Annotated in this window: 58 protein-coding genes, 1 tRNA gene and 1 other RNA gene (1 of these 60 running past the window's edge); 31 read left to right on the top strand and 29 right to left on the bottom strand. The window is 48.3% G+C overall.

The window, feature by feature from the left end; genetic code table 11:
• From UXZ23_RS13445 to UXZ23_RS13425, 5 genes are all read right to left on the bottom strand, one after another.
• Positions 1-12: the beginning of a patatin-like phospholipase family protein gene (locus UXZ23_RS13445; protein WP_320821072.1), read on the bottom strand. It extends 1,062 nt beyond the left edge of the window; the window shows 12 of its 1,074 coding nt (coding positions 1-12); it begins with the start codon at positions 10-12; its stop codon lies beyond the left edge, outside the window.
• 120 nt (positions 13-132) lie between these two features.
• Positions 133-621 carry a dihydrofolate reductase gene (locus tag UXZ23_RS13440; protein ID WP_320821077.1) on the bottom strand — a complete coding sequence of 163 codons (489 nt, stop codon included), beginning with the start codon at positions 619-621 and terminating at the stop codon, positions 133-135.
• A 38-nt stretch (positions 622-659) separates the two neighbouring features.
• A complete protein-coding gene (gene thyA / locus UXZ23_RS13435) occupies positions 660-1,454 on the bottom strand; it encodes a thymidylate synthase (RefSeq protein ID WP_320821071.1) in 795 nt (264 codons plus the stop codon).
• Positions 1,451-2,260: a prolipoprotein diacylglyceryl transferase gene (gene lgt, locus UXZ23_RS13430; RefSeq protein ID WP_320821070.1), complete on the bottom strand. Its 810-nt coding sequence runs from the start codon at positions 2,258-2,260 to the stop codon at positions 1,451-1,453. The genes thyA and lgt overlap by 4 nt, the downstream gene beginning before the upstream one ends.
• A gap of 102 nt (positions 2,261-2,362) precedes the next feature.
• Positions 2,363-3,145 carry a sulfite exporter TauE/SafE family protein gene (locus UXZ23_RS13425; RefSeq protein ID WP_015488683.1) on the bottom strand — a complete coding sequence of 261 codons (783 nt, stop codon included), beginning with the start codon at positions 3,143-3,145 and terminating at the stop codon, positions 2,363-2,365.
• A gap of 116 nt (positions 3,146-3,261) precedes the next feature.
• On the opposite strand from UXZ23_RS13425, the gene UXZ23_RS13420 reads away from it, so the two are divergent.
• The 3 genes from UXZ23_RS13420 (at position 3,262) to UXZ23_RS13410 (ending at position 6,664) form a co-directional block, all read left to right on the top strand.
• On the top strand, positions 3,262-4,029 hold the full coding sequence (locus tag UXZ23_RS13420) for an NRDE family protein (protein WP_320821069.1): 768 nt from the start codon (positions 3,262-3,264) through the stop codon (positions 4,027-4,029).
• A gap of 115 nt (positions 4,030-4,144) precedes the next feature.
• The gene (locus tag UXZ23_RS13415) at positions 4,145-5,944 is read left to right on the top strand and encodes a L,D-transpeptidase family protein (RefSeq protein WP_320821068.1); all 1,800 of its coding nucleotides are present in this window, start codon (positions 4,145-4,147) and stop codon (positions 5,942-5,944) included.
• 177 nt (positions 5,945-6,121) lie between these two features.
• Entirely contained in the window at positions 6,122-6,664 is a 543-nt protein-coding gene (locus UXZ23_RS13410; protein WP_320821067.1) for a DUF882 domain-containing protein, read from the top strand.
• A 30-nt stretch (positions 6,665-6,694) separates the two neighbouring features.
• Here UXZ23_RS13410 and ptsP read toward each other — a convergent pair whose 3' ends face one another.
• Positions 6,695-8,977, bottom strand: coding sequence for a phosphoenolpyruvate--protein phosphotransferase (gene ptsP / locus UXZ23_RS13405; RefSeq protein WP_320821066.1), 2,283 nt, complete (start codon positions 8,975-8,977; stop codon positions 6,695-6,697).
• Between the two features lie 6 nt (positions 8,978-8,983).
• Positions 8,984-9,475 carry an RNA pyrophosphohydrolase gene (gene rppH / locus UXZ23_RS13400; RefSeq protein WP_320821065.1) on the bottom strand — a complete coding sequence of 164 codons (492 nt, stop codon included), beginning with the start codon at positions 9,473-9,475 and terminating at the stop codon, positions 8,984-8,986.
• Between the two features lie 289 nt (positions 9,476-9,764).
• Between rppH and UXZ23_RS13395 the strand changes: the two genes are divergently transcribed.
• Both UXZ23_RS13395 and UXZ23_RS13390 read left to right on the top strand, forming a co-directional pair.
• Positions 9,765-10,427: an HAD family hydrolase gene (locus tag UXZ23_RS13395; RefSeq protein WP_320821064.1), complete on the top strand. Its 663-nt coding sequence runs from the start codon at positions 9,765-9,767 to the stop codon at positions 10,425-10,427.
• Between the two features lie 3 nt (positions 10,428-10,430).
• The gene (locus tag UXZ23_RS13390; RefSeq protein ID WP_320821063.1) at positions 10,431-11,654 is read left to right on the top strand and encodes an imelysin family protein; all 1,224 of its coding nucleotides are present in this window, start codon (positions 10,431-10,433) and stop codon (positions 11,652-11,654) included.
• Here UXZ23_RS13390 and UXZ23_RS13385 read toward each other — a convergent pair.
• Positions 11,644-12,840 (bottom strand): class I SAM-dependent rRNA methyltransferase, encoded by a 1,197-nt coding sequence (locus UXZ23_RS13385; protein ID WP_320821062.1) that lies wholly within the window; start codon positions 12,838-12,840, stop codon positions 11,644-11,646. The genes UXZ23_RS13390 and UXZ23_RS13385 overlap by 11 nt on opposite strands.
• A 149-nt stretch (positions 12,841-12,989) precedes the next feature.
• Between UXZ23_RS13385 and UXZ23_RS13380 the strand changes: the two genes are divergently transcribed.
• On the top strand, positions 12,990-13,868 hold the full coding sequence (locus UXZ23_RS13380) for an HDOD domain-containing protein (RefSeq protein WP_320821061.1): 879 nt from the start codon (positions 12,990-12,992) through the stop codon (positions 13,866-13,868).
• A 26-nt stretch (positions 13,869-13,894) separates the two neighbouring features.
• Here UXZ23_RS13380 and UXZ23_RS13375 read toward each other — a convergent pair whose 3' ends face one another.
• The 4 genes from UXZ23_RS13375 to UXZ23_RS13360 form a co-directional block, all read right to left on the bottom strand.
• Positions 13,895-15,109, bottom strand: a complete 1,215-nt coding sequence (locus UXZ23_RS13375) for a UbiH/UbiF/VisC/COQ6 family ubiquinone biosynthesis hydroxylase (protein ID WP_320821060.1) — start codon at positions 15,107-15,109, stop codon at positions 13,895-13,897.
• Positions 15,110-15,173: 64 nt separating this feature from the next.
• Positions 15,174-16,397: a 2-octaprenyl-6-methoxyphenyl hydroxylase gene (gene ubiH, locus UXZ23_RS13370; RefSeq protein ID WP_320821059.1), complete on the bottom strand. Its 1,224-nt coding sequence runs from the start codon at positions 16,395-16,397 to the stop codon at positions 15,174-15,176.
• Positions 16,398-16,407: 10 nt separating this feature from the next.
• Positions 16,408-17,724, bottom strand: coding sequence for a Xaa-Pro aminopeptidase (pepP, locus tag UXZ23_RS13365; RefSeq protein WP_015488695.1), 1,317 nt, complete (start codon positions 17,722-17,724; stop codon positions 16,408-16,410).
• A 10-nt stretch (positions 17,725-17,734) separates the two neighbouring features.
• Positions 17,735-18,289: a UPF0149 family protein gene (locus UXZ23_RS13360; protein ID WP_320821058.1), complete on the bottom strand. Its 555-nt coding sequence runs from the start codon at positions 18,287-18,289 to the stop codon at positions 17,735-17,737.
• 195 nt (positions 18,290-18,484) lie between these two features.
• On the opposite strand from UXZ23_RS13360, the gene UXZ23_RS13355 reads away from it, so the two are divergent.
• The 5 genes from UXZ23_RS13355 (at position 18,485) to UXZ23_RS13335 (ending at position 20,691) form a co-directional block, all read left to right on the top strand.
• Positions 18,485-18,697: a TIGR02449 family protein gene (locus UXZ23_RS13355; protein WP_320821057.1), complete on the top strand. Its 213-nt coding sequence runs from the start codon at positions 18,485-18,487 to the stop codon at positions 18,695-18,697.
• Positions 18,690-19,004 (top strand): cell division protein ZapA, encoded by a 315-nt coding sequence (locus UXZ23_RS13350; RefSeq protein WP_320821056.1) that lies wholly within the window; start codon positions 18,690-18,692, stop codon positions 19,002-19,004. Before UXZ23_RS13355 ends, UXZ23_RS13350 begins: the two co-directional genes overlap by 8 nt.
• A gap of 108 nt (positions 19,005-19,112) precedes the next feature.
• Positions 19,113-19,291: non-coding RNA, 6S RNA (ssrS, locus tag UXZ23_RS13345), on the top strand.
• Positions 19,292-19,312: 21 nt separating this feature from the next.
• Positions 19,313-19,912 (top strand): 5-formyltetrahydrofolate cyclo-ligase, encoded by a 600-nt coding sequence (locus UXZ23_RS13340; RefSeq protein WP_320821055.1) that lies wholly within the window; start codon positions 19,313-19,315, stop codon positions 19,910-19,912.
• A gap of 323 nt (positions 19,913-20,235) precedes the next feature.
• A complete protein-coding gene (locus UXZ23_RS13335; protein WP_320821054.1) occupies positions 20,236-20,691 on the top strand; it encodes an EVE domain-containing protein in 456 nt (151 codons plus the stop codon).
• Positions 20,692-20,716: 25 nt separating this feature from the next.
• Here the strand turns inward: UXZ23_RS13335 and UXZ23_RS13330 are convergent, their stop codons facing one another.
• From UXZ23_RS13330 to glnA, 3 genes are all read right to left on the bottom strand, one after another.
• The gene (locus UXZ23_RS13330) at positions 20,717-21,136 is read right to left on the bottom strand and encodes an ester cyclase (protein ID WP_320821053.1); all 420 of its coding nucleotides are present in this window, start codon (positions 21,134-21,136) and stop codon (positions 20,717-20,719) included.
• Between the two features lie 139 nt (positions 21,137-21,275).
• The gene (locus UXZ23_RS13325; RefSeq protein ID WP_320821052.1) at positions 21,276-22,229 is read right to left on the bottom strand and encodes an alpha/beta hydrolase; all 954 of its coding nucleotides are present in this window, start codon (positions 22,227-22,229) and stop codon (positions 21,276-21,278) included.
• A 92-nt stretch (positions 22,230-22,321) separates the two neighbouring features.
• Positions 22,322-23,728, bottom strand: a complete 1,407-nt coding sequence (gene glnA, locus UXZ23_RS13320; protein ID WP_320821051.1) for a glutamate--ammonia ligase — start codon at positions 23,726-23,728, stop codon at positions 22,322-22,324.
• A 426-nt stretch (positions 23,729-24,154) separates the two neighbouring features.
• Between glnA and typA the strand changes: the two genes are divergently transcribed.
• Together typA and UXZ23_RS13310 are read left to right on the top strand one after the other, a co-directional pair.
• Positions 24,155-25,972 (top strand): translational GTPase TypA, encoded by a 1,818-nt coding sequence (gene typA / locus UXZ23_RS13315; protein WP_320821050.1) that lies wholly within the window; start codon positions 24,155-24,157, stop codon positions 25,970-25,972.
• A 102-nt stretch (positions 25,973-26,074) separates the two neighbouring features.
• Positions 26,075-26,878 carry a substrate-binding periplasmic protein gene (locus UXZ23_RS13310; RefSeq protein ID WP_320821049.1) on the top strand — a complete coding sequence of 268 codons (804 nt, stop codon included), beginning with the start codon at positions 26,075-26,077 and terminating at the stop codon, positions 26,876-26,878.
• Positions 26,879-26,940: 62 nt separating this feature from the next.
• Here the strand turns inward: UXZ23_RS13310 and UXZ23_RS13305 are convergent, their stop codons facing one another.
• The 4 genes from UXZ23_RS13305 to UXZ23_RS13290 all read right to left on the bottom strand — a co-directional run bounded on the left by UXZ23_RS13305 (position 26,941) and on the right by UXZ23_RS13290 (position 31,507).
• Positions 26,941-28,203: a malic enzyme-like NAD(P)-binding protein gene (locus UXZ23_RS13305; RefSeq protein ID WP_320821048.1), complete on the bottom strand. Its 1,263-nt coding sequence runs from the start codon at positions 28,201-28,203 to the stop codon at positions 26,941-26,943.
• A gap of 127 nt (positions 28,204-28,330) precedes the next feature.
• Positions 28,331-29,668 carry an ATP-binding protein gene (locus UXZ23_RS13300; RefSeq protein ID WP_320821047.1) on the bottom strand — a complete coding sequence of 446 codons (1,338 nt, stop codon included), beginning with the start codon at positions 29,666-29,668 and terminating at the stop codon, positions 28,331-28,333.
• Between the two features lie 43 nt (positions 29,669-29,711).
• A complete protein-coding gene (locus tag UXZ23_RS13295) occupies positions 29,712-30,404 on the bottom strand; it encodes a response regulator (RefSeq protein ID WP_320821046.1) in 693 nt (230 codons plus the stop codon).
• Positions 30,405-30,487: 83 nt separating this feature from the next.
• Positions 30,488-31,507, bottom strand: a complete 1,020-nt coding sequence (locus UXZ23_RS13290; protein ID WP_320821045.1) for an AI-2E family transporter — start codon at positions 31,505-31,507, stop codon at positions 30,488-30,490.
• A 203-nt stretch (positions 31,508-31,710) separates the two neighbouring features.
• On the opposite strand from UXZ23_RS13290, the gene UXZ23_RS13285 reads away from it, so the two are divergent.
• From UXZ23_RS13285 to UXZ23_RS13270, 4 genes are all read left to right on the top strand, one after another.
• Positions 31,711-31,795, top strand: a tRNA-Leu gene (locus UXZ23_RS13285).
• Between the two features lie 16 nt (positions 31,796-31,811).
• A complete protein-coding gene (locus UXZ23_RS13280) occupies positions 31,812-32,144 on the top strand; it encodes a CidA/LrgA family protein (protein ID WP_320821044.1) in 333 nt (110 codons plus the stop codon).
• Positions 32,141-32,827, top strand: coding sequence for an LrgB family protein (locus UXZ23_RS13275; protein ID WP_320821043.1), 687 nt, complete (start codon positions 32,141-32,143; stop codon positions 32,825-32,827). The genes UXZ23_RS13280 and UXZ23_RS13275 overlap by 4 nt, the downstream gene beginning before the upstream one ends.
• 45 nt (positions 32,828-32,872) lie before the next feature.
• On the top strand, positions 32,873-35,362 hold the full coding sequence (locus UXZ23_RS13270) for an ATP-binding protein (RefSeq protein WP_320821042.1): 2,490 nt from the start codon (positions 32,873-32,875) through the stop codon (positions 35,360-35,362).
• 13 nt (positions 35,363-35,375) lie between these two features.
• On the opposite strand, the gene nudE is transcribed toward UXZ23_RS13270, so the two are convergent.
• Positions 35,376-35,939, bottom strand: coding sequence for an ADP compounds hydrolase NudE (gene nudE, locus UXZ23_RS13265; protein ID WP_320821041.1), 564 nt, complete (start codon positions 35,937-35,939; stop codon positions 35,376-35,378).
• Positions 35,940-35,992: 53 nt separating this feature from the next.
• Between nudE and yrfG the strand changes: the two genes are divergently transcribed.
• The 6 genes from yrfG (at position 35,993) to gshA (ending at position 43,969) form a co-directional block, all read left to right on the top strand.
• Positions 35,993-36,649 (top strand): GMP/IMP nucleotidase, encoded by a 657-nt coding sequence (yrfG, locus tag UXZ23_RS13260; RefSeq protein WP_320821040.1) that lies wholly within the window; start codon positions 35,993-35,995, stop codon positions 36,647-36,649.
• A 37-nt stretch (positions 36,650-36,686) separates the two neighbouring features.
• Positions 36,687-37,094: a ribosome-associated heat shock protein Hsp15 gene (gene hslR, locus UXZ23_RS13255; RefSeq protein ID WP_320821039.1), complete on the top strand. Its 408-nt coding sequence runs from the start codon at positions 36,687-36,689 to the stop codon at positions 37,092-37,094.
• Positions 37,095-37,096: 2 nt separating this feature from the next.
• Entirely contained in the window at positions 37,097-37,954 is an 858-nt protein-coding gene (hslO, locus tag UXZ23_RS13250) for an Hsp33 family molecular chaperone HslO (protein ID WP_320821038.1), read from the top strand.
• 201 nt (positions 37,955-38,155) lie between these two features.
• Complete coding sequence (locus tag UXZ23_RS13245; protein ID WP_320821037.1) at positions 38,156-39,691, top strand: phosphoenolpyruvate carboxykinase; 1,536 nt, start codon at positions 38,156-38,158, stop codon at positions 39,689-39,691.
• A 253-nt stretch (positions 39,692-39,944) separates the two neighbouring features.
• Positions 39,945-42,287 (top strand): Tex family protein, encoded by a 2,343-nt coding sequence (locus tag UXZ23_RS13240; protein ID WP_320821036.1) that lies wholly within the window; start codon positions 39,945-39,947, stop codon positions 42,285-42,287.
• 119 nt (positions 42,288-42,406) lie between these two features.
• A complete protein-coding gene (gene gshA, locus UXZ23_RS13235; protein ID WP_320821035.1) occupies positions 42,407-43,969 on the top strand; it encodes a glutamate--cysteine ligase in 1,563 nt (520 codons plus the stop codon).
• Between the two features lie 75 nt (positions 43,970-44,044).
• Here the strand turns inward: gshA and UXZ23_RS13230 are convergent, their stop codons facing one another.
• Complete coding sequence (locus UXZ23_RS13230) at positions 44,045-44,467, bottom strand: flagellar basal body-associated FliL family protein (protein ID WP_320821034.1); 423 nt, start codon at positions 44,465-44,467, stop codon at positions 44,045-44,047.
• A gap of 158 nt (positions 44,468-44,625) precedes the next feature.
• On the opposite strand from UXZ23_RS13230, the gene UXZ23_RS13225 reads away from it, so the two are divergent.
• The 3 genes from UXZ23_RS13225 (at position 44,626) to UXZ23_RS13215 (ending at position 46,931) form a co-directional block, all read left to right on the top strand.
• Positions 44,626-45,162, top strand: coding sequence for a disulfide bond formation protein B (locus UXZ23_RS13225; RefSeq protein ID WP_320821033.1), 537 nt, complete (start codon positions 44,626-44,628; stop codon positions 45,160-45,162).
• A gap of 209 nt (positions 45,163-45,371) precedes the next feature.
• The gene (rsd, locus tag UXZ23_RS13220) at positions 45,372-45,845 is read left to right on the top strand and encodes a sigma D regulator (protein ID WP_320821032.1); all 474 of its coding nucleotides are present in this window, start codon (positions 45,372-45,374) and stop codon (positions 45,843-45,845) included.
• 108 nt (positions 45,846-45,953) lie between these two features.
• A complete protein-coding gene (locus UXZ23_RS13215) occupies positions 45,954-46,931 on the top strand; it encodes a PQQ-binding-like beta-propeller repeat protein (RefSeq protein WP_320821031.1) in 978 nt (325 codons plus the stop codon).
• 53 nt (positions 46,932-46,984) lie between these two features.
• Here the strand turns inward: UXZ23_RS13215 and UXZ23_RS13210 are convergent, their stop codons facing one another.
• Complete coding sequence (locus UXZ23_RS13210) at positions 46,985-47,458, bottom strand: DUF4124 domain-containing protein (protein ID WP_320821030.1); 474 nt, start codon at positions 47,456-47,458, stop codon at positions 46,985-46,987.
• Between the two features lie 93 nt (positions 47,459-47,551).
• On the opposite strand from UXZ23_RS13210, the gene UXZ23_RS13205 reads away from it, so the two are divergent.
• The 3 genes from UXZ23_RS13205 (at position 47,552) to UXZ23_RS13195 (ending at position 49,672) form a co-directional block, all read left to right on the top strand.
• Complete coding sequence (locus UXZ23_RS13205; RefSeq protein WP_320821029.1) at positions 47,552-48,301, top strand: ParA family protein; 750 nt, start codon at positions 47,552-47,554, stop codon at positions 48,299-48,301.
• Between the two features lie 600 nt (positions 48,302-48,901).
• The gene (locus UXZ23_RS13200) at positions 48,902-49,186 is read left to right on the top strand and encodes a hypothetical protein (protein WP_320821028.1); all 285 of its coding nucleotides are present in this window, start codon (positions 48,902-48,904) and stop codon (positions 49,184-49,186) included.
• Between the two features lie 159 nt (positions 49,187-49,345).
• Positions 49,346-49,672 (top strand): alkyl sulfatase C-terminal domain-containing protein, encoded by a 327-nt coding sequence (locus UXZ23_RS13195; RefSeq protein ID WP_320821027.1) that lies wholly within the window; start codon positions 49,346-49,348, stop codon positions 49,670-49,672.
• 18 nt (positions 49,673-49,690) lie between these two features.
• Here the strand turns inward: UXZ23_RS13195 and UXZ23_RS13190 are convergent, their stop codons facing one another.
• The 3 genes from UXZ23_RS13190 to UXZ23_RS13180 all read right to left on the bottom strand — a co-directional run bounded on the left by UXZ23_RS13190 (position 49,691) and on the right by UXZ23_RS13180 (position 51,623).
• Complete coding sequence (locus UXZ23_RS13190; protein WP_320821026.1) at positions 49,691-50,572, bottom strand: alpha/beta hydrolase; 882 nt, start codon at positions 50,570-50,572, stop codon at positions 49,691-49,693.
• Positions 50,573-50,713: 141 nt separating this feature from the next.
• Positions 50,714-51,145: a YbaN family protein gene (locus UXZ23_RS13185; protein WP_320821025.1), complete on the bottom strand. Its 432-nt coding sequence runs from the start codon at positions 51,143-51,145 to the stop codon at positions 50,714-50,716.
• Positions 51,138-51,623, bottom strand: coding sequence for a TIGR02444 family protein (locus tag UXZ23_RS13180; RefSeq protein ID WP_320821024.1), 486 nt, complete (start codon positions 51,621-51,623; stop codon positions 51,138-51,140). Before UXZ23_RS13180 ends, UXZ23_RS13185 begins: the two co-directional genes overlap by 8 nt.
• A 26-nt stretch (positions 51,624-51,649) precedes the next feature.
• Between UXZ23_RS13180 and UXZ23_RS13175 the strand changes: the two genes are divergently transcribed.
• The gene (locus UXZ23_RS13175) at positions 51,650-53,542 is read left to right on the top strand and encodes an ATP-binding cassette domain-containing protein (protein ID WP_320821023.1); all 1,893 of its coding nucleotides are present in this window, start codon (positions 51,650-51,652) and stop codon (positions 53,540-53,542) included.
• Positions 53,543-53,599: 57 nt separating this feature from the next.
• Here UXZ23_RS13175 and UXZ23_RS13170 read toward each other — a convergent pair whose 3' ends face one another.
• The 4 genes from UXZ23_RS13170 to UXZ23_RS13155 form a co-directional block, all read right to left on the bottom strand.
• Positions 53,600-54,445 carry a hypothetical protein gene (locus UXZ23_RS13170; protein WP_320821022.1) on the bottom strand — a complete coding sequence of 282 codons (846 nt, stop codon included), beginning with the start codon at positions 54,443-54,445 and terminating at the stop codon, positions 53,600-53,602.
• Positions 54,446-54,501: 56 nt separating this feature from the next.
• On the bottom strand, positions 54,502-54,795 hold the full coding sequence (locus UXZ23_RS13165; RefSeq protein WP_320821021.1) for a PA4642 family protein: 294 nt from the start codon (positions 54,793-54,795) through the stop codon (positions 54,502-54,504).
• A 147-nt stretch (positions 54,796-54,942) separates the two neighbouring features.
• A complete protein-coding gene (gene trmB / locus UXZ23_RS13160) occupies positions 54,943-55,719 on the bottom strand; it encodes a tRNA (guanosine(46)-N7)-methyltransferase TrmB (protein ID WP_320821020.1) in 777 nt (258 codons plus the stop codon).
• Positions 55,720-55,728: 9 nt separating this feature from the next.
• Positions 55,729-56,121, bottom strand: coding sequence for a DUF423 domain-containing protein (locus UXZ23_RS13155; RefSeq protein WP_320821019.1), 393 nt, complete (start codon positions 56,119-56,121; stop codon positions 55,729-55,731).
• A 150-nt stretch (positions 56,122-56,271) separates the two neighbouring features.
• Here UXZ23_RS13155 and ubiD point away from each other — a divergent pair.
• A partial coding sequence (gene ubiD, locus UXZ23_RS13150; protein WP_320821018.1) for a 4-hydroxy-3-polyprenylbenzoate decarboxylase occupies positions 56,272-57,671 on the top strand: 1,400 nt, incomplete at its 3' end.

Genomic DNA, 57,671 nt, shown 5'->3' with positions numbered 1-57,671 from the left:
TGGCGGGGTCACGGTTTAACTCCTAAACGTTCAAGCTTTATATTGAGGCTTAGTTGTACCGTGAGCATCCTGCCGCTAAAAGAGTTAAAGACGCAATACTCAGAGTATTTTGATCATTTATCGGAATGAATGTTATGCCGGCTCGTACACAACAAAGCTGTAGTCGTATGGGTTAGGGCCGGCGGCGGCAAAATCTTCACGTGCTACTTCTTGCCATGCTGCTTTGTCGTACTCTGGGAAAAAAGCATCCCCTTCTACATCGGCATGTACTTCGGTCAAATACAAACGATCACAATGCGGCAAGGTTAATCCGTAAATTTCTGCACCACCAATAATCATGGCTTCATCTTGGCCATCAACCAAGCAGACGCTTTCCGCTAGCTCGCGAGCCGCTTCAACCGTATGCACAACTTTAATACCATCAGCGGTGAAATCAGGCTGGCGAGTAATAATGATATTGGTACGTCCCGGTAATGGCTTACCGATACTCTCGAAGGTTTTACGCCCCATAATAATGGGTTTACCTAAGGTCGTTTTTTTAAAATATTTCAGGTCTTCTGGTAAGTACCAAGGCAATGCATTATTACGGCCGATCACGCGGTTTTGGGCAACGGCTACCATTAACGATAATTTCACAAATAATTCCTTACGCTACCCGTTTAAATCGCAACCGGCGCTTTAATATGCGCATGCGATTCATAACCTTCGATCACAAAGTCTTCGAATTTATAGTCGAATATACTATTAGGTTTACGTGCGATCACGAGTTTAGCCAACGGCAGAGGCTCACGGCTTAGTTGTAAATCGGTTTGCTCTAAGTGGTTAGAGTACAAATGCACATCGCCGCCAGTCCAAACAAAATCACCGACCTCTAAGTCGCATTGTTGCGCCATCATATGCACTAGCAATGCATAACTAGCGATGTTAAACGGTACGCCTAAAAAGATATCCGCGCTGCGCTGATATAACTGGCAAGACAACTTGCCATCAGCAACATAAAACTGAAAAAACGCATGGCATGGTGGTAACGCCATGTTTTCAATTTCGCCCACATTCCACGCGCTAACAATTAAACGGCGTGAGTCTGGGTTGCTTTTAATCTGCTCAACGATTTGGGTAATTTGGTCAATGTGACGACCACCAGCCGCAGGCCAGCTGCGCCACTGCGAGCCATAAACAGGGCCGAGGTTACCGTCTTCATCAGCCCCCTCATCCCAAATTTTTACGCCATTCTCTTTTAAATAAGAGATATTGGTATCGCCACTCAAAAACCATAGTAGTTCGTGAATAATCGAGCGCAGGTGCAATTTTTTAGTGGTCACCAAAGGAAAGCCTTTGCTTAAATCAAACCGCATTTGATAGCCAAAACAGCTGTACGTGCCCGTACCGGTACGATCTTCTTTGAAGGTGCCGTTCTCACGCACATGACGCATCAAATCGAGATATTGTTTCATGCTTTTTGTTCCTCGGTTTTCGGGCTGCGATAGGCCACCACCAGCAAGATCGCACCAATAATAATCATAGGTAAACTGAGCAGCTGTCCGCGGCTCATCCAACCAAATGCATCAAAGCCAATTTGTGCATCGGGCTCGCGGAAAAATTCGGCAAAACTGCGGAAAATTCCGTACCCCATTAAAAAGACAGCACTCACCGCTTTTTGCGGACGCGGACGTGACGAATAAAACCACAGAATAACAAACAGTAAGAAGCCTTCCAACGCCGCCTGATAGAGCTGCGATGGATGGCGCGGAACATCCCCACCGTGTGGAAACACCATAGCCCAAGGCACTACTGCGGGATCAGCCATACGACCCCATAATTCGCCGCCGATAAAATTACCGATACGACCAAACATTAAACCAAGCGGTACAAAGGGAACGCCGAAGTCGGCAACATCAAAGAAGCTGCGTTTGTACTTCCGACAGAAGTAGGCAATCGCCAGAGCAACACCCAACAAGCCGCCATGAAACGACATGCCGCCTTCCCAAACCCGTAACAGCCAGAGTGGATCGTCTAAAAATTGTCCGAAGTTGTAAAACAATACATAGCCACAACGCCCACCTAAGATAACGCCCATAGCACCAAAAAAGATCAAATCAGAAACCTGCTGAGCATCCCAATTATTGCTGCTTTTTTTCGCGCGATAATTAGCTAACGCCCAAGCTGTGCCAAATGCCAATAAATACATGATGCCGTACCAATGCACTTTCAGCGGCCCAAGCTCAATAGCGATGGGATTGATTTCTGGATATATAAGCATAACGAGTTCCCTGCAACGAGACGTCAAATGGGCAATAAGCTTGCCTTGGCAAGATGACGAATCGGCGAATATAGAAGTAAAAATCACGCCTGACGCTGGGCCTTAAAAAGCCAAGAAGCGAATTCCGACTACGAAGAGTAACACGGCAAACGCTTTTTTTAGCAGCACCGCATCGAGGCGATGCGCTAAGCGCGCACCGACTCTAGCAAACGGGACACTGGTAATGGCAATGCCTAGGATGGCGGGCCAAAACAAAAAGCCCGTTGTCCACTCCGGCAAATCGGCATGGCCCCAACCCGTCAAGACGTTACTCACAGCACCCGTAAGTGCAATCGGAATACCGCATGCCGCCGATGTGGCAACCGCCTGACGCATAGGAAATCGCATCCAGCTCAAATAAGGCACGGTGAAGGTGCCGCCACCAATACCAAACCATGACGAGCCAAAACCGATCACACCACCAGCACTCATCAAGCCAGCCGCACTTGGACGCTTGCCAGTACTGCCGGGTTCAATATTGAAGTACATCTTAATAGAAAGCAGTAATGCGAACACACCAATGATGTTTTGCAATACCGGCCCGGGCACGGAGGTAATCAGCAACACGCCTACAAATGTGCCGCCAACAATACCCGCCGTCATGGCTTTTACGATGCTCCAGTCAATCGCACCATTTCGGTGGTGCTCCCAAACCGAGCTCATCGACGTGAATACAATCGTCGCCAACGAGGTCGCTACCGCCATATGAGTAGCTACCGAATCGCTAACACCTTGAGCGGCAAAGGTAAAAATAAGTACTGGCACGATCACCATGCCACCGCCAACACCAAACAATCCTGCCAACACGCCAGCGATTGCGCCAACAATGAGATACAGCAAAAACATGCGGCAAAACTCTGTAATTTAATAGGGCCGGCATTATGGCGCAAAACGGGCTGGTGTACGAACCTCACCGCTAAGCCAAGCAGGCTAAAAAACCAGTTTTTGGGTACACTAGCGGCATGTGTTTAATCGTATTCGACTGGCAGCCCCAGCAATCACAATGGCTGACCTTAAGTGCCAACCGTGATGAATTTTTTCAGCGGCCTGCGTTACCACTAGCCGAGTGGGACGATGCGCCGGGAATTATCGCTGGCCGGGATTTAGAACAAGGTGGCACTTGGCTGGGCATTAGTCGCTCAGGGCGCTTTGCTGCGTTAACCAACATACGTGTAATGAATGCCGGCCCAGAAGACCCAGTATCACGCGGACATCTGGTGCTTGATTACCTGAATTCTGATCTAGCCCCAGAAGCTTGGCTAAATAGCTTAGCAACCAGCGTATACGCGCCATTCAATCTCATCGTCGGCACCACAGATTCACTTTTCTATCTGCGCAATCACCCAGACCGTTATCAAACCGAGCTAAAGCCGGGGCGCTATGTCGTCAGCAATGCGCAACTCGATACGCCGTGGCCAAAAGCCATATTGGCCAAGCAACAATTGGCGACTTGGCGAGAGCAGCAGAGCCAAAACCCAAGTACACCTCAGAGCAGTCTCACTAAACTATTATCTCGTCGTGAGATCTACCCAGACCACGAACTCCCCAGCACTGGCGTGCCACTTGCTTGGGAGCAGTTATTATCAGCACAGTTTATTCATGCTCCGGGCTATGGAACCCGTTCTAGCACCGCACTTGTCGGCCAAGATAATAAGCTGCACATAGCCGAAACAACTTGGAATGCCAAAGGCAAAGAGCAACAAACGGAACAATTTAACGTCATCTTGTAACGATTCCTTTACCTCACGGGCGCGGCGCAACAGAAGCCAACATCTGGTTACAAATCATTGCGATGAAATAGCGATCTGAATCACATTTTTTAAAATCTCTGTCCATACTCAATGTATGAGATACGACACACACTACCGCACGACGAGCACGCCTCGTTCAAATAAGCATTTTGCGATCCCCGCTGTGATCGGGCTGCTGTGCGTCGGTCTTTTATTCGCCGCACTGGCAGCAAGTGTAAATACCAAGCCTTACATGCCACCGAATGTCGCACAGCGCTACATGGAAGAATGGCTAATAGAATCGTCGCGCCATGTCGCCGGTGAAGTTCGTTTAAAGCACATTCAAAACATTGAACCCTTCTATCTACACCGCGACTATCAACCGGTATGGATGGACAGCTACGAGTTAAAACCTGCGGCTAAAGAACTGATTCAAGTGCTGCGGGAAACTGCAGGTGATGATTGGCGCAACTATGGCTATGCCCTGCCAACGTTAGAACGAGAAACCAACCGCCTATCGAATGTGCCGAAGCAAGCGACTGCGGTAGATATTCTACTGACCGATGCCTTTATTACTTATGCTCAGCAATCGTTAAACTCAGAGCTTATTCCCGATACCGGTGAACTAGATCACCCAATTCGCAAAGTATCTTCTGAGCAGAGCCTATCGAACATCACTAGTGAAGATGTGGTGCGCTTACTGCAAAAGTCGGTTGAAGACGACAATCTTGATGAACTTTTGACCCAGCTGACCCCAAATCAACCGGGCTACCTAAAGCTACGCGAGCAGCTGAATCGCTATCGCGCTATTGATGAAACAGGTCTTTGGGAAGAGCTACCGGCTGACTTGCAGATAAGCCAAGGTCAACGTCATAAAATGATACCCTATCTACGCTGGGTACTAGGTCAGTATGGCGATATACCAAAAGGTGCCTTGTCGTGGCTATTTAAAGAGAATAAGAGCCACAGCCAGTGGCCATTGGAAGGTGAAGCAATCAATATTGACGAACCGCGCTTCCTTTTTGACGAGCCTTTAAAAGAAGCCGTGATGCATTTTCAGAAACGCCACAAATTAGAAGTGACCGGTGAGCTGAACGATGAAACCCGCTTACAACTGAATATTCCGCCATATCAGATCGCGCAGCGTATTGCCCTAAATATGAAGCGCTGGCGTCACCTGCCACGCGAACTCGGACAGCGCCATATCATGGTTAACATGGCTGACTTCCGTTTGCGCTTGATGGATGGCAATACTCCAACGCTCGATATGAAAGTAGTGATCGGTAATTTACAGCGACGCACCCCTGTAATGAGCGAAATGATGAGCACGATAGAAATTTCGCCCACTTGGACAGTGCCTGCACGCATTGCTGCCACCAGCCTATTGCCACAAATTAAGCGCAACCCAGCCTACCTAGAGCAAAAAGGATTTAGGGTTATCACCTATCAAGATGGCGCACCTAAATATGTGTCGACCAAAGACATCAACTGGAATAAGTACAGCAGCAAGTATTTCCCATATACCTTAGTGCAACAGCCGGGTCCTGATAATGCACTAGGAACCGTTAAGTTCTTATTTCCAAACCTACAAGACATCTACCTTCACGATACGTCGCATCGCGAGCTATTTGCCTTAGAGAAACGAGCACTCAGCTCTGGCTGTGTTCGTGTAGAACAACCACGGTTATTGGCAGAGAAACTTCTCGCGCGCCAAACCGGCTGGCAGCGCTCTAATATTGATGCAGCAATCGATCAAAACCGCACTTCACGCATCCGCTTAGAACAACCAGTCCCTGTCTACTTAATGTATTGGACTACATGGGTCGACGACGATGGTGTGCTACAAGTTCGCGAAGATGTTTATCAGCGCGATTTAACTGCCGGTATGGCATCACATCGCCAAGCAAGCCTTTAGTTCCTCTTTCGCACGCCGTTATCATGCCGAAGGCGGGCATAATCCAAAGCAGTTACACAATTCATCCTGACAGAACTGTCGATAACGACTTTCACCCCAGCTCGAATGCGCCAGAGCTTTAATCCTTTGGCATACTAGTGCCTCTTGTAACCGAACTGTAACTGAGGTGCCCTTGGTATGCTGGATCGTCGTCGTTTTCTTCAACAAGCAGCCCTTATAGGGGGTGCCGGACTCGCAGGTATCAGTCCAATGGCCAATGCTGCAAGCCAAGAAGAAAAAATACTGCGTCTATACAACATACATACAGGTGAGTCGCTGAAGGCAACGTTCTGGGCGAATGGCGGCTTCGTAGATGACGAAGTGCAAGATATTGATTTACTCATGCGCGATCATCGCGCCAATCAAGCTCTAGCGATGCAACGAGCTCTATATCTGAACTTGTATGCGTTACAGCAAACACTGAATCCGAATCAACCGATTCAAATTATCTCTGGATACCGCTCACCGCAAACCAATCAGATGCTCCGTGCAGCAAACGGCGGTGTAGCCAAGCGCAGCTTACACATGGAAGGACGAGCGTTAGATATCCGTTTTCCAGGCATATCCTGTCGTGATCTACAAAAAGCAGCACTGATGATGAGAAACGGTGGTGTTGGATATTATCCAAAGAGTGGTTTTGTACACATAGATACTGGCCGCGTACGCCAGTGGACGGCTTAACAACTAGACAGCCTCACGAGAGGTGCTGTTTTAGCCTTTCGACAGCGGGCCAATAATGCGCCCGAAGCCAGCTTTCTCAAGTACCAACTGAATGGTCGAGGCAATCACCTGACCACTTTCCATTGTTAATACTTCTGCCAATAAGTTATCAGCCCATTCACGGCTGATACCACGAATGACTGACTTCACTTTTGGTAAGTTAGTCGAGTTCATTGATAGCACATCATAACCCATCGCCATCAACAACACGGCACCCATTGGATTCCCTGCCAACTCACCACACACACTGACTGGCTTATTCTCGGCATGAGCGCCATCCACAATAAGCTTCAGAGCGTGCAAAACTGCGGGATGAAAGGCTTGATATAAATCGGCGACACGTGGGTTATTGCGATCAACGGCAAGCAAATATTGCGTTAAGTCGTTACTGCCTACAGACAGAAAATCAACCCGCTGTGCTAACTCGCGAATTTGATAAACCGCAGCCGGTACTTCAATCATGACGCCAATTTCTGGCATCTCGACATCGAAGCCTTCTTCCAAGGTTTCAACATGCGCACGATAAATGAGATGCAACGCTTCATCAACTTCAGTGACGTTACTCACCATAGGCAACATAATGCGCAGGTTGTTTAAACCTTCACTGGCTTTCATCATGGCGCGCACTTGCACCAAGAAAATCTCAGGATGATCTAAGGTCACTCGAATGCCGCGCCAGCCTAAAAAGGGGTTGGCTTCATTAATCGGAAAATAGGTTAGCGATTTATCGCCGCCAATATCCAAAGTACGCATAGTCACTAGCGCAGGACTAAAGGTCTCTAACTGCTCGCGGTAAGTTTTTTGCTGCTCGCTTTCACTAGGGAAGCGATCCTTCATCATAAAAGGTACTTCGGTGCGATATAAACCAACACCTTCAGCACCTCGATCAAGACTGCGCAAGGCATCGGTAATCAAACCGGTGTTAACCCATAACGGCATACGATGGCCATCCAGGGTTTCGGCAGGCAAGCCACGCAGCCCTTCAAGGTCTGCTGTCAGCGCTAATTCTTCTTCAAAAATCGCTTGGTATTGTTCACGTAGCTCATCGCCGGGATTGGAGAATATTAAGCCGCGATAACCATCGACAATCAACTCCATACCTTGCAGCTGTGCATAAGGTACATCTACTACGCCCATTACGGTAGGAATGCCCATCGCACGCGCGAGAATCGCCACATGTGAGTTAGAAGAACCTTTAACCGATACCAAACCGCGTAACTTGCTGGTCGGCACTTCACCCAACATCGCTGGGGTTAGTTCTTCACTCACCAATATAGTATTTGCAGGATAATCGTCCTTATCGGTTTCGACTTCTGCGCCTTCAAGGTGAGCTAAAATCCGCGTACCTAAATCCATAATATCTGTTGCGCGTTCGCGCAAGTACGCATCTTCCATCAATTGGAAATGGCCGACATATTCCATCACAACGCTGCGCAACGCGCCTTGCGCCCAGTTACCTTTATGAATGGCCGTTTTGACTTCAGCTCCTAAAGCATTGTCATCGAGCATGTTCAGATAAACATCGAACAGGGCCATTTCTTCGGGGCGTAATTCGCCACGCAATTGCCCCCCGAGCTTACGAATTTCATCGCGAGCTGCATCCAACGCAACATCAAAGCGTTCGATTTCCTCAGTAATAGATTCGGGAATACGATCGACAACACTACCAAGGTCGGCGGCAGGTGTGATCACAACCGCTTCGCCTAAGCCAACACCTGGCGCACCTGGCGCACCGCCAAATTTAGCACTTTTCTTCTTTTCGTTGGCTTCGGTTGGTAAGTGAAGAATATTGCCGGTGGCTTCTGCATGAGCAATAACCCCAGCCAACTGAGCCGACATAGTGACAAGCAACGCTTCTTCACTTTCATCAAACTGACGGCTATCGCGTTGCTGTACCACCATAACGCCCATTAAGCGTTTGTGGTGAATAATAGGGACACCTAAGAATGACAAAAACGGATCTTCGCCAGTCTCAGGTAAAAATTGGAAACGAGGATGTGCTGGAGCGTTATCAATGTTGAGCGGTTCTTCACGAGTACCAACAAGACCAACCAAGCCCTGCGAGCTCATCAGACTCACTTTGCCGACAGCATCTTGATTCAGACCCTCAGTCGCCATCAAGACATAACGCTTAGATTCTGGATCGTACAAATATACCGAGCACACTTCAGTGTGCATCGCCTCGCGAATGCGGGCAACCACGACCTTGAGGGCATCACTCAGATCCGTAGCTGAGCTGACCTCCTGTACTATGCGTCTCAATATATCGAGCATACGTCCTCATCCGGTTTTTCGTTGCAATCTGGCTATCCGGGGCGCCAGCTCCGTCAATGCTCGACGGTAAACGTCGCGTTTAAACGCAACAACCTCTCCTAACGGAAACCAGTAACTTACCCAGTTCCAGCCATCAAACTCTGGTTTTGCCGTTGCTGCAACATTAATCAGAGCATCTTCTCCGACCAAGCGTAGCAAGTACCATTTTTGTTTTTGTCCTACGCACACAGGGTGACTGTCGTGACGTACCATGCGCTTAGGCAGACGATACCTCAGCCAGCCACGCGTGCAACCTATAATCTGCACATGCTCTGGCCGAAGCCCGACTTCTTCCGCAAGTTCGCGGTAAAGGGCCTTCTCTGGCGATTCGCCTTGTTTGATCCCTCCTTGAGGGAACTGCCAGGCATTTTGACCAATCCGCCGAGCCCAAAGTACCTGTCCATTGCCGTTGCAAAGGATGATACCGACATTGGGGCGGTAACCGTGTTCATCAATCACAATGCCATCCAAATCGTTTTATCTGCTTCCACAATTTGCTGATTTCGGGACAAAGGTCAAGTCTCAACAGGACTAACCATGAGTTAGCTGGAGTTTGCCTTGCGAAACAGCACTGGAACCATTCTTATACGGATGCGAAATACAGAGGTAAAAACGCACCATCTGCCGCACAATTTTGAGGAAAGTATGCGCTGATCCCCGTAGAATAGCGATATATTTTGTAATCCCTGCGCCCAGCTGGACACCCTTTCGATGCCCGCTGGCTGCGCCCCAACACGGCTGAAAAACATTGGCACTCGCGATATTTGACCTCGACCACACTCTACTCTCTGGCGATAGTGATCACGCTTGGGGTCAATACCTTGTCGATCGCGGTTTAGTCGATCCCGCTATACACCAACAGCGCAACGATCATTTCTATGAGCAGTACAAATCTGGCACGCTCGATATCCATGAATATCTCGAATTTGCTATGCGCCCCCTCACGCAATACGACACAGAGCAAATGCTGGCTGAGCGCGAACGATTTTTAACAGAACGCATCGATCCACTGATTACCCAACATGCGCGCGACTTGATTGAAAAACATCGCGCCGCTGGCGATGCACTCCTAATCATTACCGCAACCAATGGTTTCGTGACCTATCCGATTGCAGCGCGTTTCGATATCGAACATATCATCGCACCGCATCCTGAAGTTGTAGATGGACGCTATACCGGCAAAACGGTTGGCATACCAAGCTTTCAAGGCGGCAAGGTCACTCGCCTAAACGACTGGCTTGCTGAGCACCAACATTCCCTTGAAGGCAGTTACTTCTACAGCGACTCTCACAACGACTTACCCTTACTGCGCATTGTTGATCATCCGGTCGCGGTCGATCCTGACGATACGTTAAAAGCAGCGGCAGAAGCGGCGGGCTGGCCCATCATTAGTTTGCGAGCAGCGGAGTAATTCATGGTGGTTCGCGCCCAGCAATACATAATGCTATCTATTGGCACGGCCATATTCTTAGCAGCTTGCGACAACAGTGAGGTGCCAACAGTAGAATTGGCGCCTGTACTTAAACAGCTTGAAACCCCGGCGAAAATTCCCGAGGCAACCCTGTTCGCAGAACATGTAAGCTTAAGCGCTTACCAGGCACTAACCGATGCGCTAGAACAGGCCACCGAGTTAGAGAGTCGCGTCGTCAACCTGTTAGAGCAGCCCAACGACGATAACCTGCAATTAGCACAAGGCCAATGGCGTTTGGCGTACTCCAGTTATTTATCGGCACTGGCTTCTACCCGCATCCCTGGTAATGATCCGCCAGAATGGGGTCAGGCCAACTTAAGTTACCGTGATGTCCAAGCATTACTGGATAGCTGGCCAATCGAAGGCGGATACATTGATTACGTACCGGGTTACGCCCTAAGTGGAATTGTTAATGACTTAACCCTGACGATTAGTGCTGAGACCTTGCTGGATCAACACGGATTTTCCGATCCGAGCTATGCCAGTATTGGCTATCACCCGCTAGAGTTCATGCTTTGGGGGGAAGATGGGCTGCGCCAAGCGACTGATTTTGATGATAAGAAAGATGCACGTGTAGATGTTACTCACAGCAATAGTGATGATTCCGCCGATAGCCACGCGGATGAGTATTCAAACCTAGACGCAAGCGTTAGTAATCATCAACGCCGCCGAAATTATCTGTTACTCGCGAGCCAACTTCTACAACAGCATTTGCAGCGATTGCAGCGCCGCTGGGAACCCGCTAATGGCTATTACGCCAGCGTGGTACAAGCGACTACCGCCGAAAAAGTACTGCAGGCATCGCTGCTCGCAGGGCAAAATTTACTCCGTAATGAAGTGCTTCAACGTCGTCTCACGGATTACAGCAGTCCCTACAGCCAATCAACACCTGCGGATGTTGGGGCGGTTATTAATGGCTTGAAGCAGTTATATTTTCCTGCCGCAGAAAGTTCAGGGTTAAACGTACTACTGGGCGATAATGCCGACCTAATGGCAAACTGGAGTAGCGGCTGGGACAATATCGATACGTGCGTGGTGCAATGGCATGACCATCTCCCGAACGAAGAAGAAGCGCGCCAGCTTTGCCGCCAGCGCGTCATCGAACTCATGGCCGTGCTGGAACGTTCGGCACGGACATTAGGCGTAAAACTACCCGCTAACGGGTAGGTAATACGCGCGCAAATACAGCCTTCAGATAGCGTGTTTCTGGAATAGCTGGAATTACAGGATGATCAGCACCTTGAGAGCCAACGTGCTGAATCATCACTTCGCGATCCAGCTCACGACCCAAGATACGAATCATATCCGGCAAGCGATCATCAGCTAAGTGCATGGAGCAAGAGGCGCTAACTAAAATGCCATCTTTATTCAATAACCGCATCGCCATCTGATTTAGGCGACGATAAGCTAATTCGCCTGCCTTGATATCTTTCCGACGTGGAATAAACGCTGGCGGATCGACAACCACCACATCAAAACGCTCGCCGTTATCTTTTAACTGACGCAAGGCTTCAAAGGCATCGCCTTCCCAGCAATGTAGCCTGTCGGCCACACCGTTCAACATGGCATTCTGTTCTACCCAATCAAGTGCTTGAGCAGATGCATCAACACAATGCACTTCTGCCGCACCATGATTAGCTGCTTGAATGCCCCAGCCGCCCACATAGCTAAATACATCCAGTACGCGCTTACCTTTTACCAAGCGATTCAGCTGAGCACGGTTTTCGCGATGATCATAAAACCAACCTGTTTTCTGGCCATGAATCACAGGCGCCATAAAGTTAGTGTCGTTTTCAATCAGCGGCGCACAATCATCCACCAGCTCACCGTGCACAATTTCAACGTACTCAGGCAAGCCTTCGACGGCACGCAACTTGCCATCGTTTTTCAATACGATCGTTTTTGGCTTAGCGACTTTATGAATAGCATCAATAATCTCTTGGCGATGCATTTCCATAGTGATGCTCGAAATCTGCACCACAGCCACATCACCAAAGCGGTCGATCACTAGGCCAGGCAAGCCATCGCTGTCGCCATATACCCAACGGTAACATTGGTGCGGATACCACAAATCGCGACTACTCATCGCCACTTGCAAACGATGCACAATGAGGGATGCATCAAGAAATTGCTGCGGATTACGGCTAATCAAACGCGCACAAATTAGTTGCTCAGGGCTCACCACGGCGACACCTAACGGCTTACCGTTAGCCATTTCAACCACGACTTGAGAGCCAGGCTCCATCAGTTTTAACGGTGTCGTAACCGTATCCACTTCATTACTGTATATCCAAAGATGTCCGCCTTTTAGGCGGCGCTCTGCCTTGGCGTTTAATCTCAAGGTGCTGTGCATGGAAACCTCAGAACAGATACCCCCTGAAACACTCAGGTGGTCATTGATTACAAAATTACAGACATTATACCCACGAGTTGCGCAACTTACTCGGTAACAATCCACAAGCTCATCTACACTGTTAGAACTTCTTACGCATTGGGCAGATCATGGCTGAAGATCTCACCGAAGAACAAATAATGGCTGTCATGCAGGGCATACGCATTCCACCGCAACCACAGATTCTTGTCGATTTGCAGATGGAACAGTTTGCGCCCGATCCTGACATCAAACGCATTTCACAACTCATCGGCCAAGATGTTGGCTTGAGTGGTACCGTGCTTAAAGTGGTGAACTCACCGCTATATTCACTCCCCAATGAGATCACCTCGGTGAGTCAGGCCGTGAGTCTAATCGGCTTAAACAGTGTGATTAACGTTATCAATGGCCTCGCCATTAAAAGCCAATTGAGCGATGACAAAATCACTCAACTCAATCGCTTTTGGGATACTGCTACCGATATCGCTCACCTATCCGCATCGCTGGCCAATCAATTAAATTTCAGCCGCCAAGATCTCGCCTACCTGCTAGGGCTATTCCACAATTGTGGCATCCCATTACTAATGATGCGTTTTGATAACTATTTTGATGTGATGGAAATGTCGTATGCCGATCCCGAGTTACGAGTCGTCGATATCGAAAATAGAGAACTCAACACCAATCATGCGGTGATTGGCTACTACACAGCAAAATCATGGCGTCTGCCGCGTATATTGTGTGATGTCATTGCCGAGCATCACAATGCCACGCGCTACTTCAATACCGCCAACCAGCAAGATAGCGACGAGAAAACCCTTTTGGCGATATTAAAAGTCGCCGAACATATCTGTGGAAACTATCGAATTTTAGGTCGTCAGAGCGAAGACCTCGAATGGCAAGCTTGCGGACAAGAAGTACTCGCCTATTTAGGTATAGGCGAATTTGATCTTGAACAACTGCAAGATAGCTACGCTGAGAACGGTATTGGGCTGCAAAACTATCGCCACTAAAGCGCTACCCTGAAAAACATCTCGCGTTAGAGCCGGTCCAATCCCATCGCTTTCATCACCACATGCTGCTTCACAGGCAACCAACGATCGAACAAGCGCATACCTTCGTTACGTAACCAACGAACCATAGGCATATCAGCAGCAAACAAACGTTTGAAGCCTTCCATCGCCGCCATCGTTGCTAAATTATCCACCTGACGACGGCGCTGATAACGCGATAGTACCGCATCCGTACCTGGTGAAATTCCGCGCTTTAGCGCACGCACAATCTCTTCGCTAAGTACTGCCGCATCTTTGAAACCGAGATTCACCCCTTGGCCAGCCAGCGGGTGAATGGTGTGCGCAGCATCGCCCGCCAGTGCAATCCCACGACAAAAATAATCGCGAGCATGACGTTGGCGTAACGGAAAACTTGCACGCTTAGACACTGCAATCACGGCACCTAAACGATGCTCGAACGCCGTAGTTAATGCGTGGCAAAACGCCTCGTCATCCAGCGCTAAAAGTTCTTTCGCTTCGGCGGGAGAGGTCGACCATACTATCGATGCCAAATGAGGGTGATGAGCTACGGGCAGAAAGGCTAGCGGACCTTCAGGGCGGAAACGTTGCCATGCGGTAGCAGCAATCGGCTTTTCACATTCCACGGTTGCAACGATGGCATTGTGATCATAATCCCACTCACTGGTTGAAAGCCCAGCCCACTGACGCACGCGTGACAATGCACCATCGGCACCAACCACCAATTTTGCACTCAGTGTTTTACCTGTTTCCAATACGACAGGAACATAGCCCTCGCTATCGGGATTATCACAATAGCGAACGGCAACGGGCAAAATATCAACCCCCTCGGCGGCACTCACAATCTGTTGTAGCGCCCACAAGGTTTGACGATTTTCAACGATATGACCTAAGCAAGGAACGTGCAGTTCAGCCGCATCGAAAGTGACGGATCCCGTACCTTCGGCATCCCAAACATGCATACCAGTGTAAGGACTTAACGATGCAGAGGGAATATGCTGCCAAGCACCCACTTGGGTTAAAAACTCTTGGGTTTGAGCCGTCAATGCACTCACCCGTAAATCAACTGTCTGCAGGGATGTTGTTGGCGCCGGAGCATCAAGGTTGTAACTCGGGTCAACCAGTGCAATTCGCACGGTTTTATTTCCCATACCTTGCACTAAAGCAGCGGCAACGGCTTGCCCTACTAAGCCCGCTCCGATTATCACCACATCGTATTGCATACTGATTCCCTAACGCTCTTTACTACGAGAAAGACTGCTAACTGTGCAGCCGAGTATTCGAACACTAACCGATACGCGCCGCTCGCTGGCCCTGCCCCATCGCATGGCGGGCAAATAAACGCCGCGCCGTTGGCATCGCTGCTAGCGCCAGCAAGCCGCCATCACGAGCGCAAGCAACTAAAGCATTCGGCTGTGCAAACAATCGCGGTAGCCAATCACTGGCAGTAACCGTGTTGCGTTGATCAGTAACCTGCTGCTTTAAGTACCGCTCTAACACATTCAAATCACCCGGATTTAATCCGTCTTGTGCCGCTTTATTCAGATGCTCGGCCAAACTCGCGGCATCGCGCAAGGTTAAATTAAATCCTTGGCCAGCCACTGGATGTAAGCTATGCGCTGCATTCCCTAGCAATACCAGAGAACGACGTACTTGTTCCGACGCTTTGATCAAGGCTAAAGGATAACTAGTGCGCGAGCCAATACGGGTGAGACGCCCAACCCTATGGCCGATCCGTTGTTGCAGCTTAGCTAGCAAGGTCGCCTCATCTAATGCCAGCATGGCGTCGATCACGTCTGCATCAAGCGTCCACACCACGGCATACTGATTTTTATGCAAAGGTAAAAAAGCGATAGGGCCATCTTGGCTAAAACGTTCGTAAGCCCAATTATTATGAGGCTGATCACACTCAACTTGGGTTACCAAGGCATGCGTACCGTAATCGTTACGCTTAGATTGAATACCCAACTGCGTCATTAACGGCGAACGTCCGCCATCCGCCATAATCAAGAGGTGCGTTTGCAGCTCTCGACCATCACTTAATTGCAGCAAAGCACCGTCAGCGTTCATTTTTACTTGCTCAACACTAAGCGGGGTTAACTGCAACAGATCATCGGCATTAACGATATCACGCAGCAAGGCTTGACCGAGCTGGTGATTTTCAATGATGTAGCCGAGCGCAGGCGTACCTTGCTCGGTGGCATGCAAATGCGCCTGCCCAAAACGTCCTTCGTCGCTCACTTGAATATGTTCAATCGGGCAAGCGTGAGGCGCAATGGCATCCCATAAGCCCAATTGATTGAGAATCTCTTGAGTGCCAAAGGATAACGCCGTAGCACGACCATCAAAGCTGGGCGGGCGGGCGTCACTGTCGTCTTGCCACTGCAGTGGTTGACGATCAATTAATGCGACCGACATACCAGCAGCCCGCGCTGGACCAAGCAAATGCACCAAGCTGGCACCGGCCATTCCGGCACCAATGATCGTTATGTCGGCAGTTAGTGTCGTCATCAGTTACCTATTAACCTGCAATTACGCGTTCAATATCGGCGATTTCTTTCACTATACCGGAGGTCAGAACATGACATCCCGTTTTGGTCACCACCACATCGTCTTCGATACGAATGCCAATGCCGCGCCACTTTGCATCAACACTGTCGTCATCAGGAGCAATATAAAGACCCGGCTCAACGGTCATAACCATGCCCGGCTCTTGGATGCGCCATTCGCCATCAATGCGGTATTCACCCACATCGTGCACATCCATACCCAACCAATGCCCCGTCTTGTGCATATAAAATTGGCGATACGCGAGTGACTCGATATTCTCTTCGACTGTGCCTTCAAGCAAGCCCAGCTCAATCAAGCCTGTCACTAATACCTTCACCGCTGCTTCGTGTGGTTGATTCCAATGATTGCCTGCTTTCACTTCAGCAATCGCAGCGTACTGAGAATCCAATACCAACTGATAGAGAGCGCGCTGTTCATCGCTAAAACGCCCATTAGCGGGAAAAGTACGAGTAATATCCGAGGCGTAGTAATCAAGCTCGCAACCCGCATCAATCAAAATCAGGTCACCATCGGCAATCATCTGGTTATTTTGGGTGTAATGCAGGATACAAGCATTGTCACCCGCACCGACGATTGATGGATAAGCAGGCCAACGACTGCCTGCCGCCATAAAGGTACGCATAATTTCAGCTTCTAACTGATATTCCATCATTCCCGGCTTAACCATTTGCATCGCACGCGTATGCGCCTCAGCACTGATATCAGCAGCGGCTTGCATCACTGCAACTTCAGCGGGTGATTTTATCAAACGCATTTCGTGCAAAAGATGATCCAGCGCAGAGAACTCATGTGGAGGAGTGGCACCATTACGCACCTGAGTTTTAATGTGGTTCACCCACTGCATTAGCTGGCGATCAAAATCAGGGCTAACGCCAAGACTGGCGTAAATACGATCTTTGCCTTCAATAAGACCCGGCAAAATATCGTCGATATCGGTTACGGGAAAAGCATCGTCAGCACCAAGTACTTCGGGTGCGGCCTCAGGACCAACACGGCGGCCAGTCCAAATTTCTTGTTCTTTGATTTTTTCTTGGCAAAAAATCACATACTCGCCATGCTCGCGTCCGGGAATAAGCACCAAGGCCGCATGTTCTTCAGCAAAGCCACTGAGGTAATAAAAATCACTGTCTTGGCGAAACGGATGCTCAACATCGCGATTGCGCACCGTCACAGGCGCTGACGGAATAATCGCAATGCTATTTGGGCTCATTAAATCCATCAATTGACGGCGACGACGAGCGTATTCTTGCGGATCCAGTTTCACCATAACAATCCCCTTAGTGAACAACACCCGGCACTGATTCTGCCGGTTTGTTAAAAGCATAAAACACGGTTAACGCAGCGACACGGGCATGCTCAGTCAAGGCCAGATACAGCTGTGGATTTTGTGGGTCTTGAGGATCATCGATAGTCGCTTGAGAAAACGCATCGAGGTCGCGCAATACTTCGACAACATCATCCGGCAGCTTACCGGATGCCAGTCCAGAGGCACCGAAACCGTCGAGAAAACCCTTACTCCACTCAGCTAAACAATCGACTTGCTCATCGACATCCGCGTCGTCATCTTCTGGCAGTAGCGGCTGGAAGGTCATGTCTTCGGCACTCAGTGCCTCTAACATTTCTTCGTACATAGTAAAAAGCAATGCCGCTAATGCAGGGTCTGCGTTTTCTTCTAATTCGAGATAATCTTGGGCCTCACTAATCCATGCTTCCGCTGTTAAACGAGCCCCGCTAGCAAGAAATCCTGCCAACCAACCATGCAAGGCTGACGGAGTTTGGTAGCAACGTGACTCCAGCCACTGGTCGGCAGCGCTGGCAAATTCGATGGTCATAATGGCCTCTAGAGCTTTGAAAACGTTTTAATTCTACCACTGCCAGCCGCAAAGACAGTTAATATTGCGCAGAAAACTGAACTTCATTATCGGCTTAGCCATCATATAGTTGCGCAGTGTCTCCCTAACTCCATTGACCTCGCCAGCATGCCACTCTTATAGTAGGTACAGTTTTCATAACCCTGTCGAATAGCGATGCAAGAATCAGAACTAAAAAAACTGCAGCGCAAAATTGATAAGCTGCTAGCAATACACGACTCACTACGTGAGCAAAATCGTGCTATGCGTATTTCCGAAGCAAGCTGGCAAGCCGAGCGCGCCAAGCTAGTGCAGCAAAATGAAATGGCTCGCCGCAAGGTGAACGAAATGATTACCCGCCTGCAAACGCTGGAGCGCAACAGTGGCTAACGCACCGAAAACATTGGCACTAACGATTATGGAACGCGAATATCGCGTGAACTGCCCTGCGGGTGCCGAAGAGGAGCTGCGCAATGCCGCACGCCATCTCAACGATAAAATGGAAGAAATTAAGAATGCGAGTTCAGCAGCCGGCAAAGTCATCGGTACTGATCGCATTGCAGTTATTGCTGCACTCAATATTACTCACCATATGCTTGAAATCGAAACCCAACAAAACACAATGGATACCGAGTTGAAGAAATTGCATGCGAGTATTGATGCTGCTCTCGATCAAGACGTTCAACTCGAACTCTAGTAACAGGGGTTCGCAGTTAATCGCTCAACGAATAACCAATCTAAATTTTTCCGTTCCAATTCGTTAACAGAGCTGCCCGAAATAGGGGCAGCTTTGCTATACTAGTTTAGCTCCCTGGGGTGTTGGCCAGTCGATAAAGACCTCGAGCCGATGCGTACTACCCTGGAGGGTTCTGCTCGCTGTTGTTGCGCATGTCCGATTTTCGGAAAGCCTTATTCAGTGTCGAACCCGCCACCTTGAACCTCTGGGTTCAAGGCCTTTTTAGACAGCGGCACAGTGGGGAGCTCCCTTTTTATATCGGCCTTTCGATGAACAAATCTGAATTACGCAAACTCATTCGCCAGCAGCGCCGCAGCCTATCAAAAGCACAGCGCCAGAGTACTAGCCGCGGATTATTGCGCCAACTCCGTTGTTCACCTGAATATCTCATGGCTAAGCGCGTAGCCGTATATCTCACCAATGACGGTGAAATTGATACGCAGTGGTTAATTCAAGATTTGCATCAGCGCCGCAGAGAAATATATTTGCCAGTTCTCCACCCGTTACGCAAAGGACACTTGGCATTTATTCGCTATCAGAAAAACACGGTGATGAGCCGCAACCGCTTCGGTATTTCAGAGCCAAGTTTTAGCCGCAATAAAACCGTATCAGCGCGCTTTATACGCTTAATCTGCCTACCGTTAGTTGCTTTCGATGATCGCGGAAATCGCTTAGGCATGGGCGGTGGTTTTTATGATCGCACACTAGAATTTATGCACAAGAAAGGACAAACACCTTTGCTGGTTGGCTGCGCCTACGAGTTCCAACGAATTTCCATGCTGCCCGCAGAGTCGTGGGATATCCCGCTAAAGCTCATTGCAACCGATGCGTCCTTGCATCGCTTGTTAAGATTTACAACAACCGACTAACAAACGTTAGCGACTATCGAATACTATATTCTGACGCCAGCACTGTTGGAGACTTTCGCTCCTCACTCGCCATACCGGTGATAGCTGAACCCAATGCGACCACAATCGCCAGAAAAAGTAATACATCTGGTTTTTTCATCGTCTTCAACAACCCCAAAAAAAGAAAACGGTTATTCTTATTTCAGAACACCCCTAAGCCCCAAGCATAGGAATCGCTCTGTCGTTATTATTTGTGCGATATACGCACGCATTCCCAATAAAAAGCTAAGCCGCTATTATTCTCAGACTTCCTAGCAACGACTAGACCAATCTAAGGTTTTATTATGAATTATTGGTTACTGAAATCAGAACCCGATAGCTTCAGCTTTAACGATTTGGAACGCGCACTTAATAAGCGCACAGTATGGGACGGCGTGCGTAATTATCAAGCACGAAATATCATGCGTGATGACATGCAGGCAGGTGATTTAGTATTTTTTTATCACTCTAGCTGTCCCATTCCGGGCATTACCGGAATTTGTCGCGTCACTCAGACCGACATTATCGACCCAAGTTCACTTGATCCATCATCAAAATATTTTGATCCAAAGTCGAGTCTAGAAAAGCCACGGTGGATCACCATTGAAGTAGAAGCGGTCGAGGCACTACCTAAGATCATTCCACTAAAAGAGATGCACCAGCACGAGGCATTGGCCAATATGGTGTTATTAAACCGTAGTCGATTATCCGTACAGCCAGTGAGGGAGGACGAATGGCATTACTTATTAAATAATATGTAATACGCACTCAGATAAAAGAATTTAATTAAGCAGTAAAACGGACATTAGAGCGCTGAATATGACGCGCGAGTTCAGCAGTATCAAGTTGTGATTGCCCATCCACAATCTGGCCACGAGCAATACTCCAAAACGTCACTGCGCTTAACGACAATAACCGATCACTAGGCTCAAAACCCAACAAGGGGCGCACCAACGTACCGGTGAATGTACTTTGAGTAACGACTCTATCCCCCTCGGCCAAAACCTCTTCAACAGAGACCGAAAAATCGTCCATCGCTGCCTTGATGGTATTGATGAGCGCGACCATGCCATCAAAATCCATTGGCTCGTCAATCATACTGGCGTGATAGGTAAAGTCTCGACGCAGCAAAGATCTAGCTATGCTATGGCGACCTTGATTCCAAGTGAGATCTATAAAATGACGAACGAGTCGTTTGTTATCCATTAGCTGCAATCCCTGTTAACGAGAGCATGACAATAACTGTCATAGCATATCGATCGTCCCTGCAAAATCCGTAGCGATCTGCACGACCAAACAAGCCAACACCATTAATTGGCTCAAGCAGTTACAAGTTTAGCGTAAATTAACGATTCAGCCAGTCCGCAATCTGGCCATAGGCGATAGCGCGCTGAGGTAGCGACTCATTAACTAAATGATGACGTCCGTCGGGCAAAATAAAGACCTCAGCCTTAGGGAATTTTTCAGCCAAGACCTCAAGGTTGTACTTCCACTCCACCGTACCGTCGTTATCACCCTGGATAATCAATAGAGGCAAATCCAATGGCTCTTGCGCCTCAATAAATGGCACCCACTGACGTAATGCCCCAACCCATTGAACGCTAAGATAAAGCGACTGCAGTGGATCCTGGGTACGTACAAAATTTAAAAAATCAGGATCCGATGACGAGTCTCCATGCTTTCTCTTTACGCGACTAATAAACATACTCACAACTGAATGCAACAATTGCCCTTTCTGCCAACCGGTTGGTCGCACCAGCGGAGCCAATAACACGATTTTTTCGAATGGCGACTGCGCCGCGGTTAACTGTCGCTTCAATAAATAATTTATAAGAATCGCGCCACCGGTACTCTGCCCAAACGCATACAAGGGACTAGAGTCGTGAGCCTGAACCAGCTGCAACAAATGACTAAAAACATCGTCATATTCTTGGAAATTAGAAATCGCCGCCTGCTCGCCACTCGATAAGCCATGCCCTGGCAGATCGAAAACAATGACATTGAATTGCTGGCGCAAACAGAAATCGATCAAGCTGGCGTAAAGCCCAATATGATCATAGTAACCATGAACCAGAATCGTAGTTCCTCGAGCCTCAGGCTGGCGCCAACTCTGAACAGCGATACTAAATCCTGCAAGCGAGACCAATCCGGCCGTATACTGCAACGCTAGGCCAGTATCGTCAAAATTCAGCTTATAGTGACGACGATAAGCGGCCAAGTTAGGGCTTAGTTCTGTCGTCTTAAACGACCAGTCAAACTCTCGCAGTTCTTCCAACAGCGCTTGGCGATCCCAGTTCACACAACAACCTCATGGTGATAACCGCTCTATAGTAGCAGTTAGACAATAAAAAAGGGCTCCGAAGAGCCCCTTTTCATTAGCAATGTAGAGTATTACACGCTGTAGTACAGATCGAACTCAACAGGGTGAGTCGTCTGTTCAACACGGTAAACTTCTTCCATTTTCAAGCCGATGTAAGCGTCGATCATGTCAGCAGTGAAAACACCACCTTCAAGCAAGTAAGCGTGATCAGCTTTCAGGCTGTCCATTGCTTCGCGCAAGCTACCACAAACCTGTGGAATCTTAGCCGCTTCTTCTGGCTCTAGATCGTACAAGTCTTTGTCAGCTGCATCGCCAGGGTGAATTTTGTTCTTAACACCGTCGATACCAGCCATCAACATAGCAGCGAATGCTAGGTATGGGTTAGCAATTGGATCAGGGAAACGCGCTTCAATACGCTTGCCCTTTGGCGACGCAACGTAAGGAATACGGATAGACGCTGAACGGTTACGCGCAGAGTAAGCCAACATTACTGGAGCTTCGAAACCTGGAACCAAACGCTTGTAAGAGTTAGTACCTGGGTTAGTGAAAGCGTTCAGTGATTTAGCGTGCTTGATGATACCACCGATGTAGAACAGGGCAGTTTCAGACAAACCAGCATACAAATCACCAGCAAACTGGTTTACGCCGTCTTTCCAGAAAGACTGGTGAACGTGCATACCAGAACCGTTGTCACCAACGATTGGCTTAGGCATGAACGTCGCAGTTTTGCCGTAAGCAGCCGCTACGTTGTGAACAACGTATTTGTACATTTGAACTTCGTCAGCTTTCTTAACCAATGTGTTAAAACGCACACCGATTTCGTTCTGACCAGCGTTCGCCACTTCATGATGGTGAACTTCAACGTCCAAACCAATTGCCATCATGGTGTTACACATAGCAGCACGAATGTCGTGATGACTATCTACTGGTTGTACTGGGAAGTAACCGCCTTTAACGCGTGGACGGTGACCTAAGTTGCCGCCTTCCATCACAGCTGCAGTATTCCAAGCAGCTTCGTCAGAGTTGATTTTGCAGAAAGAGCCAGACATGTCTGCGCCCCAACGTACATCGTCAAACATAAAGAATTCTGGTTCTGGACCGAAGAATGCTGTATCGCCCAAACCGGTAGATGCTAGGAACTGCTCAGCACGTAGAGCAACAGAGCGTGGATCGCGCTCGTAACCTTGCATAGTTGAAGGTTCAACAATGTTACAACGCAATACTAAGGTAGCGTCTTCAGTGAACGGATCAAGGAATGACGTGTCGTCATCTGGCATCAGGATCATGTCTGATTCGTTAATGCCTTTCCAACCAGCGATGGAAGATCCATCGAACATCTGGCCAGTTTCGAAGAATTCTTCGTTCACATAGCTCGCAGGGATAGTTACGTGCTGCTCTTTACCTTTAAAGTCAGTAAAACGCAGGTCAACCCAACGTACATCATTTTCTTTGATCAAATTCAGAGTGTTCTCTGACATCTTAACGTCTCCAGATGCTGGTTCAATTTCATTCGGGACTAAACCCGGCTTGCCATGCTCTTTCGCTGAGCAAGTAGTGTGCCATTGCCATCAATCTAAAGACCCGCATAAATACTGGGTTTTTAACGACCACTCATCACCACTTTGTTCCAAGTTAGAGCACAAATGAGCGAACATGCACCATTAAGATGCAAATAAAGCCCTTATATGCGTAACGCGATACAAGCTCGCACATTATAGGTTCACAACACACCGTCCGTACATGAAAATCGGCACAAAAAAAGCGCTTTAGTTGCACAAAAATTGATATCCCGTAAAGCCTCAACTTCAGGTATAATCCGGCCTCGATTTTTGAACTGACACCGGACCCTGATACCTTCCAATTACGTGACGGCGTCAGACACTCCCATCACGAAGGCTACTGTTGTGAGCAACATTCCAAGAAACATCGCCATTATTGCCCACGTTGACCACGGTAAAACTACCCTGGTAGACAAACTTTTAGAGCAATCAGGCACCCTCGATCGTAAAGATCAGGGCGGCGAGCGAGTCATGGACTCGAACGACCAAGAAAAAGAACGTGGTATTACCATTTTGGCGAAGAACACCGCCATTCGTTGGAATGATTACCCAATCAACATCGTAGATACTCCTGGACACGCCGACTTCGGTGGCGAAGTTGAGCGTGTTATGTCGATGGTTGACTCAGTATGTTTGCTGGTTGATGCCGTTGACGGTCCGATGCCACAAACTCGCTTCGTAACTCAAAAAGCGTTTGAGCGCGGCCTGCGTCCTATTGTTGTTATTAACAAGATTGACCGCCCTGGTGCTCGCCCTGATTGGGTTATGGATGAAATCTTTGATCTTTTCGACCGCCTTGGCGCGACTGAAGAACAATTAGATTTCCCCGTTGTATATACTTCTGCACTAAACGGTATTGCCGGTCTTGATCCAGAAGCAATGGCTGATGATATGGCACCATTATTCCAAATGATCATTGATCACGTAACGCCACCTGAATTGGATCGTGAAGGTCCATTCCAAATGCAAATTTCGGCATTGGATTACGACAGCTTCGTTGGCGTTATCGGTGTTGGTCGTATTTCACGCGGCACGCTTAAGCCAGGCACCGACATTCAATTAGTGACGGCTGAAGGCACTATCCGCAAAGGTCGTATCCAGCAAGTGAAAGGCTTCCATGGCCTAACGCGCGTTGATGTTCCTGAAGCACACGCCGGTGACATCGTATGTGTCTCTGGCATCGACGGCTTAAATATTTCTGACACTTTGTGTGCTGTTGGCAATGTAGAAGCCTTACCGCCATTGAGCGTTGACGAGCCAACAGTAAGCATGACCTTCCAAGTAAACGATTCACCGTTTGCTGGTCGTGAAGGTAAATATGTTACTAGCCGCAACATCAAAGACCGTTTGGACAAAGAATTAATCCACAACGTGGCATTGCGTGTTGAGCAAGGCGACTCTCCAGAGAAGTTTAAAGTATCTGGTCGCGGTGAATTACACTTGTCGGTATTGATTGAATCAATGCGTCGCGAAGGCTTCGAAATGGGTATTTCAAAGCCTGAAGTTGTGCAAAAAATCGTTGATGGCGAAGTTCAAGAACCGTACGAACAAGTGGTTATCGACATCGAAGAAGAGCACCAAGGTTCGATCATGGAAGAGATGGGTAACCGTCGCGCTGAAATGACCAACATGGTTCCTGATGGTAAAGGTCGTGTACGCCTTGAATTCATCATGCCAGCACGTGGCTTGATCGGCTTCCGTGGTTTGTTTATGACCATGACTTCTGGTTCAGGCATCCTGACCAACATCTTCGATCATTACGGTCCGGTACAATCTGGACTAGGTTCTACTCGTCACAACGGCGTACTGGTATCTATGGTACCAGGTAAAATCTTAGGTTACGCCTTGTTCACTCTGCAAGAACGTGGTCGCTTATTCGTAGCACCAGGTTTAGAAGTGTACGAAGGTATGATTGTTGGCTTACACAGTCGCGACAACGACCTATCGGTTAACCCAACGAAAGCGAAGCAGTTGACCAACGTTCGTGCCTCAGGCACAGATGAAGCGATCAACTTGACGCCGCCAGTGAAACACACACTAGAGCAAGCGTTGGAATTCATCGAAGACGACGAGCTAGTAGAAGTAACACCTACCAGCATTCGTTTACGTAAGAAGTTCTTAACTGAGAACGAGCGTAAGCGTTCTAAGACCAAAAAGAGCTAAGGTGCCTATGGGTCAATCCGTTGGATAGATCCAAGCACCATCAAACGGGCCTTTATGGCCCGTTTTTTATTTCCCTCTATCCTAGAATTGCTACATTGATCTATGATCACGAAGAAGCCTAACGAAGTTGAATTGATGCGCACCTTACTCCCTGTAGTCGCCATATTAACCGCGCTTGCCTTGCATCCAGCTCAGGCAGACGTTGCCGTGCATGTTGGTACTAGCTTATCGATACCGCCATACGTTATCACCCACAATAATAGCGGCATCACCCTCGATCTGACACGAGAGGCGCTGGCAGTTAGCGGCTTAGATAGTGACGTCCACTACGGCAGCAATGCCCAAAACATTGACGATTTTAACCAAGGAAAATTAAACGCACTGTTAGTTACCCAACCTCAGCTGACACCTAATGCATTCTTTTCGAGCGAACCCGTTATGATTTTCCATAACGTCGTCATAACCTTAAAACGTGCAGACCATAACATTGAGAAAGTTAGCGATCTGGCCGGCCTACGCATTGGAGCCTTCAGTCTTGCCAAGCAGTTATTACCCAAGCCTTTCGCTATCTCCGTCGACTTGGCACCCAGCTATTCCGAATACACTCAACAAATCGAACAGGTAGAGTCTCTTTACAATGGTGATCGCGATGTCATCATCATGGATCGCCTAATATTCCGATACTACCTCAGTAAATTGCGACATAAAAACCCTCCGGACGTACGCTATCAAGCTTCTTATACGGCGGTAGAGCTATTTGAACCCAGTGAATATTTTATGGCGTTCAGTAACGAAGAATACCGCAATGCCTTCGACGAAGGCATGGCGACGCTGCGTAGTAATGGACGCTACGAGAATATTATTAATAGCTACGAACAGACGCTATCGCGGTACCTGATTCAGTAAACACCTAGAGAATAACAGATATAAAAAAACCGGCCGAAGCCGGTTTTTTTATTTAGCAGCTATTAGATATCTGCCAAAGTTTTCAGTGGGTAGTTCGCAGGGTAAGGCTTAGCCGCTACACCTGTATCAACTGCAGCTCGCGCTACAGCAGAAGAAACAACACCCAACAAACGAATATCAACCGCTTTAGGAATGATGTACTCGCGACCGAATGCTAAAGATTCTAAACCGTATGCATCAAGAACGTCCTGAGTTACAGGTTCTTTCGCTAGGTTAGCCAATGCTCTAGCAGCAGCCAGCTTCATCTCTTCGTTGATACGCTTAGCACGTACGTCTAATGCACCACGGAAGATGAATGGGAAGCCAAGAACGTTGTTAACCTGATTCGGATAATCTGAACGGCCAGTCGCCATAATGGCATCTGGACGAACTTCTTTAACGATCTCAGGCATAATTTCTGGAACTGGATTGGCGCAAGCAAAGATGATTGGATCTTTTGCCATTGTTTTGATTTGCTCACCAGTCACCATATTAGGACCAGACAAACCCAAGAAGATATCAGCACCATCTAGGGCATCATCAACAGTACGCTTGTCAGTCTCAACAGCAAAACCAGCCTTGTATTGGTTCAAATCAGTACGGCCAGAGTGGATAACACCACTACGGTCACACATGAAGATATTTTCTGGTTTCATGCCCGCCAAAATCATCAGTTTAGAGCAAGAGATCGCCGCAGCGCCTGCGCCTAGTACGCACATTTTGGCGTCTTCGATCTTCTTACCAACAATTTCCAATGCATTCAGTGCACCGGCAACCGTTACAATCGCTGTACCGTGCTGGTCATCATGAAATACTGGAATATCGCACTGTTCGATCAAAGTACGTTCAATTTCAAAACACTCAGGCGCTTTGATATCTTCAAGGTTGATACCACCGAAAGTGATAGCAATGCGACGAACGGTGTCAATGAAAGCTTGTGGGCTTTCAGACTCAACTTCGATATCGATTGAATCAACACCAGCGAAACGCTTAAACAGAAGACTTTTACCTTCCATTACTGGCTTAGAGGCCAATGGACCTAAGTTACCTAGACCAAGAATAGCGCTACCGTCAGTAATAACTGCAACCAAGTTGCCTTTAGCGGTGTAACGGTAAGCATTTTCAGGGTCGGCAGCAATCGCTTTCACTGGCTCTGCCACACCCGGGCTGTAGGCCAACGATAAATCGCGTGAGGTTTGAGCTGGCGTGGTCAGTTCAATACTGATTTTGCCTGGCTTTGGAAACTCATGATAATCCAACGCCGCTTGTTTGAAATCTTCTGACATAGTGCTTGTCCAGTTCCGTCGCAATGAGTGTTGTATGCCGACCGCACCAGAACAACCAAACGGGCACAGAGGCAAAGGGCCGAGAGTTATAACAAAAAGCGCTACCAAATTCTAGACAAATCAGGTATTAGGCCTCTGAAAAGATGATCGGTATCACTAAGCTGACGGATAAACCTGGCATGGCATTCGCCGCAATGACACGCCCACCGTGCAGCTCGGCAATACGTTTCACCAGCGCTAAGCCTATTCCGTAGCCACCGGCAGCATGGTCACGAGCGCTATCAACTTGGGTGAAGGCATCAAATATTCGCGTTAACTGATCATCCGGAACACCAGGGCCGCGATCTCGAATATTAATAACTAACTCATCCTGTTGATGCTGCAGGCTGATCGTTAGGGCACTACCCTCAGGAGCAAAGCGAATGGCATTGCGCAGCAAATTATCAAATGCCCGTTCAATCAATAGCCAATCCCACATGGCGGACATTGGTTCTGCCGGCCAGTTCACGGCAGCACTCACCCGCCGCGCCGCCATCTCTAAATCTGCATCGGCTAGCCACTGCTCAAGATACTCTTGGACCACGCCGTCACTAAGTTGTAACTGATGCTGATCTTGCTCTTGCAAGCGCGCCAGATCCAACATCTGGCCAATCAAGCTATCCACCTGAGTGACCGCACGCTCAATGCGAGCATGCTCGGCACCAAGTCGATTCTCAGTATCCTTTTTACGGGCAATACCCAGCGCTATCTGCAAGCGTGTTAATGGCGAACGTAACTCATGAGAAACATCTCGTAGCAACTGCTGATGACTATGCAGCAAACGTTGTAGTGATGCTGCCATATCGACCACTTCATTGGTTAGCGCACCAATTTCATCGCGGCGACGACCATCAACTTTTAATGCTGACATGTCGAAATCACCGCCACCTAACTGCTTGACTGCATGCTGCAAACGTCGAATTGGACGAGTTAAACTCCAAGCTAAGACAAAGCACAAAAGGGTTACCACTAACACCATTGCCGCGGGCAACGTCCAACGGCCTTCATCTTCCAGAATGCTTTGCCAGCCAATACGAGAAACCGCAACATATAAATAGTCGCCACGGCGAATAGGTCCAACCAACAGCCAGCCGTCATTTTGCCCACGCAAAACTTGACTACGATCAGCCGCCTCATCAACAAACTCTTCAATATCGTGGGGAAGTTGACTCACCATATCCATCGGCGCGGCGACGAGATTCCAGCCGGGACGAATACGTCGCCATAATTTGCGATCTTCAACCATGACGGGGCGCTGGCGCTCGATCATGCGCACCAACAGAAGGGTTTCGTTTGGAGTGGCTTGGCGCAAGTAATCGTCCTCAATCCATAAACCAGTGAGAACCGCCGTAAACATAGCGATAAACACCACACTCCAAAACCAAAGAAAGATGCGCAAGAACAACGAACGATACCAGCGCACCATTTAGAAAAACCTCTTTGACTCTGTGTAGTTCTTACAATCGCCGTTAAACATTAACAAGCAGATAGCCACGGCTGCGCACGGTTTTGATCCAATCAGAATCATCGTCGCGTTTTCCGAGCTTTTTACGTAGATTACTGACATGCATATCAATTGAGCGGTCATAAGCCATCAATGGTCGACCAAGCGCAGCAATAGACAGAGTGTCTTTGTCGACCAATTCACCTACGTGCTCCATCAAACACTGCAATACGCCAAACTCGGCGCCGGTTATTTGCAACTCAACACCATCCAATCTTGCCGTTCTAGTAGTGGGGTTCAGTGCGATATCACCGACATGCAACTCTGATGACGCTTGGGGAGTGACATCGCTCGACAACTCGATGCGACGAAACAGCGCTTTGATACGCGCAACTAACTCATGGTGATGATATGGCTTAGGAATGTAATCGTCCGCTCCATGCTCAAGCCCCAATACGCGATCAACACTCTCGCCCCGCGCCGTTAGCATAATGACAGGCACATTCGACTCGGCGCGTAGCTTACGCAGAACTTCAAAGCCGTTGAGCTTTGGTAGCATGACATCAAGCAGTATCAAATTGAACTTGCCACTTAAGGCCTCTGCTAAGCCCGTCTCACCATCTTGTACCGCTGTTAACTGGAAGCCTTCCATCGACAGGTATTCCTGCAACAGTTCGCCCAACTCAAAATCATCATCAATAAGTAAAATGGAGTTCATGATTCACCTCTAATTTAGGCAGATTACCCCTGCGGCTCAATACGCGGTAGCCCTATTGACCCTTCCTTACCAAGAACCCGACACTAGTGATCCAGCAAAGTCGCCATCCAACGCGTTTGCGGACGAGTTTCTAAGGCGATTTTGACCACCATTGTCAGAGGGATCGATAACAGCATTCCAACCGGCCCCAGTACCCAGCCCCAAAACACCAAAGAGACGAACACCACAAAGGATGATAAGCCCAAAGAACGCCCCATCATTCGAGGCTCAACCACATTACCGAAAAAGGTGTTGGCACCGACGTAAATAGCGGCGGTGATAAGAGCATCGCCCACGCCAAGTTGAATCAAAGCCACTAGCACCGCAGGCACTGCCGCAATAATAGAGCCGATATTGGGGATGTAATTCAACAGAAAGGCAATTAAGGCCCAGAGGGGGGCATAGTCGACCCCGACAATCACTAAGGCAATCCCAACCATCGCCGCAGTGCCTAAACTCATCAGGGTTTTAATCATCAAATACTGCTGTACAGAATCCGTGAAGCGCTGAAAGTGCGTAAATGCTTGAGTATGGTCGCCAAAGGCTTTACGCACTTTGTCGGGAAAGGATGATGCCTCCAATAAAATAAAAATCACCGCAAATAAGATCAAGAAGGTGTTCGCCAAAACCCCACCCAAACCGTTAAACACGCTCGCCACCATCTTCATAGCAACTCCGGGATTAACATATTCACGCAAGACATTGTCAGCAACTTCAATACCTTGGCCCCGCAGCCAAGTGACCGACTGGGTCGTTAGGGTTTGCAGCTTTTGTTCATAAACCGGAACGTCGGCATAAAACGCATTCAACGTCTTGCCAATAAAGGTCGCCAACAGAGTGCCAACCACAGTAAACCCAAGCAAAATTATAATAAGCGCAATAAGAGTGGGTACTTTATGGCGCGTCAACCAGCGCATTAAAGGTGCCGCTAAAATAGCGATGAACACTGCCAATAGGAAAGGCACTAACATGCTTGCAGCGCTCTTAACGCCAGCAATCACAATGACGATCGCCGCTAAAATCAGTACCACATTCCCTGCTACGCGATTTTCAGACGATGACATGATGGCTCCATGCAAGCTAAGAATAAGATTGCGCTACCATACATGAGTCGTGCGACCCCTTCTATATGTCTATCAAGCGTCTTGGCGGTCACTTTTTAAGCAATCGTATGATGTTTTTTGTACTTTTCTACATCTTTTGTCGAATTGTTTGTGCAAGGGTATTGCAAGTAAAATAATTTTCTATAGAATTCGCGGCCTGAAATGCGGAAGTGGTGAAATTGGTAGACACGCTGGATTTAGGTTCCAGTGCCGCAAGGCGTGAGAGTTCGAGTCTCTCTTTCCGCACCAATTTACGGAGTCGTCCATGTCTGGCCTCCTTATCCTGTTAGTCTTTCTATTAACAGGTATCTCGGTACAAACCTTATTAGATCTTCCTGTACCCGGCTCCATTGTCGGCATGCTTATTCTGTTGTTCGTACTAATGCTACTGCGTCGCACCCCAGAAACTCTGCAAAGCACTAGTCGCGTACTATCTCCCCTGCTTCCTTTGTTTATTATTCCTGTTAGCGTTGGCATCATTACCCAAAAAGAATTGCTCAACGAGCATGGTATCGCTCTGCTAGTTATTCTCGCCATGAGCTTGATACCGGGGGCACTGGTCTGTGCATTGATTATGACGAAGAGATCGGATCCATGATCGCTACCTTGCTGCACACCCCGTTGTTTTGGACAGCCTTAACCATCGCCTCTTTTTTATTAGGCCAGCGCCTCTATCAACAACTCGGCAATAGCGCTTTCATTCCACCAATACTGACGGGCATCGTATTAATTTGCGTAACCTTAGAGCTCACCGGCACGAGTTATCAAACCTACATGCAAGGCGGTGAATACCTACACCTAATGCTCGGGCCCGTCGTTGTTATGCTCGCCGTGCCCTTGTACCAATTTATTCATGCTATGCGTAAAGAATGGCTGCGCATTAGCTTAGCGGTAAGCTTAGGCAGCGCTACAACCGTTGGCACTGCCGTGGTGTTAGTTCATTGGTGGATTGGCGATCAAGCCATTACTGCAACGATGGCAACAAAATCAGTTACGACACCTGTTGCGATCACACTGAGCGAGCAATTGGGTGGCATTAGTGCTCTTGCCTCTGCGTTCGTGATTGTGACTGGCGTCTTTGGGGCGCTGCTCATACCGCCTCTATTGAAGGTTACAAAACTTAACCAACCGCAAGCTATGGGTCTCACTTTAGGCGTTTGCGCTCATGCTATTGGCACCAGTCGCGCCATTGAGTTAGGAACGCGAGAATCCGCCTATGCCGCAATGGCTATGACTTTAACCGCAACCCTGCATGCTATTGCATTACCGTGGCTAGTTTGAGCGTCTGCGTCTATGGTTAAGGGAGTTGTCCCTTAAGGAATAGAAATGACTCGCCACCTACGATCTCTGCTGCTGCTAGGAATCGGCACACTGATGAGTATGGTGCTGGTCTCAGGCGTTGTTATATACATTAACGAAATTCACAGCCAAAAATTGCGCATCGAAGCTTGGGCAAATGCTGCGTTCGAAAAACTTCACAATTACTCCCCGCCTCATCTTAATCGCCAGCATGTTGGACCCCTTGATCGACCCTCACTGATCAGTCCAGGACAAACACTGCAGATCGGTGAAGTGCAGTACAACCAACTTTATTTTTGGTACGAACAAAATAAAACCGAAAGCCATATTCCGGCATCGTTACTGCGCGACGCGATTGCTGGCAGCAAAGGCTTTCGTAGAGTGACGTTAAACACTAACACTTACCTATTCTATTTATTGCCGATCAATCAAAAACTAGGCCTAGTTATCGGCGAACCGATCGCCCAAATCCGCACGGTCACACTACATACTTGGGCACTTATTGTTATCGCCAATGCAATTTTATTGATCATTGCGGGGGTACTGTCGCAACACATCCTGCGCCCTATCAATGAAAAAATTCGTCGTCAACTACTCCAACATAGCTTGAGCTGGGACAGCATGAGTGGAATTGCCCTGCGTATCAGCTCAAGTTTATATATTTTGGATGCCAACCCACGCTTCGAATCTATGTTCGAGCTAACCACAGGCAACCACTTAAGCGATGCAACATCAAAGGAAAAATCCGGTGATTTGGGGTTTTATGTACTGCAAGCATTACAAGAACGAAGTGTCATCGAATTTGAATGTATTTTAGTGGATACCAAAGGCACAAGAAGTCATTGGGCCATGACAGCCCGCCCTTGGGATCTTGATGGTCAAGAATCCGTGCTCTTGTGTGGAGACGATGTTACTCGCCATCACCGCATGGCCTTAGAGCTTCAAGCAGAGCAAGAGCGAGTAAACTTATATTTAGATGCCATGCAGACCTTACTTATCATTTGCGATCATGAAGGCAATGTCTTGCGCATGAATCAACAAGCAGAAGACCTCATCGCCATGCCCGGCGAAAGTTTACATAAACAACCCATCTGGTCCCTACTACGCACAGATGATCGCGAGCGCATAAAATCCCTATGGCAACGCCTACCGACGATCGACGGCCATCCAGTCGACCAGTTCGCATTGATATCCTCCAGTGGAAAAGAATCCACCATCAACTGGCAGTTCACCGTCGTGCGCTACCCTGATAGCGATCACATTGATATTTTAATGGCCGGTCTTGATGTCACCGAATCCATTGCCAATCAGCAAGCTCTAGAAGTGGCTAACCGCCAAATCCGCGAAGCGTTAAACACCGCTAAAAATGCGAACCGCACCAAAAGCATTTTTTTAGCGAGTATGAGTCATGAAATTCGCACCCCAATGAACGGAGTACTAGGCGCTGCAGAACTGCTATTAGACTCCCCTCTCGATAAAGAACAACGCGGTTGCGTCGAGATCATTCACAGCTCCTCTCATGTCTTACTGGATATCATTAATGACATATTAGATTTATCAAAAATCGAATCAGGAAAACTCGAAATAGAAGCCGTGGACTTTGATTTAAACCAATTACTAAACGACCTATTCCATCTATTCCATCAACCCGCACGCCAGAAAGAACTCTCTCTTATTTATCGCTTTGATAATAAAATCCCCACTATTTGGCGTGGCGACCCAAAGCGCATACGCCAAATAGTGACCAATTTGCTAAGTAATGCTGTCAAGTTCACCCATCAAGGTCATATTGAGCTTCACGTCGAAGGTCAACGATTAAACGGCGACAGTTACCAACTGCAGATTCATGTTAATGACACCGGCATAGGCATTCCTGAATCAAAACAAGAACAAATTTTCTCTGCATTTCGCCAGGCGGATACCAGCACCAGCCGGCAGTACGGCGGAACGGGTCTTGGCTTAACCATCTGCCGCCATCTGGCCATAGCGATGGGCGGCAGCATTACTTTAAAAACAGCTGCCGATAAAGGCAGTTCATTTACCTTGTCTCTCGCACTACTGCTGGGTGACGCCGATAAACTACAAATATTACAACCATCTACCGCTAGGCCAGCTATCGACTTTAGAACCAAAATATTATTAGCCGAAGATAATCCCGTAAATCAGAAAATTGCCGAAAAAATGCTCACCCGAATGGGATTGCGCTGTACTTCAGTGAATAATGGCCAAGAGGCCGTGCGAGCGGTGATAAAAGAAAATTTCGACTTGATTTTAATGGACGTAAACATGCCCATTTTGGACGGTATATCCGCCACACAACAAATTCGGGACTTTGGAGCAGCTAAAAGCACGATTCCAATTTTGGCACTCACCGCCAATGCCATGATGGAAGATCGTCAACGCTGCCTTGATGCCGGAATGAACGGTTTTATTAGCAAACCGATTCGAATGGATAGTTTACGTGCAGCCATCGCAAGCTTGCTGCCAAACGTAACTCAAGATAAATCCGAAAACTAAAATATTGTCAGGCTTATAACAACTGTCCTTCAAACCTTCCGGCCAAATACTCAATCGCCAGTGCCAAGCCAGCAATCGCACGGCCCTCGTTAAAATCATCGCGAGCGTACAATTCAGGCAAATCGGCAAATTTCCACGGCACCAGTTCGAGCGGCTCAGGTTCATCACCTTCAAGCTTAGACGGGAACAAATCACGCGCTAACACAACATCAATACCACCGCGCATATAACTTGGTGATAAACTCATTTTCTTTAAATAAATAAACTCGCGCGCCGCAAAACCGATTTCTTCCTGTAGCTCACGGTTACAGGCGTCACGCATGCTTTCACCCAAATCCACCGCGCCTTTTGGCAATGTGAGGGTGTAATCTTCAACTCCGCCGCCGTACTCACGAATCAAGGCGAACGTGTCATCATCCAGCAGCGCAATCATCATCACCGCACCACTACCGCCGGGAACTAATCGCTCATAAGTGCGTTCCACCCCGTTACTAAAACGAAGGTCAATCGACTCTATACGAAACAAGCGGCTTTCCGCCACCAGTGAACGATGCAAAATCTGTGGTTTTTTATCCATGGTGAGCCTGTTTTAATAGGAGTAATTGCAATGCTATGTTGGAGTATAACCCCATGAACCTGCCTGATTGGCAACAAATTGATACTGTTCTGCTCGACATGGATGGCACCTTACTTGATCTCCATTTCGATAATTATTTCTGGCTCGATCATTTACCAGGAATCTATGCCAGTCACCATGGCCTCAGCGAAGAAGAAGCCTTGAGCGAACTCAATAAAAGCTTTATTGGGCTGCGTGGCACCCTCGACTGGTACTGCCTAGACTACTGGACTGAGCTTACCGGCCTACCCATCGCCGAGCTCAAACGCGACGTACAGGATAAAATCGGTTTTCGACCACATGTGCAAGACTTTCTGCAACGTCTACAAAGCTTGGGCAAGCGCCGTGTAATTGTTACCAACGCGCACCGCGATAGCGTTAATCTCAAAATACAGCGCACCGGTTTAGATCAGCTAGTGGATCGAATTATCAGTTCCCATGATTATCGCGAACCCAAAGAAAGCCAAGCATTTTGGGATCACTTACAGCGTGATGAAGGCTTCGACCCAGAGCGCACACTACTAATAGACGACAGTCAGGCTGTGTTAGAATCGGCATCTCGTTGGGGTATTCGTTATTTATTAACTATCTTCCACCCAGATAGTAAAAAGGCCCCAAGCCGAGACAGTCAATTTCCGGGCATCGACCACTTCGATGAGCTTGATTGGTAGAGCAACAACACGTTGTTAAATCAAAATTGGAGCAACTGTGAGCGCCACAGACAGCAACACTAGTAAAATTCGTATCGATAAATGGCTTTGGGCTGCCCGTTTTTTTAAAACGCGCGCGGCAGCAAAAACAGCCATCGATGGCGGCAAGGTTCATTTCCAAGGTCAGCGCTGCAAAGTCAGCAAGACCGTAGATATCGGCGACAAACTGACCATTCGCCAAGGTTTCGACGAAAAAACCGTGGTCATTACGGGCCTATCCGAACAACGGCGCGGGGCACCAGAAGCGCGATTACTCTACGAAGAAACACCAGAAAGTATTAAGCAGCGGATCGATAAAGCGGAAACTCGCCGCATTATTAATGCCGCCGGCATGGCACCCGACCACAAACCCAACAAAAAAGAGCGACGAGATATCAGTCGCTTTAAGCAAAGACAGGATTACTGAACATGAGCCAGCCTTCCGGCAGCGCCGATTTATTGCAACGCTTTAGCTTTGACAACACCGATATTCGCGGTGAAATCACGCATTTGCACAGCAGCTATCAAGATGTACTCAAGCGCCATACCTACCCGGCTGTGATCGCCACGGCTATTGGCGAATTGATGGCAGCAACCGCACTACTGAGCGCTAACCTAAAATTTGCCGGGCGCCTGACTCTGCAAATACGCCTTGCGGGTAATGTGTCACTACTGCAAGCAGAAACCAACGAACAAGGCCAACTGCGAGCCATCGCTCGTTATGACGAAAATGCTGCCGCCACCGAGCTCCAGCTAGAAAATGGCCAATTCATTATCACCATTGAGCCAGAGCAAGGGCAGCGCTATCAAGGCATTACCGCCATCGAAGGTGGCAATATTGCCGGTGCGCTAGAAGAATACTTCGTGCAATCCGAACAACTCGACAGTCGCTTCTGGCTGGTTTGCAAAGACGGCATTGCTGCCGGTTTTATGCTGCAAAAAATGCCCGGAACAGACAGTAATGATACCGATGCTTGGGATCGAATTGGCCATCTAGCGAGCACCATGAAAGATGAAGAGTTGCTGCATTTAGACAACGCAACGCTGCTGCATCGTCTGTATCACGAAGAACAAGTGCGACTTTATCCTGAATCGCCGCTGTCTTTTTTCTGCACTTGCTCAAAACCGCGCACGGCCAATGCGCTGCATCAATTAGGCTATGCCGAACTGGATGAAATACTTAAAGAATCTGGCAAAATTTCGATTACTTGTGAGTTTTGTCAGCAGGCTTATGCCTTTGAACGACCAGAAATTGAAGATATGTTCCCTGAACGACACCTGCATTGAGCCAATAATACGAATAAAATCAGTAACTTCCGCAATGTCGGCTAATTAATATACAGGGGGCTTAGCGTCTGGCGGATTTTCTGGCATAATTGTGCGCCTTCGATTCTGAACTCGCCCATGCACCCTCAGGGCGGTATATAGAGATTACAGCGTGTGGCCAAAAGCCGCACACGATTAATGAGGACCCCACTGGGCACCGATATGACGACTGTTTACACCGACTTATCCACACCATTTTTGGTAGAACAAGCGATTCTGCGTGGCGAAGGCCAACTGCAGGACAATGGCGCACTGGTTGTAAAAACTGGTGCTCGTACTGGCCGCTCGCCAATGGACCGCTACATCGTTGAAGAGCCGAGCAGCAAAGATGCCATTGATTGGGGCAACATCAACCGCCCATTCGACGCTGACAAGTTCGACGCTTTGTGGGAACGCGTAGAAGAGTATCTGTCGCAACACGATAGCTTCGTATCTCATGTACACGTTGGTTCAGATCCTCAGCACTACCTACCCGTTAAAATGACCACTCAGACTGCTTGGCAGAACCTGTTTGGCCGCAACTTATTCATTCGCCCAGAGAGCTACAATGGCTCTTCTAAAGAAGAATGGCAGATTCTGAACGTTGCTGGTTTTGAATGCGTACCTGAGCGTGATGGCACCAACTCTGACGGTTGCGTGATCCTCAACTTCGCTCAACGCAAAGTATTATTGGCTGGCATGCGTTACGCCGGTGAAATGAAAAAAGCCATGTTCTCGGTACAAAACTTCCTGTTGCCAGAAAAAGACGTGCTGCCAATGCACTGCTCTGCCAACGTAGGTGACGACGGCGACACTTGCTTGTTCTTCGGTCTATCAGGTACTGGTAAAACTACCCTATCTGCCGACCCAGAACGCTTCCTAATTGGTGACGACGAGCACGGTTGGGGCAAAGGCACAGTATTCAACATCGAAGGCGGCTGCTACGCAAAAACCATCGACTTGTCTCAGAAGAATGAACCAATCATTTGGAACGCGATCAAGTTTGGCGCTATCGTTGAAAACGTAGTAATCAACGAAGCGCGTACTGCCGATTACAGCGACGTCAGCCTGACTGAAAATGGTCGTTGTGCGTACCCACTTGAGCACGTAGAAAAGCGCGTTGCAGAAAACAAAGGTGGCGAGCCAAAAGCGGTTATCTTCTTAACTTGCGACATGACTGGCGTTCTTCCTCCAGTATCAGTACTGACCAAAGAACAAGCGGCTTATCACTTCCTAAGTGGTTACACAGCCCTTGTTGGTTCTACTGAGATGGGTGGTTCTAAAGGCCTTAAGTCTACTTTCTCTACTTGTTTCGGGGCACCATTCTTCCCGCGTCCAGCGGGTGAATACGCTGAATTGTTGATGAAGCGTGTGACTGAATTCGACTCACAAGTGTACCTAGTCAACACTGGCTGGACGGGTGGTGCTAACGGCGCAGGCGGCGAGCGTTTCTCAATACCAACGACTCGTGCAGTGATCAGCGCGATTCAAACTGGCGCGTTACGCGATGCAGAAACTGAGACTCTTCCAGTATTCGGCTTGAACGTACCTAAAGCCGTTAGCGGTGTAGACACTCACTTGCTGAACCCAATCAATGCTTGGGGCGACGAAGCGAAATGGACTGATGCGGCAAAAGGCTTGGCAGCTCAGTTCACTGCAAACTTCAAGAAATACGATGTCTCTGATGCCATCGTAGCTGCGGGTCCTTCAGCAGAATAATTGCTGTTAAGCCTGTAGAAAAAGCCCCGCCATGCGGGGCTTTTTTGTGGACGAAAGATATGTAGGAGCGACTCAACGAACGTTTTTTGTTCGTCGTCGCAAGGATATCTCACTCTCCTGCTCGTCACTGCTCGCTGGCGCTCCTGGAGTAACTCCTACATAGGAACCGTGACGACTACCGCAAATCACCTATAACAAGCCCACCCCATTTTTCGTTATACTCCCCCCACGTTTTTTCGCTTTAGAGAGTGTTATGAGTCACGCAGATATTGGTCAACGTATCGCTACCGAGTTAGGTATTCGTCCACAGCAAGTTACTGCCGCTGTGGCTTTGTTAGATGAAGGTGCGACAGTGCCGTTTATTTCTCGTTATCGTAAGGAAGTCACAGGTTCATTGGATGACACTCAGTTGCGTAATCTGGAAGAACGTTTGCGCTATCTGCGCGAGATGGAAGATCGCCGTATCTCTATCCTCAAAAGCATTGAAGAGCAGGGCAAGTTAACGCCAGAGTTAGCGCGTGAAATCGACAGCGCCGATACTAAGACCCGTCTTGAAGATTTATACCTACCGTACAAACAAAAGCGCCGTACCAAAGGTCAAATTGCCATTGAGGCCGGTTTGCAGCCTCTTGCCGAAGGCGTATTCGAGAACCCGAATCTTGATCCAGAAGCCGAAGCCGCAAAATACATCGACGCCGAAAAAGGCGTTACCGATGTCAAAGCGGCATTGGATGGCGCTAAGTACATTTTGATGGAACGCTTTGCTGAGAACGCCAACCTGCTGGCTTCTTTACGCCAGTTTATGCAGCAAGAAGCGACTCTATCGGTACGTATGGTGCCGGGCAAAGAACAAGAAGGCGCTAAGTTCGCCGATTATTTTGAACATGACGAGGCGCTTAAAAACGTGCCAAGTCATCGCGCTCTCGCTATTTTGCGCGGTCGCAATGAAGGCGTTTTAACCTTCAGCTTGGTAACGGGTAATCCTGATGACAAGCTCGCAGCCAGCCCGTGCGAAGCCATGATTGCCGATCATGTTGGTGTTAAAAACCAAGGTCGTGCTGCCGACAAATGGTTATCGGAAGTGGTGAAATGGACATGGCGCATCAAATTGCTCACGCACTTAGAAACTGAATTGGTTGGCAACCTGCGCGAGCGCGCAGAAGAAGCTGCAATTAAAGTGTTCGCAGACAACCTGAAAGACTTACTTTTGGCTGCTCCAGCAGGCGCAAAAACCACCATTGGTCTGGACCCTGGTATGCGTACCGGTGTTAAAGTCGCGGTTGTCGATGCCACCGGTAAAGTATTGGATCACTGCGCTATTTATCCAACGCCGCCGCAAAATAAAATTGCCGAGTCCGGCGCTATCCTGCTGGCATTGATCCAAAAGCATAATGTCGAGCTAATCGCGATTGGTAACGGCACCGCAAGCCGCGAAACCGATAAATTTGTCGGCGATATGCTCAAGCATGCCGGTTTGAAATCCGTGCAGAAGATTATGGTGAACGAAGCCGGTGCTTCAATTTATTCCGCATCTGAACTGGCAGCCAAAGAATTCCCCGATTTAGACGTTACTATTCGAGGTGCGGTGTCGATTGCTCGTCGCTTACAAGATCCGTTGGCGGAACTGGTGAAAATTGAACCTAAGTCGATTGGGGTCGGCCAATATCAGCATGATGTTAACCAAAGCCATCTGGCGCGCATGCTCGATACTGTAATCGAAGACTGTGTGAACTCAGTGGGTGTGGATTTGAATACAGCGTCGGTGCCGCTGCTGACTCGCGTGTCTGGTTTAAACAGCACATTGGCGAGCAACATCATTGCTTTCCGCGATGCCAATGGTGCGTTTAATAGTCGTAGCGACCTAAAAAAAGTGCCTCGCCTAGGCGAAAAGACCTTTGAGCTTGCCGCTGGCTTCTTACGTATTATGAAGGGTAAAAACCCGCTCGATGCTTCGGCGGTTCACCCCGAGTCGTACCCGCTGGTGAAAAATATCGCGCATAAATTCTCCCGCGATGTCAGTAGCTTGATTGGCGATGGCAGCTTCTTGAAGTCAGTGAATGCGGCGGAGTTCGCGACCGAAAGCGCCGGTGTGATCACCATTCAAGATATTCTTAACGAGCTCGAAAAACCGGGCCGTGACCCACGCCCAGAATTCAAGTTCGCGCAGTATCAAGACGGCGTTGAAACCCTCAATGATCTAAAACCAAACATGGTGCTTGAAGGGGTTATTACCAACGTTGCCGCATTTGGTGCCTTCGTTGATATTGGTGTTCATCAAGACGGCCTAGTGCATATCTCCGCACTGTCAGAGACATTCGTCAAAGACCCGCGCGATGTGGTCAAAGCAGGAGATATCGTTAAGGTGAAGGTGATGGAGGTGGATATTCCGCGCAAACGTATCGGTTTGTCCATGCGCATGAGCGACGACGCCACGGAAAAAGCCAACGAAAAAACGCCGGGCGAACGCCAAGGGCAACGCAATCCGCGCGGCCAACAAAGTCACAAGCAATCCACCAGCTTTGCCGACAAAAACAGCAATAGCCAAGGTGCGATGGCAGGGGCCTTAGCGGCGGCTTTTGCTAAAGCGAAAAAATAATCTAAAACGATCTGTTCCTGCCATGGGTTAATAGACTTCATGGCAGGTGCAATTATCGCTTACGTGTACAACCGCCTTTCCCTATAATCGCCGAAACCTGATGCATTCTCGAGGCGACTTTGGCGACCTATAACGACCTACTGGCTCAATTGAGTCTTCCGAACAATCTACCGCTTCTAACCCAGTTAAATCGAGGTATAGAGAAGGAAGGCTTGCGTGCATCAAATCAGGGAATCATCTCCCAAACGCCACATCCTAAAGGTCTAGGATCGGCACTAACGCATCCAAGCATCACCACTGATTACTCAGAATCACTACTGGAATTTATCACTCCCGTATTAGGCAGCGCTCATGAAGCCCATGCTTACCTCGATGTAGCTCATCGTTTCGCCTACAGCCAAATGGATGCCGAAGTGATTTGGCCAAGCTCCATGCCCTGTATTCTGCAAGGCGAAATGAGCATTCCAATTGCGTATTACGGCAGTTCGAATCTCGGCCAGCTCAAGCATGTTTACCGTCATGGTTTATGGCACCGCTACGGTCGCACGATGCAATGTATTGCCGGTATCCATTACAATTTCTCGTTACCAGAAGAATTATGGCAATTAATTGCCACGGCAGAAGGTAAGGAAGCCAATCAGACCTACATATCGGCTGGTTACCTGCGCTTAATTCGTAACTTCCGGCGCTACTCTTGGTTGTTGATCTACTTGTTTGGTGCCTCGCCAGCAGTGTGCTCCAGCTTTTTAGCCGGTCGCAAACACACACTCGATACGCTCCATCAACACACCTTGTACGCACCCTATGCCACGTCGTTGCGTATGAGCGACCTTGGCTACCAGAATAATGCGCAGTCAGAACTGACCGTCTGTCACAACTCTTTAGCGCGCTATATCGAAACCTTAGGGGAAGCCATTTCCGTACCAGTTGCAGCGTATGAAGCGATTGGCATGCAAGATGAGACAGGCCAATACAAGCAGCTGAATACCAACTTGCTGCAAATCGAAAACGAATTTTACAGCGATGTACGCCCTAAACGTATTGGCCCATCGGGAGAAAAACCGTTGGAGTCCCTGTCTCGGGCTGGAATTCAGTACATTGAAGTGCGCTGTACCGATGTGAATCCATTTATGCCAGTCGGTATTGATATTCCACAGATGCAATTCATGGACGTGTTCTTAACATGGTGCGCCTTGCACGACAGCCCAAATATTAGCGATGCTGACTGTGCACTGCTGAAGGACAACCTGCAAAGCACGGTAATGGAAGGCCGACGTCCTGGCCTAATGCTAAAACGCGACAACACGGAGATATCACTGCAAGCATGGGGCATCGAATTAATCGATGACATGATGGTCCTAGCAGAGAAATTCGACCAAGCACACAGCTACAACTTTCACTTAGATTCACTATACCAACAGCGCCTCAAATTGGTTGATAGTAGCCGTACACCGTCAGCGCAGGTGCTGGCCGCTTTGATTGATACAGGTAAGGAATTTAGCGAACTAACCTTGGATCAAGCATTGCAGCATCGTAAAACTTTATCTGAACCTCTGGGCGCTACAGTGCGCCAACAATGGACAGCCATGGCACAGGAATCATTGAGCAACCAGCGTGCACTTGAGGAAAACGATAACCTACCATTTGAGCAATACTTAAAAGAGTATTTAAAGCGCGATTAAGTGCTCAATTACCCACAAAAAAGCCGCTACCATGAAAATGACAGCGGCTTTTTTAAATATACAGTAGGGCTTTAACTAGTTCTGCACGACAAAATTGCTGAAATATAAGTCGTCGATATACGGCATACCTTCAAGCTGTTCCATCACCGCTCTCACCTCATCAAGCGCTAACTTGCGTAGCTGCTCTCGCCCTTGCGAACTATTCATAATCTCTGACTCTTGGGCACTGAACATCATCACTAAATTATTGCGGAGATAAGGCTTATGCTCACTCACTTTGCCCGCCGCCTCAGCGCTGGACACCTTTAACGCTACTTCTGTGCGTAAATATTTCATCCTTCCAGTACTACCGTAGTTCACGACAAACGCAGGTTCCATATAGATGTAACGCGTTTGCGGCCCAGAAGCTTCGCCTTCTGCCGCATCTTCGGCCCAAACCGGCGACGTGAGTCCCGCGATACTTAATCCACACCACAGCCATACAGCGCGCCAAGTCATGCATATCTCCTGTTATTTATCTGCTAGCCGGGGAACCCTTGCCCCGACCTCCAAGTCTGTATTCAGCTTAGACCAGATAACCGCCTATGAAAGTCACAACAAACGCTGTGATACACTGCGGCAATCATTCACTTCGTACGCTTGGAGTACACCAAGACATGACGTCCTCTTCTGCCCAAACAGGCTTACTGCCGTTAAACCCAACGCTGCTTAGCATTGGTTATCTCGTAGGGTTTATATCCTGCGTTGGTTTACTCGCAGCAGCTTACTACTTTGAATACGTACTCTATTTAGACCCTTGCCCTTTGTGCATCATGCAGCGCATTGCCACTCTAGCGATTGGCTTAGGCTGCTTAGCGGCGTTTTTTACCCGTAACGGCAAAATTTCGCACCTTATTGCCCTCGTCTTTATTTTGGCCTCTGCAATCTTTGGCACTTGGGTAGCGGATCATCATGTTTGGATTCAAGGCTTACCGACAGATCAGGTTCCCTCATGTGGAACCAGCTTGGACTACATGATCGAAACCCTGCCTATTAACGAACTAATCACCACCATGCTGCGTGGTAATGGTAGCTGCGCTGACGTCGATTGGAGCTTCTGGGGCTTGAGCATGCCGGAGTGGACTCGCATATGGTTCATCGGTTTTGTGGTTGCTGCGATTGTTGCCTTAGCGAGCACATTCAAGCGTCGCTAAGACACTTTAAGCAACGCATTCCGCCGGAGCCGCATCGCATGCGCCTCCGGTTCACATCGACAGAAGCACAACACCCCCAAATTTCAAGCAAAAAAACTGAAAAAAGCTGCTTGCGCCAGCCATTTTAGCGCGCCTATAGTGTCTTCAAACAAAGATGATAATCGTGCCAATGTGCCGGTTGTGTGAGTAAGACATTTAAGGGGAAAACCATGTTAGAAGAATGCAAATCAGCCAAAGAACGTTGGGGCGGAGTTCATCAATTAATTGATAATTGGCTAAATTCTCGTCAATCACTGATCGTTGTGTTCTGCAACTTATCAGCCAGCAAACCACTATCAACCGAAGAACCGATTGGTACCGCGATCCAAAACTTTTGCGAAATGATGATGGATTACTGCTCTGCGGGACATTTTGAAATCTACGAACAACTGATCAATGAAGCTCGCGAATACGATGACGGTGGCTTAGATCTAGCCAACAAGCTAGTTCCACGTCTCGATGCACTCACTACTCAGTGCGTTGATTTTAACGATACCTACGATAAGCATTGCAACCTAGAACAGCTAGGAAAGCTATCGGCTGACCTGTCAGCTATGGGCGAAAACCTAGAAGAACGTTTCCAACTTGAAGATCAGCTTATTGAGCGTCTGCATAATATTCACCGAGAACTCGTGACCGAATAAGCCAAAAGTCACATCGGCGTCTACACTGTAAAGATTATCTAACCATTATAGATAGCGGTGCTTGTTAGCACCGTATTCTTTCAGTGAACCGATCACGGACGAAACGCTATGTTGTTCCCGCAAAATCGACATCTAATCAATCGCCTCTTGATAACCGTATTGACGACAGTAGCGCTCAGTGGCTGCGACAACGCCATACCTCCTAGCAGCACAACCGATGTCACCACCCAAGGTGCATATTCAATCGCATTGTCACACGATGGCAGCAGCGCGGCCGTCGGTAGCATTCATCATGGCGGCAGCTTATGGACACTGAATCCAGCTGAACGAATTTTCGATTGGAATCATCGCCCTGACGGCTACAGCAACATTACCGGCAGCGCATTTGCGCCCAACGACGACTTTGTCGCAACGACCGATACTCGCACCATCGTTCTATGGCAGCGCCAAAGCGGTGAAGCGGTGTGGTTTTGGAATGCTCCAGGCGACATTGAAGATATCGCCCTTTCCACTGCGGGTGAGCTTGCGTTATTAGGCATGGCGGATTACACCGCCACCCTATTCGATATTCAGAATGGCGGTATTCGAAAACGGCTAACCCATGAAGGTATCGTCTACGATGTCAGCATGAGTGCCGACGGATTAATCGCAGCAACGGCAAGCGGTGATCTGACCGCAGGCATCTGGAACTTACAAAGTGGTAAACGCTTACAAGTGCTCAGCCATAAAAATCAGGTGCGTACCGCAGAAATATCTCCTAGCGGAAAACTGGTATTTACCTCATCCATGGGAGAAAGCGGACGGGTGTGGGATACCGCTAATGGCAAGTTATTGTTCGAACTGCCGGGCGGGCGTGGACATTTCAGCGCCGCACGCTTTAGTTCTAATGAAAAAACTCTACTCACCGGAAATACCTCAGGCCAGATTCAACTGTGGGATTTAAGTAACGGCACCCTGAAAAAGACATGGCGAGCCAGCGCTAGGGATAAATGGATTAGCAGCAATGTCCAAGTGGAGGACGTCGCCTTCGCTGCGGATCATTGGCTTGCCGCAGGTGCCAATGGACGCATTTACCACCTGCGCTGATAACATTTAGCTTAGTTGTTTAAGCTTTAGAGAGACTGGATTAAGCCGCCGAATTAACGAGTGGCGGCCTCTATGTTTTTAACGCGGTCATCCATGAGGTTTTGCACATTCTTCGCGTCATCAATGAGCGTGCTTAACTGCGTAGGACTCACTGTCATGGGTAATGGCACTATAGAGCTAGCCCCATCGCTCGTTTTAGTATCGCTAGCAGGCGCCTCAGGAGCCGCGACAGGGCGTAATACGTTGGCGGCAGTATCGACGCTCACCTCAATCGCTGCCACCCCCTTAGGGAGCGTATCACCAAAATGCCAAGTACCCTTAGAATCTTGCCACTTGTAAAAAGTTTGGCGCGTGTCATTAGTCGACAAGATGTCAGGAGTAAAACTTGAAAGAAGATCACCAGTAGCGGCGGCACTGCCCTTGCCCGGAACCACACCGGGAACCACACCCGTTTGCTGCATGATGTAAGGCGTCGCCAGTGCTAAGCCAAGTAAACCGATAATAAAAATAATAAATTGAATGCGCATGCTACCGTCCTTGGAATGTCGTTATTTTCGTCAAGTTGGCGAATTATAGCTTATGCTTAGGGTAAGTCTGTATAAGTCTATCAAGGATACATAGTGAGTCAGACAGCAACGCCCGAAGAAATCAAAAGCACCACTCGTGTTGTCGGCTACGCTCGACCAATTCGCGTATTGGTTGCCAACGCCAAAGGCGGCTGTGGAAAAACGACCCTCGCCACCAACTTGGCCAGCTACTTTGCCCGCCAAGGTGAAGTCACGACTCTGCTCGACTACGATCCCCAAGGTTCATCAACCGAATGGTTAAAGGCCCGAGGCAGCAATCTACCTATCATTAACGGCATTGCCGCCTATCGCGAACGCAATGGCGGGGCAGGAACACTCAGCTGGCGCTTAAGAGTACCGCTATCCACTCAACGTGTAGTGATTGATACACCTGCTGGGCTAAACGGTAATGAACTTTCTGATTTGATCGGCCATACCGATATTTTGCTAATCCCAGTTATTCCTTCAGCCATTGATATTCGCGCTGCAACCGAATTTATTCGCGACGTATTACTGTCTCAATCTTATCGCAAACAGCCTAAACCCATCGCCGTGATTGCCAACCGCGTGAAGCGCAACACTTTGGTATACGGCAAACTCGAAGTTTTCTTAAAAAGCTTAGGAATTCCCTTTATCGCCACACTGCGCGATACCCAGTTTTACGTGCGAGCCAGCGAACATGGGTTTGGCTTAATTGATTTTGATCGCCAGCACGAAAAAGATTTAGAAGAATGGGTGCCATTGATGAAGTGGCTCAACAACACCATTAGTAAAGTCGATGCAGAAAAATCAACTCAGCGCTGACATGATCGACCCAAAAGCCCGGATGGCTCAACTTAGGAGCTCTAGAATAATTCGACTTTATTAGCCTCAAATAAGCGATATACCAGACGTTGATGTCGGCGCTTGGGGTAATACCGAGCCCAGCAGCTTTACTTTAGCAGCGCAGCAAAACGTTTTAAAGCAACTACCGCTGGCTGATCAACAAGATTTCAACGACGCTCGTCGTGGGCTAATTGCTAGCCTGTCGCCACTAAAAACAGCCTCACTACGAGATCCAGAAGCCCTAGTATGGGATCGCCCGGCTTATGATTTTGTACAAGGTGATGCACCAGGCTCTGTTAATCCAAGCCTATGGCGACAAGCCAAACTTAATAATATTAACGGGCTATTTGAAGTAAAAAATGGGGTCATGTTGATTCTGGTTTAGGTAAAGGCCCAGCCTTTGGTGAATTCAGCATTGTCGCGCCTAACACCCTAGTTGGAAAAACAGTAACTGAACTCACGTTAGACGGCGTCAATTTTCAGTTTCAATACACCCCCGAATCGGAAGCACCGGCAGAATTCACTTTTTACTTACCACAATTAAAGGCTTTCTGTGGTGGAGAGGTGGTATCTCGCAACATGCACAATCTCTATACACTGCGCGGCGCAAAAGTGCGTGACGCATTAAAGTGGAGTGGCTATATCGAAGAAATGCGTCACCTGTACGACGGAGCCGACATCTACTTTGCCAGTCACCATTGGCCAATGTGGGGACATGAGCGTATTCAAGAGTTTCTTAAGCAACAGCGTGATACTTACAAATACATTCATGATCAAACCGTACGCCTGATGAATAAAGGTAAAACGCCCGGAGATATAGCGGAAGAGCTGCAACGCCCTAGCAAAAGAATTACTCGCCACTAATTATGACCAGTAGGGTTATCAAGCTGAATCTGGCCCTTGGCGAGACGTTTATTTAACCGATGCACTAGAACTGCGTCATGGCACACCAGAAAAAGGCATTAATATCGCCACGATGAAAGATATGCTTCTACTCACCCCATTGAGAACTTCTTCGATAGCATGGCAGTGCGCCTAAAAGCCGAAGATGCTACAGACAAAAACTGGCGTATACGACTGCACTTTACCGATCTAAATGAAACTCACCTGCTGTGGCTTGAAAACTCGGTATTGCATCACGCCAAAGAAACCAATAGCGATAGTGACGTTAATGCCACACTCAATCTTACCCATCCCTTATTTGTCAGCATGTTAGTCGGTGAGGCAGGTCTAAAAGACACGCTATTTTCTGATGATTTATCGGTAGATGGCAGTCGTATTGATTTAGTGCGATTTTTCTCGTTATTTGAAAAACCAGCGACATCATTTGCAATCGTAACGCCGGAATAAACTCAGAAAAAGCAATAATCATAAGCCCTTTAAAAAGGCGATTAGCGCATCGCTAACCGCCCGAGGGGCTTCTAATTGCGGATAATGGCCAACCCCCTCAAGCGAAATAATCGGCTTATCGCCCACCACCTCGGTAAAACGCTGCACCATATGGCGACCCGAAATAGGATCATCTGCACCGTTAATAATCTGCATAGGTACTTGGCATATTTGCAAAGCACCGACCCAGCGTGCTCGATGTTCGCGCCGCTCTTGCATATAACGAATTAACTTATGCATCACCCGCGCACCTTGATTAAAACTGAACAAGTGCCAAATTCCTGCTAACTCCTCATCACTGAGGGGCTGGCGGCAAATATGCGCAAAGGTACTGCGAAGTTTTTTTTCATTAAATAAACGAGAGAATAAATGGCCTAGTGGGCTAATCAATAATTTCTGCACAAGTACCGGGCGATGGGTCTCGGGAAATAAACCACCATTTAATAACTGCACACTAAGAATTAACTGCTTAGCATGCTCAGCCTGACGAGCTAATAGCTCCTGCGCTACGGTATCGCCATAGTCATGAGCGACCAGATGGTATTGCTCTACATCTAGCTTATCGAGCAAAGCGTCAAACAGATCGGCTTGCAAACTAATAGAATATTGCGCATTGGTTGGTTTATCACTAAAGCCAAAACCCAGCATATCAGCGGTGATAACAAAATAGTCTTGGCTTAATAACAACCACTGATGACGCCAGTCCCAGCTCGCGGTTGGAAACCCATGAATCAGCAAAACCACCGGTTTATCGCGCTCTCCTGCGGTCCTATAAAAAATATTATGCCCAGCGAAATCAAAATACTGCCCCTGCGCCTGCCATTCTTGCAAAGATTCGGGTTGGCTAGCATAAGTCATCATGTGATCCCCAATATTTTTTAGTACCCTAACAGATATTTCAGTTTTTTCTGCGACGCTCTATAACTAGCAATTCGATCTAAATCAGACACCAAGTAGCCTAAAATAGATGTTCGTCAGAAGTTAAATTAACATCGATTCTCATCATCTCTTTTCACTGTCCTTTAGCACTAACGTTGGCAACCTAATAATATAAATACTCACACCAAGCCCAATGAGCGGCAACAATATTTTCAACATCAGCCTGTCAGTAAAAACAAAAGCCGTTAACAGCATAGTGGTCCACATCAACAGTAAGGTATAAACCTTCGCCTTCTTCGGCATCCCCTGACCGTCTAGGTAATAAATCACGTATTTTCCCAGATGCGGATGCTCAATTAACCAGTGATAAAAACGTGGAGAGGTGCGAATAAAACAGGCGGCAGATAGCAGTAAAAATGGCGTCGTAGGTAGCACCGGCAGAAATATACCCGCAACCCCTAACGCCAAACTTAACCAGCCGCAAGAGAACACCACAAGCCGTAAAAGCGGTTGGCGGATCACGGTGCGATTGGACATTTTTGATTCATCAGTCATTGCTTTGCCAACATAACTGGGCCAACGCATTAATCCACTGGCCTCTGTCTGTCAACACACTCAAATTTCCATGCACCAACTCATCCAGATTACAATCATCCACCGGCCCCATGACACCCTTTCCCGCTAACCCAGCATACAGCAGAGCAATGCCGCGTTTCTCGGCTGCAAGCTCAGCGGCTAATAAGGCTTTTCGTAAAGCGGCATCGTGGGTTTTATCGCAGCGATATCGTAGCGCGCGCAATGGGATAATCATGCTAGAACGCCATTGGTCGTAAGCAACTTGCTGCATCAGGGCAGGCGTTAACACCTGCTTTTGCTCCGCTAGCCACAAGGCGGTTAAACACCAGAGCACATCAAGACCGAGCTGATCTTGGCCAACCAGCAAGTGTTGGGCGACACCGGGCTTGCCATACACCGCAAGTGCGTACTGCCATAGTGGGTTATCGTCCGAATCTGTGGCACACTGCGCCGCCATTGCCTTTGCCTTTTTTGCTGACTGTTATGATCGAATTTAATCAGGTTTCACTCCAACGCGGAACTAATCCCTTGCTTAGCAAGGCGAGCTTACGCATACACGATGGCCAGAAAATGGCCCTCATCGGCCCGAATGGCGCCGGTAAGTCGAGCTTGTTTGCTTTGCTAAATGGCGAACTTCAGATCGATGGTGGTGATTTATACATTCCGCCCAAGTGGCGCATTGCTCACATGGCTCAAGAAGTTGAGGCTAGCAGCCGTAGCGCACTGGATTACGCCATTGATGGTGATCATACCTATCGCCTGATAGAGAAAGGCATCGCCAACGCGGCCAACGATGCCGATCTAACCCGCTGGCTGGATGAAATGGATAAGCACCAAGGCTATCAAGTGCCGGTGCGCGCGGAGCAACTACTGCACGGCTTGGGCTTTGCCCAAAGCGATCTGCAACGCCCTGTGAGTGATTTCTCCGGTGGTTGGCGTATTCGTTTAAACTTAGCGCAAGCGCTACTGATGCCGTCGGACCTACTGTTACTCGATGAGCCGAATAACCACTTAGATTTATATGCGACGATGTGGTTTGAGCAATGGCTTAAAAACTATACCGGCACTTTGCTGTTTATCTCTCACGACCGTGATTTTATCGACGGCGTAGCCGATCATATCGTGCACTTGCATCAACATCAGTTGACTATGTATCCGGGCAACTACAGCGCTTACGAGCGCATTCGTGCAGAGAAGCTAGCGCAGCAACAAACCCTATTCGAAAAGCAGCAAACCCGTGTTGCCGAAATCGAACAATTCGTCGCGCGCTTCCGTGCAAAAGCCAGTAAAGCCAAGCAAGCACAAAGCCGGATTAAAGAATTAGAGCGTATGGAGTTAATTGCCCCTGCGCATGTCGATTCGCCGTTTCATTTTAAATTCCCCTGTGCGGATAAAATGTCGACGCCCTTACTGGCGATTGATCATGCCGATCTCGGCTATGCCGGTAGCGTGTTATTACCTCAGGTGAAAATTTCAATTGTTCCGGGTCATCGTATCGGCTTGGTAGGGCCAAATGGCGCGGGTAAATCGACTTTATTAAAAACCCTATGCGAAGAAATTCCGATGGTGAATGGCCAGCGCAACAGTGGCGAGCATTTAAAAATCGGTTATTTTGCTCAGCATCAATTGGAGTCGTTGGATGTTAACGCCAGCGGCGCATTGATATTGCAGCGCATGAAACCAACGGCAAGCGATCAAGAAATTCGTAATTTTTTGGGCGGCTTCGGTTTCTCGGGTGATAAAGCATTAGAAATTATCGAGCCTTTTTCTGGCGGCGAAAAAGCGCGTTTGGCGCTTGCCTGCGTTGCGTGGCAAAAACCGAATTTATTGATTCTCGATGAGCCAACCAACCATCTCGACATTGAAATGCGCGAAGCCTTGGCGATGGCGCTGCAAAATTTTGAAGGCGCGATTTTAATCGTGAGCCATGATCGCCATTTATTAAAATCTACCGTGGATGAATATTGGCTGGTCGATCATCGTAAGGTACAACCATTTGATGGCGATCTCGACGATTACCATCAGTACCTTAATCAGCGTGAACAGTTTGCACCGCAGAGCGAACAAAGCTCAGGTGCCGAAAACAAAGCAGATGCTGGCGTTGATCGTAAAGAACAAAAACGGCTAGACGCTGAAAAGCGTCAACGCCTTGCGCCCATTCGCAAGCAACAGCAGGCAGCAGAAAAGCAAATGGAAAAGCTGCAGGCTACGTTGACAGTTATCGAAGAAAAAATGGGTGATTCTGATTTATACGACGCCAGTCGCAAAGACGAGCTGAATAGACTGATTCAAGAACAAGGTAAATTAAAAACCGAACTTGAAGAAGTAGAAATGGAATGGATGGACCTATCCGAGCAGCTGGAAGCGGATGCTTAGTATTTTCTAACATTAAACAGCGCAACCGTAATCACGTTACGCTGTTTAATGATCACTCTACTCGGCGCTCACGCCGCCATACAGAGTGATGGACTTATCGCCGCCCTCAATGGACACGTCATTAAAAGAGAAGCCAAAATCCGTTTCATCGTAGACTGAGAACGAAGAATCGCCGATACCCAACGTTAGCTCAATCGCCTTATAACCACTGCCCGTACGGTCTTGAAAACGCGCGTCAGGAACACCGACTTCGATGCTGTCTCCAACTGATAAAATCGAACCAGATTCCGTACCTAAACTTAATCGCTGAGCGCCACCCTCTATACGATTAACACCGGCACAATAAATATTATCGCTTTCCGTACCTTCTTGATCCGACCAATTCCAGGTAATGCCACCAAGAGGCCCCGTGGCATCGCTGATTTTGTAATAGGTTGCACGGTATTCAGTCGAAAAGGTCGCACGGCCATCATCAACGAGGTCGGCATAATATTCTGCGCTAACCGCACCTTCAGATAAGCGCGTATTATTTTTGTCGATAACAAGAACACTGCCGCCGCTCGTGGTCCAGTAATTATCTTCTAGGCTTAATAAATTAAAGCCATTAGTACATGTGGCGATTTCTAAACCGTCGTCACCACTACGCACAACCACAAATTCTTTACGGCTGATATGCGTTGTTTCGCGTTCAACCTTGGCACCATCAAGTCCTTTTGCTCTATTAATAATTGACCACACAACAACCCAAGTGCCCGTCATGGATGCGTTACTGACGCTCGCATTGGCTGCAGTGTAAGGATTAAGGGTATAGCGTTCTAGGTCGATCGAGCTTCCGCCTCCGGAACCACCGCCGCAACCTATCAATATTACGCTAAGCAATAATCCAATATTTTTATTAATCATTTCCCTACCTTGGTTAGCTAAAAATGGCCTCTCATGAAACCTATCAAACATTAGAATTACTGAGCGCCAGCGGCTTTCAGTATTTCCGCGTATTCTACTCCTTGTGCATGACTCGCTAGAGTTTGCACTAATGTTTTGCCGTCGAGATCAGCGGCGCTGAGGTTGTGGCCTTCCGCTTTAAACTGGGCAACAAATTGCTCAAATGTTTCTGGCAACATATGGCGATAAGCGCGAACACCAGAGATAAAATCTTTATCCGTGCCGTCATAGCTTTCTACCTGCATAAATTCGCGGAATTGTTCTGCTGTCCAATCACCGCCAAATACTTTTTCTTTATCTTTCTTTTGCATGCTTTTCTCCTCGAATTAAATCTCTGCTGGGGATAGAAGATCGTATCGCGACTCGCCGTAAATCCATCCCTGGAGGCTCTGCTGTGCCATCCATGGCACTGAAGGTCAGCTCAACAATCCTCTATCCCGAACGTATCGTATATATTGTTAAATTTTCTTAAACATTAAATCCCAAACGCCATGACCACGCAGCTCGCCGCGCTTTTCGAACTTAGTCAGTGGGCGATTTTCTGGGCGTTCAACGCATTGGCCTTTACCGGCGATATTTTCGTAGCCGTCAGCAGCGTCCATCACTTCCATCATATGTTCGCTGTACGCTTCCCAGTCAGTGGCCATATGAAATATGCCACCGACTTTTAAAATCCGGCGAATAGTTTGCGCGAATTCAGCTTGTACGATGCGACGTTTATTATGCTTTTTCTTATGCCACGGATCAGGGAAAAACAGCTGTACCGTATCAATGCTGGCGTCAGGAATAAGCTTCAATACTTCAATCGCGTCGTCTTTGTAAGTACGCAAATTGGTCACACCGGCTTCTTCAGCCAGATATAGCAAAGAACCAACACCCGGTAGATGCACTTCGACACCAATAAAATCTTTTTCTGGTGCGGCTTGGGCCATCTTAACTAACGACTGTCCCATGCCATAACCAATTTCCAACACCACATGGCTGTCGCGGCCAAATACCTCAGTTGGATTAATCACACCGTCGCTAAGTTCCATACCCATGGTCGGCCACTGACGTTCCAATGCGCCTTCTTGGCCTTTGGTTAGACGACCAGCACGGATAACAAAGCTTTTAATGCCACGGCGATAAACAGGTTTATCGTCTTTACCAGCCACCTCGTCAGCGGCAACGGTATCAGGTAATTCAGTCTCTAACGCCGATTCCGGCGTTGAGTTATTCAATTCGTTATCAGACACAAATAAGCCTTATGAACGGGAGTTAGAATGAGGAATTCGGCTAGCGGCCACCAACAATAAGGCCCAACCAATCAGCCAGCTGACACCACCCACTGGCGTGATCATGCCCAATTTGCGCTCGCCCGTTAAAGCCAAGGCGTACAAACTGCCACTGAACAGTATTAAACCTGCGGTCATAAAACCGCTCGCTAGGCTTAGCCAGCGATCAGGACGCACCATCAACCAAGCTGCAAGCACCAACAGTACGACCGCGTGCACGAGATGGTATTGCACGCCGGTTTGGTAGGCCGTCATTAATTCGGGAGCGAGCAGGCCTTTTAAGCCGTGAGCGCCAAACGCACCAAAAGCAACAGCGCTAAAACCAGCGACAGCGGCGACGCGCAAGGTGTTTCTTGCCTGCATTGTGCAGCTCCTTGGATGAACAAAAATAGCGTAATACGCAAAAGGACTCGCATTATAAAGGAGACGAGGCCCGCCGTCACAATTGGCAGCTAGGCAATGAACACTGCTATCATGCTTGCCCTTAACAGACTCTGGATCTGGGAGATTCTCTTGAAGTACGCCGATCTTCGCGACTTTATCAAATTGCTCGAAAAACGTGGTGAGCTTAAACGCATTAAGACACCGGTTGATCCCTATCTTGAAATGACCGAAATTGCCGACCGCGTACTGCGCGCCAAAGGCCCAGCCCTGCTATTCGAAAACCCCAAAGGCTACGATATGCCGGTGCTTGCCAATCTATTCGGCACACCCGAGCGCGTCGCCTTAGGCATGGGCGAAGAGTCGGTCGAGGCGCTGCGTGAAGTCGGTAAGCTGCTGGCCTTTTTAAAAGAACCAGAGCCACCGAAAGGCTTAAAAGACGCTTGGTCGAAACTGCCGATCTTTAAGAAAGTGTTGGCCATGGGGCCGAAGGAAGTTAAGAAAGCGCCTTGCCAAGAAATTGTACTCGAAGGCGACCAAGTCGATTTATCGAAAATCCCAGTGCAGCATTGCTGGCCCGGTGACGCAGGCCCGCTGATTACGTGGCCATTGGTTATTACCAAAGGGCCGCATAAAGATCGCCATAACTTGGGCATCTACCGCCAGCAAGTGATCGGCAAGAACAAGGTCATCATGCGCTGGCTCAGCCATCGTGGTGGTGCGTTAGACTTTTTAGAATGGCAAAAAGCCAATCCGGGCAAGCCTTTCCCTGTGAGCGTTGCTTTAGGTGCCGACCCTGCAACCATTCTTGGCGCAGTAACGCCTGTGCCCGATACCCTCAGTGAATACGCCTTTGCTGGTTTGCTGCGCGATAGCCGTACCGAGTTAATCAAAAGTATCGGCAACAACTTGCTGGTTCCTGCCTCAGCAGAAATTGTGCTTGAAGGCGTGATTCATCCCGGCGAAATGGCCCCTGAAGGCCCATTTGGTGATCACACCGGCTATTACAACGAAGTCGATCAATTTCCGGTCTTTACCATTGAGCGCATTACGCATCGTAAAAACCCGATTTATCACAGCACGTACACTGGCCGCCCACCGGATGAACCGGCAATTTTGGGTGTTGCCCTGAACGAAGTGTTTGTGCCGATTTTGCAGAAGCAATTTCCTGAGATCGTGGATTTTTATCTGCCACCAGAAGGCTGCTCCTATCGCATGGCGATTGTCAGCATGAAGAAGCAGTATCCGGGTCATGCCAAGCGCGTGATGATGGGTGTCTGGTCGTTCTTGCGCCAGTTTATGTACACCAAGTTTGTGATTGTGGTCGACGACGACGTCAACACACGCAATTGGGAAGATGTTATCTGGGCTATTACCACCCGTATGGATCCAGCTCGCGATACGACCTTGATTGAGAATACACCAATCGATTATCTCGATTTTGCTTCACCCGTCTCCGGCTTAGGTTCAAAAATGGGAATGGATGCCACCAACAAATGGCCGGGAGAGACCTCCCGTGAATGGGGTGAGCC

This window comes from Thalassolituus sp., from assembly GCF_034111725.1.
GTDB lineage: Bacteria > Pseudomonadota > Gammaproteobacteria > Pseudomonadales > Oceanobacteraceae > Thalassolituus.
This window is presented reverse-complemented; position numbering and strand designations above follow the sequence as displayed.

Coding starts and splice junctions, on each gene's coding strand:
- glnA (WP_320821051.1), bottom strand. CDS start 23,728: ATGTCAGAGAACACTCTGAATTTGATCAAAGAAAATGATGTACGTTGG.
- UXZ23_RS13360 (WP_320821058.1), bottom strand. CDS start 18,289: ATGACCATCGAATTTGCCAGCGCTGCCGACCAGTGGCTGGAGTCACGT.
- UXZ23_RS13425 (WP_015488683.1), bottom strand. CDS start 3,145: ATGTTTTTGCTGTATCTCATTGTTGGCGCAATCGCTGGCGTGTTGGCA.
- UXZ23_RS13245 (WP_320821037.1), top strand. CDS start 38,156: ATGACGACTGTTTACACCGACTTATCCACACCATTTTTGGTAGAACAA.
- UXZ23_RS13335 (WP_320821054.1), top strand. CDS start 20,236: ATGAATTATTGGTTACTGAAATCAGAACCCGATAGCTTCAGCTTTAAC.
- UXZ23_RS13215 (WP_320821031.1), top strand. CDS start 45,954: ATGTTGTTCCCGCAAAATCGACATCTAATCAATCGCCTCTTGATAACC.
- UXZ23_RS13385 (WP_320821062.1), bottom strand. CDS start 12,840: ATGCACAGCACCTTGAGATTAAACGCCAAGGCAGAGCGCCGCCTAAAA.
- UXZ23_RS13410 (WP_320821067.1), top strand. CDS start 6,122: ATGCTGGATCGTCGTCGTTTTCTTCAACAAGCAGCCCTTATAGGGGGT.
- UXZ23_RS13380 (WP_320821061.1), top strand. CDS start 12,990: ATGGCTGAAGATCTCACCGAAGAACAAATAATGGCTGTCATGCAGGGC.
- UXZ23_RS13300 (WP_320821047.1), bottom strand. CDS start 29,668: ATGGTGCGCTGGTATCGTTCGTTGTTCTTGCGCATCTTTCTTTGGTTT.
- UXZ23_RS13175 (WP_320821023.1), top strand. CDS start 51,650: ATGATCGAATTTAATCAGGTTTCACTCCAACGCGGAACTAATCCCTTG.
- UXZ23_RS13355 (WP_320821057.1), top strand. CDS start 18,485: ATGCAAGAATCAGAACTAAAAAAACTGCAGCGCAAAATTGATAAGCTG.
- UXZ23_RS13330 (WP_320821053.1), bottom strand. CDS start 21,136: ATGGATAACAAACGACTCGTTCGTCATTTTATAGATCTCACTTGGAAT.
- UXZ23_RS13155 (WP_320821019.1), bottom strand. CDS start 56,121: ATGCAGGCAAGAAACACCTTGCGCGTCGCCGCTGTCGCTGGTTTTAGC.
- UXZ23_RS13415 (WP_320821068.1), top strand. CDS start 4,145: ATGAGATACGACACACACTACCGCACGACGAGCACGCCTCGTTCAAAT.
- UXZ23_RS13195 (WP_320821027.1), top strand. CDS start 49,346: ATGGCAGTGCGCCTAAAAGCCGAAGATGCTACAGACAAAAACTGGCGT.
- UXZ23_RS13190 (WP_320821026.1), bottom strand. CDS start 50,572: ATGATGACTTATGCTAGCCAACCCGAATCTTTGCAAGAATGGCAGGCG.
- UXZ23_RS13310 (WP_320821049.1), top strand. CDS start 26,075: ATGATCACGAAGAAGCCTAACGAAGTTGAATTGATGCGCACCTTACTC.
- UXZ23_RS13420 (WP_320821069.1), top strand. CDS start 3,262: ATGTGTTTAATCGTATTCGACTGGCAGCCCCAGCAATCACAATGGCTG.
- UXZ23_RS13170 (WP_320821022.1), bottom strand. CDS start 54,445: ATGATTAATAAAAATATTGGATTATTGCTTAGCGTAATATTGATAGGT.
- UXZ23_RS13390 (WP_320821063.1), top strand. CDS start 10,431: ATGGTGGTTCGCGCCCAGCAATACATAATGCTATCTATTGGCACGGCC.
- UXZ23_RS13340 (WP_320821055.1), top strand. CDS start 19,313: ATGAACAAATCTGAATTACGCAAACTCATTCGCCAGCAGCGCCGCAGC.
- ptsP (WP_320821066.1), bottom strand. CDS start 8,977: ATGCTCGATATATTGAGACGCATAGTACAGGAGGTCAGCTCAGCTACG.
- UXZ23_RS13295 (WP_320821046.1), bottom strand. CDS start 30,404: ATGAACTCCATTTTACTTATTGATGATGATTTTGAGTTGGGCGAACTG.
- thyA (WP_320821071.1), bottom strand. CDS start 1,454: ATGAAACAATATCTCGATTTGATGCGTCATGTGCGTGAGAACGGCACC.
- nudE (WP_320821041.1), bottom strand. CDS start 35,939: ATGGATAAAAAACCACAGATTTTGCATCGTTCACTGGTGGCGGAAAGC.
- UXZ23_RS13270 (WP_320821042.1), top strand. CDS start 32,873: ATGACTCGCCACCTACGATCTCTGCTGCTGCTAGGAATCGGCACACTG.
- UXZ23_RS13280 (WP_320821044.1), top strand. CDS start 31,812: ATGTCTGGCCTCCTTATCCTGTTAGTCTTTCTATTAACAGGTATCTCG.
- ubiH (WP_320821059.1), bottom strand. CDS start 16,397: ATGACGACACTAACTGCCGACATAACGATCATTGGTGCCGGAATGGCC.
- UXZ23_RS13275 (WP_320821043.1), top strand. CDS start 32,141: ATGATCGCTACCTTGCTGCACACCCCGTTGTTTTGGACAGCCTTAACC.
- UXZ23_RS13185 (WP_320821025.1), bottom strand. CDS start 51,145: ATGACTGATGAATCAAAAATGTCCAATCGCACCGTGATCCGCCAACCG.
- UXZ23_RS13230 (WP_320821034.1), bottom strand. CDS start 44,467: ATGACTTGGCGCGCTGTATGGCTGTGGTGTGGATTAAGTATCGCGGGA.
- UXZ23_RS13225 (WP_320821033.1), top strand. CDS start 44,626: ATGACGTCCTCTTCTGCCCAAACAGGCTTACTGCCGTTAAACCCAACG.
- UXZ23_RS13375 (WP_320821060.1), bottom strand. CDS start 15,109: ATGCAATACGATGTGGTGATAATCGGAGCGGGCTTAGTAGGGCAAGCC.
- UXZ23_RS13290 (WP_320821045.1), bottom strand. CDS start 31,507: ATGTCATCGTCTGAAAATCGCGTAGCAGGGAATGTGGTACTGATTTTA.
- UXZ23_RS13200 (WP_320821028.1), top strand. CDS start 48,902: ATGCACAATCTCTATACACTGCGCGGCGCAAAAGTGCGTGACGCATTA.
- UXZ23_RS13210 (WP_320821030.1), bottom strand. CDS start 47,458: ATGCGCATTCAATTTATTATTTTTATTATCGGTTTACTTGGCTTAGCA.
- UXZ23_RS13240 (WP_320821036.1), top strand. CDS start 39,945: ATGAGTCACGCAGATATTGGTCAACGTATCGCTACCGAGTTAGGTATT.
- UXZ23_RS13165 (WP_320821021.1), bottom strand. CDS start 54,795: ATGCAAAAGAAAGATAAAGAAAAAGTATTTGGCGGTGATTGGACAGCA.
- UXZ23_RS13305 (WP_320821048.1), bottom strand. CDS start 28,203: ATGTCAGAAGATTTCAAACAAGCGGCGTTGGATTATCATGAGTTTCCA.
- hslO (WP_320821038.1), top strand. CDS start 37,097: ATGAGCCAGCCTTCCGGCAGCGCCGATTTATTGCAACGCTTTAGCTTT.
- pepP (WP_015488695.1), bottom strand. CDS start 17,724: ATGGTGAAACTGGATCCGCAAGAATACGCTCGTCGTCGCCGTCAATTG.
- UXZ23_RS13440 (WP_320821077.1), bottom strand. CDS start 621: ATGGTAGCCGTTGCCCAAAACCGCGTGATCGGCCGTAATAATGCATTG.
- rsd (WP_320821032.1), top strand. CDS start 45,372: ATGTTAGAAGAATGCAAATCAGCCAAAGAACGTTGGGGCGGAGTTCAT.
- yrfG (WP_320821040.1), top strand. CDS start 35,993: ATGAACCTGCCTGATTGGCAACAAATTGATACTGTTCTGCTCGACATG.
- UXZ23_RS13180 (WP_320821024.1), bottom strand. CDS start 51,623: ATGGCGGCGCAGTGTGCCACAGATTCGGACGATAACCCACTATGGCAG.
- lgt (WP_320821070.1), bottom strand. CDS start 2,260: ATGCTTATATATCCAGAAATCAATCCCATCGCTATTGAGCTTGGGCCG.